The 57,671-nt window shown below is 41.7% G+C and carries 44 protein-coding genes and 6 pseudogenes (2 of these 50 cut by a window edge); 17 read left to right on the top strand and 33 right to left on the bottom strand.

From position 1 onward, the window contains the following. The 3 genes in view from V7K79_RS20010 to V7K79_RS20020 are tightly spaced (each overlapping or abutting the next) and all read right to left on the bottom strand, a layout consistent with a single transcriptional unit that may run on beyond the window. Positions 1-1,512, bottom strand: partial view of a xanthine dehydrogenase family protein molybdopterin-binding subunit gene (locus V7K79_RS20010; RefSeq protein WP_335049733.1) — the 5' portion only. The gene continues 603 nt to the left of window position 1, outside the view; 1,512 of the gene's 2,115 nt are visible here — the first part of the coding sequence; its start codon is at positions 1,510-1,512; the stop codon falls past the left edge of the window. Then, positions 1,509-2,504, bottom strand: a complete 996-nt coding sequence (locus V7K79_RS20015; protein ID WP_335049734.1) for an FAD binding domain-containing protein — start codon at positions 2,502-2,504, stop codon at positions 1,509-1,511. The genes V7K79_RS20010 and V7K79_RS20015 overlap by 4 nt, the downstream gene beginning before the upstream one ends. Next, positions 2,501-3,214, bottom strand: a complete 714-nt coding sequence (locus V7K79_RS20020; RefSeq protein WP_335049735.1) for a 2Fe-2S iron-sulfur cluster-binding protein — start codon at positions 3,212-3,214, stop codon at positions 2,501-2,503. The genes V7K79_RS20015 and V7K79_RS20020 overlap by 4 nt, the downstream gene beginning before the upstream one ends. 262 nt (positions 3,215-3,476) lie before the next feature. Here V7K79_RS20020 and V7K79_RS20025 point away from each other — a divergent pair, with 262 nt between their 5' ends. Continuing rightward, on the top strand, positions 3,477-3,659 hold the full coding sequence (locus V7K79_RS20025) for a hypothetical protein (RefSeq protein ID WP_335049736.1): 183 nt from the start codon (positions 3,477-3,479) through the stop codon (positions 3,657-3,659). 9 nt (positions 3,660-3,668) lie between these two features. Here the strand turns inward: V7K79_RS20025 and V7K79_RS20030 are convergent, their stop codons facing one another. From V7K79_RS20030 to V7K79_RS20060, 8 genes and pseudogenes are all read right to left on the bottom strand, one after another. Next, complete coding sequence (locus tag V7K79_RS20030) at positions 3,669-4,721, bottom strand: aromatic ring-hydroxylating dioxygenase subunit alpha (protein ID WP_335049737.1); 1,053 nt, start codon at positions 4,719-4,721, stop codon at positions 3,669-3,671. A 184-nt stretch (positions 4,722-4,905) separates the two neighbouring features. Further along, entirely contained in the window at positions 4,906-5,343 is a 438-nt protein-coding gene (locus V7K79_RS20035) for a secondary thiamine-phosphate synthase enzyme YjbQ (RefSeq protein ID WP_335049738.1), read from the bottom strand. A 71-nt stretch (positions 5,344-5,414) separates the two neighbouring features. Next, positions 5,415-6,605, bottom strand: a complete 1,191-nt coding sequence (locus tag V7K79_RS20040) for a pyridoxal phosphate-dependent aminotransferase (RefSeq protein ID WP_335049739.1) — start codon at positions 6,603-6,605, stop codon at positions 5,415-5,417. Positions 6,606-6,923: 318 nt separating this feature from the next. Further along, positions 6,924-7,145, bottom strand: a complete 222-nt coding sequence (locus V7K79_RS20045; RefSeq protein WP_335049740.1) for a hypothetical protein — start codon at positions 7,143-7,145, stop codon at positions 6,924-6,926. A gap of 204 nt (positions 7,146-7,349) precedes the next feature. Beyond that, positions 7,350-8,423 (bottom strand): annotated as a pseudogene (nrdJ, locus tag V7K79_RS30030) (ribonucleoside-triphosphate reductase, adenosylcobalamin-dependent); the annotation flags it as partial. Between the two features lie 289 nt (positions 8,424-8,712). Continuing rightward, a pseudogene (locus tag V7K79_RS30035) lies at positions 8,713-9,594 on the bottom strand (ribonucleoside-triphosphate reductase, adenosylcobalamin-dependent); the annotation flags it as partial. Between the two features lie 93 nt (positions 9,595-9,687). Continuing rightward, positions 9,688-11,487 carry a group II intron reverse transcriptase/maturase gene (gene ltrA, locus V7K79_RS20055; protein WP_335049741.1) on the bottom strand — a complete coding sequence of 600 codons (1,800 nt, stop codon included), beginning with the start codon at positions 11,485-11,487 and terminating at the stop codon, positions 9,688-9,690. 668 nt (positions 11,488-12,155) lie between these two features. Next, positions 12,156-12,413: pseudogene (locus V7K79_RS20060) on the bottom strand (ribonucleoside-triphosphate reductase, adenosylcobalamin-dependent); the annotation flags it as partial. 370 nt (positions 12,414-12,783) lie between these two features. On the opposite strand from V7K79_RS20060, the gene tilS reads away from it, so the two are divergent. From tilS to V7K79_RS20075, 3 genes are all read left to right on the top strand, one after another. Then, on the top strand, positions 12,784-13,800 hold the full coding sequence (gene tilS / locus V7K79_RS20065; RefSeq protein WP_335049742.1) for a tRNA lysidine(34) synthetase TilS: 1,017 nt from the start codon (positions 12,784-12,786) through the stop codon (positions 13,798-13,800). A 508-nt stretch (positions 13,801-14,308) separates the two neighbouring features. After that, positions 14,309-15,103 carry an LmeA family phospholipid-binding protein gene (locus tag V7K79_RS20070; protein ID WP_335049743.1) on the top strand — a complete coding sequence of 265 codons (795 nt, stop codon included), beginning with the start codon at positions 14,309-14,311 and terminating at the stop codon, positions 15,101-15,103. A 605-nt stretch (positions 15,104-15,708) separates the two neighbouring features. Beyond that, positions 15,709-21,615: an AAA family ATPase gene (locus V7K79_RS20075; RefSeq protein ID WP_335049744.1), complete on the top strand. Its 5,907-nt coding sequence runs from the start codon at positions 15,709-15,711 to the stop codon at positions 21,613-21,615. An 11-nt stretch (positions 21,616-21,626) separates the two neighbouring features. On the opposite strand, the gene V7K79_RS20080 is transcribed toward V7K79_RS20075, so the two are convergent. Then, positions 21,627-22,754, bottom strand: coding sequence for an ABC transporter ATP-binding protein (locus V7K79_RS20080; protein WP_335049745.1), 1,128 nt, complete (start codon positions 22,752-22,754; stop codon positions 21,627-21,629). Positions 22,755-23,052: 298 nt separating this feature from the next. Here V7K79_RS20080 and mrdA point away from each other — a divergent pair, with 298 nt between their 5' ends. Next, complete coding sequence (mrdA, locus tag V7K79_RS20085) at positions 23,053-24,900, top strand: penicillin-binding protein 2 (RefSeq protein ID WP_335049746.1); 1,848 nt, start codon at positions 23,053-23,055, stop codon at positions 24,898-24,900. A gap of 311 nt (positions 24,901-25,211) precedes the next feature. On the opposite strand, the gene V7K79_RS20090 is transcribed toward mrdA, so the two are convergent. The 9 genes and pseudogenes from V7K79_RS20090 to V7K79_RS20130 all read right to left on the bottom strand — a co-directional run. Then, positions 25,212-25,442 carry a type II toxin-antitoxin system MqsA family antitoxin gene (locus V7K79_RS20090; protein WP_335049747.1) on the bottom strand — a complete coding sequence of 77 codons (231 nt, stop codon included), beginning with the start codon at positions 25,440-25,442 and terminating at the stop codon, positions 25,212-25,214. A 17-nt stretch (positions 25,443-25,459) separates the two neighbouring features. After that, entirely contained in the window at positions 25,460-25,741 is a 282-nt protein-coding gene (locus tag V7K79_RS20095) for a DUF4258 domain-containing protein (protein WP_335049748.1), read from the bottom strand. Positions 25,742-25,939: 198 nt separating this feature from the next. Further along, a complete protein-coding gene (locus tag V7K79_RS20100; protein ID WP_335049749.1) occupies positions 25,940-27,139 on the bottom strand; it encodes a hypothetical protein in 1,200 nt (399 codons plus the stop codon). Positions 27,140-27,217: 78 nt separating this feature from the next. Next, the gene (locus V7K79_RS20105) at positions 27,218-27,457 is read right to left on the bottom strand and encodes a type II toxin-antitoxin system HicA family toxin (protein ID WP_335049750.1); all 240 of its coding nucleotides are present in this window, start codon (positions 27,455-27,457) and stop codon (positions 27,218-27,220) included. Next, positions 27,450-27,716 carry a type II toxin-antitoxin system HicB family antitoxin gene (locus V7K79_RS20110; RefSeq protein WP_335049751.1) on the bottom strand — a complete coding sequence of 89 codons (267 nt, stop codon included), beginning with the start codon at positions 27,714-27,716 and terminating at the stop codon, positions 27,450-27,452. The genes V7K79_RS20105 and V7K79_RS20110 overlap by 8 nt, the downstream gene beginning before the upstream one ends. Before the next feature lie 63 nt (positions 27,717-27,779). After that, positions 27,780-30,440, bottom strand: a complete 2,661-nt coding sequence (gene acnB, locus V7K79_RS20115) for a bifunctional aconitate hydratase 2/2-methylisocitrate dehydratase (RefSeq protein WP_335049903.1) — start codon at positions 30,438-30,440, stop codon at positions 27,780-27,782. A gap of 356 nt (positions 30,441-30,796) precedes the next feature. Beyond that, a pseudogene (locus tag V7K79_RS20120) lies at positions 30,797-31,684 on the bottom strand (DUF4351 domain-containing protein). Positions 31,685-31,878: 194 nt separating this feature from the next. After that, positions 31,879-32,277: a hypothetical protein gene (locus V7K79_RS20125; RefSeq protein WP_335049752.1), complete on the bottom strand. Its 399-nt coding sequence runs from the start codon at positions 32,275-32,277 to the stop codon at positions 31,879-31,881. A 591-nt stretch (positions 32,278-32,868) separates the two neighbouring features. Next, positions 32,869-33,120 (bottom strand): annotated as a pseudogene (locus tag V7K79_RS20130) (hypothetical protein); the annotation flags it as partial. A gap of 253 nt (positions 33,121-33,373) precedes the next feature. Between V7K79_RS20130 and V7K79_RS20135 the strand changes: the two are divergent. From V7K79_RS20135 to V7K79_RS20145, 3 genes are all read left to right on the top strand, one after another. Beyond that, positions 33,374-33,694 carry a 2Fe-2S iron-sulfur cluster-binding protein gene (locus V7K79_RS20135; RefSeq protein WP_335049753.1) on the top strand — a complete coding sequence of 107 codons (321 nt, stop codon included), beginning with the start codon at positions 33,374-33,376 and terminating at the stop codon, positions 33,692-33,694. Positions 33,695-34,240: 546 nt separating this feature from the next. Continuing rightward, complete coding sequence (locus V7K79_RS20140; RefSeq protein ID WP_335049754.1) at positions 34,241-34,705, top strand: hypothetical protein; 465 nt, start codon at positions 34,241-34,243, stop codon at positions 34,703-34,705. A gap of 6 nt (positions 34,706-34,711) precedes the next feature. Further along, entirely contained in the window at positions 34,712-35,269 is a 558-nt protein-coding gene (locus V7K79_RS20145; RefSeq protein WP_335049755.1) for a glutathione S-transferase family protein, read from the top strand. A 49-nt stretch (positions 35,270-35,318) separates the two neighbouring features. Here the strand turns inward: V7K79_RS20145 and V7K79_RS20150 are convergent, their stop codons facing one another. From V7K79_RS20150 to V7K79_RS20165, 4 genes are all read right to left on the bottom strand, one after another. After that, positions 35,319-35,810 (bottom strand): YajQ family cyclic di-GMP-binding protein, encoded by a 492-nt coding sequence (locus tag V7K79_RS20150; protein ID WP_012411046.1) that lies wholly within the window; start codon positions 35,808-35,810, stop codon positions 35,319-35,321. A 99-nt stretch (positions 35,811-35,909) separates the two neighbouring features. Beyond that, a complete protein-coding gene (locus tag V7K79_RS20155) occupies positions 35,910-36,308 on the bottom strand; it encodes an MAPEG family protein (protein WP_335049756.1) in 399 nt (132 codons plus the stop codon). A gap of 186 nt (positions 36,309-36,494) precedes the next feature. Beyond that, positions 36,495-36,998: a DNA recombination-mediator protein A gene (locus V7K79_RS20160; protein WP_335049757.1), complete on the bottom strand. Its 504-nt coding sequence runs from the start codon at positions 36,996-36,998 to the stop codon at positions 36,495-36,497. A 99-nt stretch (positions 36,999-37,097) separates the two neighbouring features. After that, positions 37,098-37,628, bottom strand: a complete 531-nt coding sequence (locus V7K79_RS20165; protein ID WP_335049758.1) for a PadR family transcriptional regulator — start codon at positions 37,626-37,628, stop codon at positions 37,098-37,100. A 94-nt stretch (positions 37,629-37,722) separates the two neighbouring features. Here V7K79_RS20165 and V7K79_RS20170 point away from each other — a divergent pair. After that, positions 37,723-38,241: pseudogene (locus tag V7K79_RS20170) on the top strand (DUF4188 domain-containing protein). Between the two features lie 41 nt (positions 38,242-38,282). Here the strand turns inward: V7K79_RS20170 and V7K79_RS20175 are convergent. The 6 genes from V7K79_RS20175 to V7K79_RS20200 form a co-directional block, all read right to left on the bottom strand. Further along, entirely contained in the window at positions 38,283-39,377 is a 1,095-nt protein-coding gene (locus V7K79_RS20175; RefSeq protein ID WP_335049759.1) for a phosphotransacetylase family protein, read from the bottom strand. A gap of 545 nt (positions 39,378-39,922) precedes the next feature. Beyond that, the gene (locus V7K79_RS20180) at positions 39,923-40,300 is read right to left on the bottom strand and encodes a response regulator transcription factor (RefSeq protein ID WP_334845499.1); all 378 of its coding nucleotides are present in this window, start codon (positions 40,298-40,300) and stop codon (positions 39,923-39,925) included. Between the two features lie 147 nt (positions 40,301-40,447). Further along, the gene (locus V7K79_RS20185) at positions 40,448-43,816 is read right to left on the bottom strand and encodes a PAS domain S-box protein (protein ID WP_335049760.1); all 3,369 of its coding nucleotides are present in this window, start codon (positions 43,814-43,816) and stop codon (positions 40,448-40,450) included. 13 nt (positions 43,817-43,829) lie between these two features. Next, entirely contained in the window at positions 43,830-45,839 is a 2,010-nt protein-coding gene (locus V7K79_RS20190; RefSeq protein ID WP_335049761.1) for a GAF domain-containing sensor histidine kinase, read from the bottom strand. Further along, the gene (locus V7K79_RS20195) at positions 45,826-45,975 is read right to left on the bottom strand and encodes a hypothetical protein (protein WP_335049762.1); all 150 of its coding nucleotides are present in this window, start codon (positions 45,973-45,975) and stop codon (positions 45,826-45,828) included. The genes V7K79_RS20190 and V7K79_RS20195 overlap by 14 nt, the downstream gene beginning before the upstream one ends. A 429-nt stretch (positions 45,976-46,404) precedes the next feature. After that, positions 46,405-46,905, bottom strand: a complete 501-nt coding sequence (locus V7K79_RS20200) for a fatty acid hydroxylase (protein ID WP_335049763.1) — start codon at positions 46,903-46,905, stop codon at positions 46,405-46,407. Between the two features lie 1,307 nt (positions 46,906-48,212). On the opposite strand from V7K79_RS20200, the gene V7K79_RS20205 reads away from it, so the two are divergent. The 4 genes from V7K79_RS20205 to V7K79_RS20220 all read left to right on the top strand — a co-directional run bounded on the left by V7K79_RS20205 (position 48,213) and on the right by V7K79_RS20220 (position 54,201). Continuing rightward, positions 48,213-50,081, top strand: a complete 1,869-nt coding sequence (locus V7K79_RS20205; RefSeq protein WP_335049764.1) for a vWA domain-containing protein — start codon at positions 48,213-48,215, stop codon at positions 50,079-50,081. Positions 50,082-50,332: 251 nt separating this feature from the next. Continuing rightward, positions 50,333-51,376 (top strand): type I glyceraldehyde-3-phosphate dehydrogenase, encoded by a 1,044-nt coding sequence (gap, locus tag V7K79_RS20210; RefSeq protein ID WP_335049765.1) that lies wholly within the window; start codon positions 50,333-50,335, stop codon positions 51,374-51,376. 242 nt (positions 51,377-51,618) lie between these two features. Further along, the gene (gene pyk, locus V7K79_RS20215; RefSeq protein WP_335049905.1) at positions 51,619-53,049 is read left to right on the top strand and encodes a pyruvate kinase; all 1,431 of its coding nucleotides are present in this window, start codon (positions 51,619-51,621) and stop codon (positions 53,047-53,049) included. A gap of 147 nt (positions 53,050-53,196) precedes the next feature. After that, positions 53,197-54,201 carry a transaldolase gene (locus V7K79_RS20220; protein WP_335049766.1) on the top strand — a complete coding sequence of 335 codons (1,005 nt, stop codon included), beginning with the start codon at positions 53,197-53,199 and terminating at the stop codon, positions 54,199-54,201. A 230-nt stretch (positions 54,202-54,431) separates the two neighbouring features. On the opposite strand, the gene psbN is transcribed toward V7K79_RS20220, so the two are convergent. Next, complete coding sequence (psbN, locus tag V7K79_RS20225) at positions 54,432-54,563, bottom strand: photosystem II reaction center protein PsbN (protein ID WP_104905474.1); 132 nt, start codon at positions 54,561-54,563, stop codon at positions 54,432-54,434. Between the two features lie 85 nt (positions 54,564-54,648). Here psbN and psbH point away from each other — a divergent pair, with 85 nt between their 5' ends. From psbH to pth, 3 genes are all read left to right on the top strand, one after another. Then, positions 54,649-54,852 carry a photosystem II reaction center phosphoprotein PsbH gene (psbH, locus tag V7K79_RS20230; RefSeq protein WP_104905475.1) on the top strand — a complete coding sequence of 68 codons (204 nt, stop codon included), beginning with the start codon at positions 54,649-54,651 and terminating at the stop codon, positions 54,850-54,852. A 141-nt stretch (positions 54,853-54,993) separates the two neighbouring features. Beyond that, entirely contained in the window at positions 54,994-55,266 is a 273-nt protein-coding gene (locus tag V7K79_RS20235) for a TatA/E family twin arginine-targeting protein translocase (RefSeq protein WP_335049767.1), read from the top strand. Positions 55,267-55,397: 131 nt separating this feature from the next. Continuing rightward, entirely contained in the window at positions 55,398-56,039 is a 642-nt protein-coding gene (gene pth / locus V7K79_RS20240; protein WP_335049768.1) for an aminoacyl-tRNA hydrolase, read from the top strand. 356 nt (positions 56,040-56,395) lie between these two features. Here the strand turns inward: pth and V7K79_RS20245 are convergent, their stop codons facing one another. After that, a complete protein-coding gene (locus V7K79_RS20245) occupies positions 56,396-56,740 on the bottom strand; it encodes a hypothetical protein (protein WP_335049769.1) in 345 nt (114 codons plus the stop codon). 625 nt (positions 56,741-57,365) lie between these two features. Here V7K79_RS20245 and V7K79_RS20250 point away from each other — a divergent pair. Then, a protein-coding gene (locus V7K79_RS20250; RefSeq protein ID WP_335049770.1) for an SPFH domain-containing protein crosses the window boundary here: on the top strand, positions 57,366-57,671 show its start. The gene runs 537 nt beyond the window's last position; only the first 306 of its 843 coding nucleotides appear in the window; the start codon lies at positions 57,366-57,368; its stop codon lies beyond the right edge, outside the window.

Here is a 57,671-nt window from a genome sequence, read left to right on the forward strand (position 1 = left end):
GGAACCACCCGCCATGCCTCCATCTGGTAGCAAGGAGTCGCCCAACTCTACTTGTATCTGTTCGACGGGTAGCCCCAATGCGTCTGCTGCTGTGGCCGCAACAACGGTATATGCGCCAGTGCCCATGTCATTGGCTGCGGTGAGAACATGGGCAGTACCATCTGCTAGCAGCCGTACCTTGACTGATGCTTTCCCCCGTCTGCCAGGGTAGGTTGCTGCCGCCATCCCCCAACCAACGAGTTTGCCATCAGATGTCAAAGAACGCGGCTGTTTTGGTCTGTCTTTCCAACCAAATTGTTCTGCACCAACCCGCAAACACTCAGCAAAATGTTTGGCTGAGAATGGCTGACCTTCGCGTTGGTGTTCTTTAGTTTCATTTTTCAGGCGCAGTTCTACCGGGTCAATCTTTAGCATCCAGGCCAGTTCGTCCATCACTGACTCTATCGCCCACATCCCAGGATTCTCTCCTGGCCCGCGCATGAATGTTGGTGTACCGATGTTCAGCACTCCTAGTTCCTGCTTCAGTTGCAAATTCGGCGCTGTGTACATAACTGGCGTGACCGAGGTACAGGGTTCTGTAAACACATCCACAGGCGAGGTACAGGATTTAACCTCATGGGCGATCGCAGTTAAACTACCATCAGCAGTTGCTCCCAAGTGCATAGTTTGCTCGGTTTCGGAGCGGTGTCCGGCGTTCGCTGTCATTTGCCGTCGGCTGAGGACAACTCTGAGAGGACGCTGAAGTTCACGGGCAGCCGCAGCACAGAGAATAGCGTGGGGCCAGGGAAAGGCTTTGGAGCCGAAACCTCCACCCAAAAAAGGTGTGACGATACGAACCTGTTCAGTTGGCACTCCAAAGAGTTGTGCATAGGTGCGCTGGCTTCCCAACACCCACTGAGACGGCTCGTAAACAGTGAGAGAATTTGCATCTTGCCAGTGGGCAATGGTCGCATGGGGTTCCATCGGCGCGTGCAGTTCGATGGCTGTCTTGTAGGTGGCTGTAAGTTTCGTTGTTGCACTTGCCACCCCTGCCGCGAAATTCCCCTTTTCAAACTTTAGCTCTTGACCCATCTGCGGTGGTGCCTCCTTAAAGGTGGCTTTCGCAGCTTCCACGACTGGCTTTTGACTTGTGTATTCTACCTTGACCAAATTCGCCGCATCACGCGCCCGCTCGAAGGTGTCTGCTACTATCAAACCGATAATTTGCCCTGCATAGTAAATTTTGTCATCCGACAACGGCAGACGAGCCTCGTAGATTTTCGAGGTCATAAAGTCGTTGGCTGGCGTAAACACTTTCGGCGAGTTTTTATGCGTGAAAACATCTATCACACCTACTGCTTTTTCTGCCGCACTAATGTCGATGCTTTTAATTTGCCCATTGGCAATACTGGCGGTGACAAGATAACCGTGAACCAGACCTGGAATTTGATGTTCTGCGGCGTAAGTTGCCGTGCCCATAACCTTTGCTCGTCCATCCTTACGGTTGATGGCAGTCCCAATTACTTTGTTCATACTACGCCTCCTCCTTTGGCTGATACCGCGAGTGCGCGACGAATTGCCCGCTTTGCCAAGTCAACTTTGAAACTGTTATAAGTTAATGGTTTAGCTTCTTGAAGTGCAATTTCTGCCGCTTGTTGAAACGTTGCAGTATCCGCACTCTTGCCGAGCAAAAACTTTTCTGCTTCCTTTGAGCGCCAAGGTTTATGGGCTACGCCACCCATTGCCAAGCGCACATTCTGAATCTGCCCACCCGCTAAATCAACCGCAGCTGCCACAGAGACTAATGCAAAGGCATAGGAAGTGCGATCGCGTAACTTTAGGTAAACCCCTGATTTGGCAAACGGCACTGGGGGCAGAACTACAGAGCTAATCAACTCACCTGGCTCTAAGTTTGTATCTTGCTGGGGTGTGTTCCCTGGTAGTCGGTGAAAGTCTGTCAATGGTATCTCCCGCTTACCTTTGGGGCCTTCCACAACAACAACAGCATCCAGAGCCGCAAGAGAAACACACATATCTGAGGGTTGAACTGCCACGCATTGGTCACTGGCCCCAAGGATGGCGTGCATCCGGTTGATCCCCGTTGCTGCCGGACAGCCGCTTCCCGGTTGCCGTTTGTTGCAAGGGAAGGCTGTATCGTAGTAGTAGGGACAGCGAGTGCGTTGCAGTAGGTTGCCCCCTACGGTTGCCATATTGCGGATTTGCTGAGACGCACCAGAAAGAATCGCCCGGGACAAAATTGGATAATCGCGGCGAACATCAGGATGGTCTGCCACTGCTGTATTAGTTACCAGCGCTCCGAGGCTCAGACCACCCTCACTTGTGCGTTCAATGCGCTTCATCTCTAATCGAGAGATGTCGATAAGTTGCGATGGCTCATCTAGGAAAACTTTCAGACGGTCAACCAAATTCGTACCGCCCGCAATCAATATCGCATTTTGGTCATTCGTTGCCCGTTGAACCGCATCTTTCACAGAAGTAGCGCGGGTGTAAGTGAAGTTGTTCATCTAAGCATCTCCTGGGGTTCATTGACCATCACATCTGCGGCCGGAGAAGGCGGTTTTTGTCCCGTTACCTGCTGGACTGCTGCCACAATGCCGTTGTAAGCGCTACATCGACAGAGATTACCACTCAGTCGCTCCTTGATTTCAGCTTCAGAGAGTTCAGCTAACTGTGGGGGAAGAGTCAAATCTGGCGTGACAACGCTGGCACAGCCGCGTTTGACTTCATCAAGTAAGGCAACAGAAGCACAAATCTGACCTGGGGTACAATAGCCGCATTGAAAGCCATCGTTATCAATGAATGCTGCCTGCACTGGATGGAGAGTATCGCCCATTGCCAGCCCTTCAATAGTGACGATCGCCTTGTCTTCCTGCATCACTGCCAAACTCAGGCAAGAATAAACTCGCTCACCATCGATTAAAACAGTACAAGCCCCACACTGTCCGTGATCGCATCCCTTTTTGCTACCCACTAGCCCCAGGCGATCGCGCAGCGCATCTAAGAGTGTGACACGCGGCTCAAGGTCGAGAATTTGCTGCTCACCGTTAACAGTAAGTTTCACGTTCATCTCACCAGGGTTACTTTGGCTAGCCTCTTTTGCTATCGTTGCCTGATTGAGTGATGAGGGAGTGGCTATAGCTGTTCCACCAGCAGTCATTACTTGTCCCGAAAAACCGGGTTGAGATGTTATTTCTGCCCTTTTGTTGTGTTCCATAATTCGTACTTCTAAATTGAATAATGCGGTAATTCTGAGAACTTAGGGATATGCATAGCTATTTAGTATTGTGTACATAATTTAAGGTTGAGTGCGGCTAAGAGTCTGGGTAAATAAGGAAAAGATCAGACAAAGTAGGCTTCCCCAAATAGCTGGATCATGTTCTCAGCCGTGGATTTGGCATAATATTGCTGTTTGCCCTACCTCTATTCACTAGAGTGATAGTTCACTAAGTATTCTTAACAAAACGAAATATTTTGTAGTGGGTTCAAATGTCTATTTGAGGCTAAATTCTCAGTTTTGGTTTTTAGGTGATGTTTACGACATGGCAAGAGAAGTAAATCTGGCGTTGCACAACAGTGGGATTAATTTGGGCAAGCAGAGAAGGTTGGGGCAAAGATTAGCCTTAGTTGCTAAATCATCCCGCAAATATGCAACGCTGTAAATCTCAATTTTAAGCACGCCACCGAAGTATTTGACCCTTGACAGGATTCACAAATTCTCGTCTTTCAGCCACAGACCGAGCATACTCCCGCTTTAACTGATAGTACCACTGCGCCTGCATATCTGAGTCCTTAATCAGCCGGAGCACAGGATTATATTTCAAACCAATTTGCTGTTTTTCTACAACCGTTCGGTCTTGGTCAATAAAAGTCCGCGCCAGCAAGTGTAACAGTGGCTTAAAAAATCCCACCCAAGGAAGTGTCCAGTAAAGAGCAAAAGTTACCTCTGTTTCTGTGTCTGAAATTGGTGTAACTGCGGTTAAATTAACGACTCGATTATTACCAATAGTGGTTTCTTCAATTCTAACTCCAGGTAAACGAAAGGAAATCTCCGTTTCTGGGACACCACCGCCAATTAGCCAGTATAATCGACCCCCATTCGCAGGTAATCGGTGTCGTCGCATCGTAAAGCCGTAGGGCGAAGCATCGAATTGCTTTACTTCTTCATGCAATTGCTCATTTCGCCACCACCAAGCACGATGAACATAAGGTGAATGGGCAGGATCCATCAGACCTACTACCGCATGATCTATAAAACAAGGGAATTTTACCACCTCTACAAACTGGTGCGAGCGATCGTCAAACCCTGGAATTACCGGAATCTCAATCTCCGAAGCTGATTGAGGGTTATCGCGATCGGGCATATATATCCAGATATTCCCTTGGGCTTCACGAACACTATATGACTGCACATCAAAGCGACTCAAATCCATTTGCTGCTCCTCTATAAGAGAAGGTATCGCAGTACAGCGCCCAGCCGAGTTAAAGCGCCAACCGTGATAACAGCATTCAACTTCTTCCCCATTGAATCTCCCACAACTCAAGGGCACACCACGATGAGGACAAATGTCCGTCATTGCAGAGACTTTGCCATCCTGGCTACGAACTAACAACACCGGTTCTCCTAAGAAAATGCGGCTGATCATCATACCCGGCTTGATTTGATTGCTGGGCAAAGCATAATACCAAGTATTACGTAATACAAAATTATCATTATTTTTCATAACTTAATGGTGTCTGCCTTTGACACAACGAAAGTCCTGGTTTGTGGTAGGGAAGGTAATGTTAGAAAACATTCTTTTAGGTTTTAAATTACTGTAGATAAATTCAACTGATACATTTATTGTTCGTGTTCGTAATTTTCTCAGATTTAGGTTATTTTGGGATAACTGCGGATGTGAGGTTGCATTATTCGCCAGAGATTTGGACAAATACTGTTCTTTTTCGCGGGCCATCCAACTCAAAAAACAACACAGATTGCCAGGTTCCCAGAGCTAATTTACCATCTACAATGGGAATTATCTCACTTGTAGTCAGCATCATTGCCATCAAATGAGAATGAGCATTAATTGGTTCATCTTCCGGAACATCTCTTAAATGCAAATCATTATGTAAATAGCTATCTGACTCAGGTGCTAATTTTTGCAAGAATACTTTTATATCTTCTAATAATCTGACTTCATTTTCGTTGATAGCTAATGCTGTTGTCGTATGTCGAGAAAATACTAAAGCTTGTCCATTTTTAATTGATGTTGAGGCAATAAAATCTTGAATTTGGGGAGTAATATTATGAATATTAATTTTTGGCTTAGTTTCAATTTCAATTAACTTATTAATAATTGACATCTGTTGAATTTTCTATTTTGGATTACAGACGAGGTACGTGAAGGAGGCAGGAGGCAGGAATTGGATGACTCTTAACTCCTGACTATAGTTTCCAAACCTTGCACTAATCTCTCTATACCTTCTTTTACCGTCTCTTTTTGCAGCGCCCCATAAGCAACGCGTAGGTAGCATCCGTCATCCATGCCAAAGGTTGTACCGGGAATAACTGCTACTTTATGTTCCTGAATCAGTCTTTTGACTAACTCAAAAGCATCCATCTGGGTATGAACTTTGAGGAAAAAATAGAAAGCGCCATTGGCGGGAATAATGCTACATAAGCTTTGTAAACGGTTAAGGGAGTCTAATACTAGTTGGCGTACTTGAGCGATGCCTACGGCAGGCTGCGCCAACGCTCCTATATTACTCTTCAAATAATCATCTTTTGCCTGCAATGCCCCTAAAGCTGCATATTGAGAAATGACTGGCGGACAAATCAAAATTGTATCCTGGACTTTTTTAACAGCCACAAGTAAGTGTTTGGGAATCACCATGTAGCCAATGCGCCAACTGGCAAAACCGTATGCTTTGGAAAGGCTATAGAGAGAAATGGTGTACTCGCTACTATGATCAAATGCACCAGGTGAAATGTGTTTTACCCCGTTATAAGTAAAGTATTCATAAGCTTCATCGCTGATGTGGTAAATACTGCGAGTGCCACAAATTTGATTTACTTGGCGCAATGCGGCTTTAGAATAGACAACTCCAGTTGGATTATTTGGGGAAATTGTCACCACAGCCTTTGTTTTAGGAGTAATTGCTTGAGCGATCGCATCTGGACGCAGTTGGTAATTTTCATCTGTCGCCACTAATATCGGACGACAACCAGCCATTGCGATCGCCATTTCGTGATTGAAATAGTAGGGCGTATTCAAAATAATTTCGTCGCCTGGGTTAGTGATAGCAAGAATGGCATTCATAAATCCCATATTGCTCCCTGCTGTCACAACGATACAGTTTTTCTCGCTGATTTCAATGCCGTTGAATGTTTGCAATTTTGCTGCAAGTGCTATCAGTAAAGGCGGAATTCCCTCAACTGATTTGTATAAATTATTTGTGGGTTCGGTCAAGAATTTGCTTAAAAATCCTATAGCTTCATCTGGTGGGTTGTAAAAAACAACACCTTGTCCTAAAGAGATAGTTCCAGGAGAGTTTTTAATCAGTTCCCCAACCACAGGAATAATTGGCGACTGTACCGCCTGCATACGAGAGGTTAGGGATTCCATATTTTCTTGCCTATGTACCTGCCTTTAGTATCTCTTAATAGGTGAACAACCAACTAATACCAATTCAAAATTCACGCATTAAGAAAGCCAGACAGAACAAAGGTATGTCCGTATGTATCTGTCGCATTCTTTTTTCAAATTTGTATAATCCAGCACGGTTCAAATAAATCACCCATTCCAATTAATGATATGTTTACTCGTTACCATTTCAATCCCCGAAGTAAAAATCATTATTGTAGAAAGTAGGGAGTCAGTGTTGCCTACGGCAGCTCTAACTCCCTATTTTGTAGTAAATTTAACTACGTCATGTTGGAGTTTTTAGTCAATCGAAATCTGCTGAGGGCCAGTGGCTTTGCCGTTATATGCATCCGTTATGGTGATGCTGGTGTAACCATTTGAGCGAGTCTGTTTATCTAGCCAGCTTTTTACTGGATCGTCTGCAAGATTGAGTCGAAGTACACCAGAGAAAAACCCACCCACAAATGAGACTGGATGGCGAGTAAATTCTCTGAATATAGGTGACAATTCATCAATGAACATAAAAAGACTCCTGGCACTGCCGTAAAAAATTATTACTTCTTAATTGATCGTAACGTGTTAAAGGATTAAGCATTGGGCATGGGGCATGGAGAACAGACAAGATAGACAAGGAAGAGGGAGGAGACAAGGAAGAGATTTGTTCAATAATTCCCCCTGCTCCTTTGCTCCCCTCCTCTCTCACCCTTAATCCCCCGTCATTTGGCGTTATGAGCTTGGTTGCTGATCGGGAAACATACACTTGTCAGAATCACAACCACTAGGGCCAGCCTCTGTCATTTCGCCGAAATCGTAGCGGCTTAGTACTGCACAGAAATCATCTGTTTTGCGCCGCGCTTTCACCTCTTGAGTTAAGCGATCGTAAGTTGATTTATTTATTGGTTCAAATGGCAAACGTGGGAATGATTGCAAATCGTCAAAACGTGCTAAAAGAGCTGCTGAAATATATCCCTCATCATTCTGGATGGTTTCGTAAATACGTTCTCCCAAAGGCTCGATTTCATCAGAGCGAAGTTCCAAAGTGGCTGATGTGTTGTGAGTCACGTACCAACGTTGAACCTGGAGGACAAAATCAAATTGGGCTAAGACTGAAAATTTAGAAACATCAATTTCATCAGCCCCCGGTAAATCAGCCCAAGTCACAGAAACAGGGATTTCTACTAGCCATTCACTCACCCTTTGATCAAAGGGATCGTTAAGCAAATTGCCTTGTTCATCTTTGTCTGACTGAGAGGGAATGACATTGTAACCATAGTCAATACAAGCTAAGGCTACTGGGTCATCTTTGCCGAAGGTGATTCGACGAATGAATCTTTGGGCTTTGGGAGGATGCCACCCTGAACTAGCATTAGTTAATAAAGCTTTAGTGCCACTGGGTTGGACTGTGGTGCAACGATTTGGGCGCTTGAGATTGTGGCGATCGCAATAATCCCAAACCACCCGATGTACAATATCTCTCCAAGAACTGAGGTATTTCTCTTCCTCACGCTTGAAAGCTAATCCTTGTGGAGTTGCCGGTCTTCCTTCTTCCCACCAGCGCAGCCAATCAACACCAAAAGCATGGACAAAGAAATCAAATAAACCTGTAAAAGAAACTCCCACAATCGGGTCTAATTCACGGCTGTATTGATAGCGTGGTTCCAAGAATTTGTGATTTAAAAGTGCTGCTACAGATAACGCCCCAGCAGTGAAAGCCTCCTCTTGTTCCTTGTAGTTATGTGGGTCAATTTGATTGAGGTGAACCTCTGACAAATTACAGTGGAAATTAGAGCCGATGATTTCCTTTCTTTGTTATCCTAGAGGCTTTTTATCCCCTAGTTCTACAGCTTGATTATTTGCAGTAGCTCCGCGTACATTTTGCAGATGTGACTTCAGATAATAAAAGTGTTTTTCACATCCGCCCCCGCACTCTTGGAGAGATTATATTCTAGATACCAATTTTCGATGTAATCTAGTTTCACTCTCTACGCTGTACGGTGTCAAAGGCTTTTTACTTCCTTTGATTACCACGGGATTAGCATCTCAGCTTTCCCCGTTTTTGCGAGGTTTTTAACGTGAGGCAAAATCAATTACCACACGGATTTAAACCATAGCGAGCTAAACGATGTTCTAATTCATTAGCATCCAGATTTGGATAACGTTCTTTTAACCATTGTTTTGCTGTTCCTTGTTCATAAGCTTGCAAAAAACTAGCTTTCACAGCCTGTGTTGGCAGCAAATCAATGTTTGATCGCGCCACGGCTTCACCAGCCCATTGAATTGCTCCCTCGCCACTATAATATTGTTTGCCGACAGCACCGATACATTCTTCTAAAGTTGGCTTGCGGTGAAAAACTCTGGTATGATTTGCCATACGTAGTGCATCACGCTCTGGATCGATTCGCCAGTTACCATTTTCATCTTGCTGCCATAAGTTATCTTTGGCATCGGCGAACAAACTATCAACGCTTGAACCTTGCCTCATGCCAGCTGATCGTCTAATATTACCAGCAACAATTGTGACAGCAGCTTGATCGATTAATAGACAGCATTCAACTGAATTTAATTGTCGTCCTACAGCTTTATTCAAAATAGATGCACAACTCTGATAAAGTCCGGGTAATTTTACAGGATTAGCAACTCCTCCAAAGCCGTTGAGAGTTTCTCCTGATTTGCGGACATCGCTGATATCAACTAATACTTCAACTTCTGCTGAAAATTGTTCATCAGTAGAGAGTTCTAATAAGGCTTGATATGATTCAACCCAACCTTCACGGCTATCTCCAACGTGAATAATGACGTTATTGCCTTCTATATGAGTTTCAGTATATTCACGCCTCTGTTGGACAGGAGTGCTGCCAATTTCGCCTTGGACAGTGACTTTGAGTTGATTCCGAATGAGGGGCAACTGGTTAATAAATTGTGGTTCTAAGACGGCTCCAGTTCCACAGCCCATCATTGCCAGATCCATCATTAAGCCGAAGGCACTCCAGTCTTCGAGATTGGTAGAGGTGCAATTATAAGCCCCAGAAAAGTTCTTTGGCTTGGTTATCCAGTCTGTATTACCCTAAGCCACATTGTCGCCAATGTGACTCGGCTTCAGAACCGTGCGTGATACTTTCGCATCACACGGCTCCTCAATGATTTGGCTCTTGTCATGAGTACCGTCTCTTTTGGTTTTGATGTCGTGGCAGTGTCTATGTAATAGTTGGTAATTTTCGTAGCTGTCTTTTCCCCCTTTGGTTCGAGGAATAACATGGTCTACTTCCATTACATCTCCATCTCTGAAGTACATATTGCATTCTGTGCATTTTCCATTCTGCTTTTTCAGCAGTTTGGAGACTCTAGTAGGTAATTCGACACTTTTGCCCATGCGGGTAGCCCAGTAGATGAAATCGCCGTTGTAGGGGCTGACTTCTCCTTTGACTTTGACAAATTTCTGGATATGGAAATCACCGTGGTAGGTAAGATAGAGTGTTTTACCTTCGGTAATAGCGCGGAATATCCAGTTTGACCCGCCTTTGGAGCCGAAATATTTCCTAATCCACCGTTTTATAGATTTGTGTAGGTGTCTAGCCTTAATCCAAGCAATTAACTTCAGTGTTAGTAAATGGTCAAGCTCTGAAAAGATTTCAGCACTGTTAACTTTGGAGTAATAGTTGCTCCATCCAGTGATGATTGGATTTAGTCGCTTGATTAGTTCGACTTGAGATTGACAAGATTTTAACTTATCAATTTCATTAGCTAACCTTTGATAGTGAGCTTTAACAGCCTCTTTGCTTGGCTTAATGTATGTCTTGTATCCTAGCGGTTTTCCGTGTGTGTTTTTGCCTGTTGCGTACTTCCCTACTGGGTACTGGCGGATATTAAAGCCAAGGAAATCAAAACCAGGGGTTTCTTCACCCATGTTTTCCAAGGTGTGGGTGATGCGAGTTTTTTCTGGTCTAAGTTCTAAACCAGTATCATTAAGGAATTCCTCAATTAGTGCTTTAGCCCTCATAAGTACATCCAACTTGGGATGTAGGATGACAAAATCATCGGCATATCTGACTAAGGTGATTTCCTTCTCGTTATTGTCTTTTTTCCCTGGAAGGGTTCGGGCAAATTCCTTGACAATCTTTTCCATTCCGTGTAAAGCGATGTTTGCTAATAGTGGTGAAATTACACCACCTTGAGGGGTTCCTTCATCGGTTGGAAACCATGCTCCGCTATCATAAACACCAGACTTAAGCCATGCTTTAATCTGTCTGCGAAGTTTTGGAAACGTATTGATTTTGTTCAAAAGTTTCTTATGGTCAATTTTGTCAAAACATTTTGCAATATCGGCATCTAGAATATATTTGCTCTTTTGCTTAATTGCTACTTTGATACCCTCAATAGCATCCATACAACTTCTACCAGGTCGGAATCCGTAGCTGTTAGGCTCAAACTTGGCTTCCCATTCGGGTTCCAAGGCTAATTTCACCAGTGCTTGTTTTGCCCGTTCTGCAATAGTGGGTATACCCAAAGGTCTTTTTTCTGTTTTCCCAGGCTTGGGAATCCATACTCTGCGAGTGGGGGTAGATTTGTGGTTTAGTTCTAGTGTTTTCACTAGCTCAAATCGGGCTTTAGGCGTTAGAGCCTTTTTCCCATCTACTCCCGCAGTATTCTTTCCTTGGTTATCTTGTGTCACTTTACGGACGGCAAGCATTTTGGCAGACCAGGAATTTAGAAGAGTCTTTTGCAATTTACGCACTGCTTTGACATCTCCCCTTTGAGAGGCTTGATAGATTCTCTTTTGCAACTTGTACACCGTGCGTTCTAGCTTTCGCCAGTTCACTTGTGTCCATACCACCATCGGTTTTTCCCGTGTTTTAGTCATTTTCATTGCTTTTGTTGAAACTCTATCTTCCAAATCATCGGGAATCTGTCAGCTTATCCATACCCATTACAGGTAGGCATTTTGCTTTTGATTCCATCTCTTCCTGTTAGGGCTTGTGGATTGGTTCCTACTCTAATATCGACCTCTTAGAGAGCCACAGACAGGATTACTTCGTTCCATATAACCTTTTGTTTGAATGTTTAGGACGGTACTACTCAGCCGGAGACAGGAAAGCGTGACCTTTATGGCGGTACTTTCAGGTTCCTATGTGTCTCAGTGTCTTTTGAGCGCAGCGTATCAACCATTTTTTTCGCTGCTTATTGGGTTACGACTGTTCAGACGTACCTTCACTTTCGTTGTCCATGCATTCTTGCTTGCTGGGATTCACCTCATGGTTTGGTTTTACCAGCGTTTTTCCCCGCTTTACCCTTTGATAACCAGTCACTAGGTAGGGGAAATGCTTTCACTCTCACGCTTGGAGGATAGGACTTTGTGATGGATTATCACATCACCTATAAGGTTATACAGTTATCAAGGTTCGGCTATCCGTACATTACTTATTCGGTGATCCGTTTGGGTTTTGTAACGGATTTTTAAGAACCAAGTGAGTCATCTCAAGGCTAAGGATTGGCTAAAAGCCTCTCTGTAGCCAGTTTCGACTCAACGAATCACACACCACCAACCCAGAGCCAGCGCCCACTGGGCATAGCTTTCAAGTTGCGCTGCATCTTATCCAATATGACAGCTTCTTGTTGAGTTAACTTTCCCAATTCGACTAAGCCGAGTAGAGTGCGATCGCACACTTCATCCCAAGTTTCCCTAAGTCCCGCCTTTGTCCGGCGGCTATAGGTTCTAAAAAATACGGGATTAGCAGCCGATGCAGTTTCGGGAAACCTTGCACTCTGGCGTGTTCTTTCGAGATTCTGAACCATATATCAAGTGTCTTGCGTGCGGACAGACTATGACTATACGCCAAGTAGTTTGAGTATTAAAGATTGTCAAATTGTCCACTTTACGCTAGCTCTATCCTGCACTAATCACAAGAAAAATTTATGATGTATAATATCATCCACCCTTGGGTAACAAATATATATTAAGTTTGAATTTACACACTTTTTTGTAAGTAAATTATCTCTATCGCCCGATCTTCAAATCGAAGATAATCGATTAGATATTAAATAAGAAAACTCTCCCCTTGACGACCTTCAGCAGCAACTCAAAGAAGGTAAAAACTAACACCCAAACTTATATACACAGATATAAGAGAAAATTATCTGTATCTGTGTACGCTAAAAAAATAAAATGGTATGGACTCCCCTACATGCAAAAATACATCGCACAATTCGATCGCGCCATTTATTTGAGCGTAACCAACGGCTATTAGTCGCTGTTTCCGGCGGACAAGATTCTTTATGTTTAATCAAATTACTTTTAGATTTACAATCCAAATGGGGATGGGATTTAGGTATCGCTCACTGCGATCATCGCTGGCGTTCTGACTCCGAAGCTAACGCTAACCATGTCGAAAACTTAGCTAAAACTTGGGATATATCTTTTTATTTAGAAACAGCGAACAAGCCGATAAATAGTGAAGCTGCTGCACGCGATTGGCGCTATCAAGCTTTAAGTGCGATCGCTCAGGTAAATAATTATCAATATATAGTTACAGGACACACTGCCAGCGATCGCGCCGAAACTCTCCTCTATAATTTAATTCGCGGTACTGGTGCTGATGGTTTACAAGCCCTAACTTGGCAACGCCCTCTAACTACAGGCATTATATTAGTGCGTCCACTTTTAGAAATTACTCGAATACAAACAGAGCAATTTTGTCAAGAATTCAAATTACCAATTTGGGAAGATTCCACCAATCAAGATTTGCAATATGCCCGCAACCGTATTCGCCAAGAACTATTACCATATTTGCGAGATAATTTCAACCCTCAAGTAGAATCAGCCTTAGCCCAAACAGCAGAACTTTTACAAGCAGAAGTGGAATATTTGGAAAAAGCTGCCCAGAAGTTGCGAGATGGAGCCTTGGGGATAGGGCATGAAAAAGATTTTCTTACTCCTTGTCTTCCTTTAAGGTTAAATCGTCGGGTATTGCAGAAAGCACCACTGGCGTTGCAACGTCGGGTGATGCGTCAGGTATTGCAGCAAATACTGACTGATGCGCCCAGTTTTGAACACATCGAAAAATTAACGGCTTTAATTATAGCGCCCAACCGATCGCAAACCGATCCATTTCCTGGTGGCGCGATCGCTCAAGTAGAAGGCGACTGGATTTGTTTGAAATATCCTCAACCATGCGGAATATGATAAGGATAACTGGAAAAATTACCTTTAATTTTAATCCAGATAAATACAAAAAATTATTAACAGCAAAATATGAGTTCTCAAACAAGCTATAGTTCACATAAGCTTTTCAATATAATTTGTACTTTCTGTAATTTAATTATTTCACCTTAAAATTTATATATTTCAACAGCTTTATGACAATCTTTTAATGCTGGTTATATATCACCTCAATACAAATTGGTAGATTCTCATACGCAATATTCATAATTTTCTTTGCAGAAGTTCTATATTAATGTCAACATTTGACTCATTTTTCATTGCTTGAAATACTATACTTCTGCTGCATTTTCCGTTTATATTCATAATACGTTCCTTTATACCTCGGTTATTAGTAATATTTAATACATTATTTTATGAACCATCAGCTATTCTATACCTACCCATCAGCACAATTAATCATGGGATCGCTTGCTGTATTCTTCATCATTTGTTACAAAAGTACAAAGAACTTCTAGAGACCCAAAACCACATGTTCGGCGGACTTACTGGTTTACAAGATCCTAAAGGCACAGATTGGGGAGAGCGGATGCTCAACACAGTCGCCAGCCAAACGATTCGCCACCTGTTTAGCATGAGCGAGTCAGTAGAAGTCTTTGTGCGCTGTTACCCCTCCAGCAAGCTCTTACAAGGCAGCATTGATAGCTTCAAAATGAGCGGTCGTGGCTTGGTGATTCGGAAAGATTTCGCGGTAGAGGAGATGTCTTTTGAAACCGATGCGGTGGCGATTGACTTCGGCTCGGTTTTAAAGGGCAAACTTAGTCTTAAGCAACCCACTCAAGCGATCGCTCAAGTAATTTTATCAGAAGCAGGCATAAACCAAGCCTTTAATGCAGAACTGGTGAAAAAGCGCCTACTTGACCTCACCATACCATCACTGACAGCATTATCTGGCGGTGAACCAGTCTCCTTTACGGAAGTTCAGGTAAAGCTATTACCAGAAAATCACTTACAACTTGTAGCAAAAGCAGATTTAAACAATGGCGAACTTGTACCTTTAAGCATGATCCTAGCTATAAGCATTGAAAGGCGGCGGCGAGTTTCTTTCAAAGATCCAAAAATCGAACTTGACCAAGTACCAGAAGCACAACGGGAGATTTCGCAAACCTTGAGCGTGGCACTGGCAGAAATTTTAGATAATATGGTTGATCTCGATCGTTTTGACCTCGATGGAGTGAAAATGCGGCTCAACCGATTAGAAACTGAAGGTCAAAAACTTATTTTCAGTGGATATGCTGAAATTGAACGTATTCCAAATAGTTCTTAATCTAAGAGGATATTTACAAAGTGTGCGAAAGGTATAATTTGTCATTCTGAGCCTAAGGAAGTGGAGGATTCGCGTAGCGTCTCGAAGAGAAGAATCGCAATTTCCTGTGGGTTTATGAGATGCAACACTTGGTTATTGCTTCATTCAGTATGACATTTTTAACTTCTCACATATCGTCTAAGATTATAGGAAAAAATTAATTCTAACCGTATACAAATTAAAACTTCACTAGAAATTAAGGCGTAAAAATTACCATTACTGACAATAGTAAGGGAATGTATAAAGAGGTAAAACAAAAGATTTTTGACCACTTATTTACGATGAAAGGTGTCGGTAAAAGTATAGTTCTGAAACTCACGAACCTTCGTCAAATTTTTTAAGAAATCCACGAGATAAAATTGAGTTTTAACTCGGTTCTGGGTCAGGGTACAGAATTTAGGATTGAAATTTCGGTATAAATCCCGGATACTTCTTGTTCGTGCTAGGGTCTCGTAGACGAGGGATAGGATTAGCGCCTCTAAATCTTCAAAATTTAAAGTCGTGCAGCGACGGGTTTGCTGTATATCTGGGAACACTATATCTGGAAGTCTTAAAGATTTAGCAGTATGGTTAGTACGAGAGTTAATATTCCCGGATACAAGGTTAGTGAAGAACTCTACAATGGTTCTAGAACCATTGTATATCGAGGGTATCGAGAGACTGACTCATTACCTGTAGCGATCAAACTGCTGAAAAATCCTTATCCGAGTTTCAACGAACTCTTGTCGTTTCGGAATCAGTACACCATCGCTAAAAATCTCAATTCACCTCTAATTATCCAAACCTATAGCCTAGAACCGTATCAAAATGGTTATGCGTTAGTAATGGAAGATTTTGGGGGGATTTCTCTCAAGGATTGGGGATTAGGGAGTGGGGAGTGGAAAGTTAGGCAAAACCTAGAATCTTTGATGGAGTTTTTAGAAATAGCGATCGCACTGTGCGACACCTTAGATATATTGTATCGCGATCGCATTATTCATAAAGATATCAAACCCGCCAATGTCTTAATTAATCCACAAACCAAACAAGTCAAATTAATTGACTTTAGTATTGCATCTCTACTACCACGGGAAACTCAAACACTGATGAATCCCAATGTCTTGGAAGGCACACTTGGTTATATTTCTCCCGAACAAACAGGAAGAATGAATCGAGGGATTGACTACCGGACTGACTTTTATTCTTTAGGTGTGACTTTTTATGAACTACTTACGGGTGAGTTACCGTTTCAATCAAACGACCCGATGGAGTTGGTACATTGTCATTTAGCAAAACTTCCACCACTTTTAGGGGATAGGGAAAAGATTCCCCAAGTTCTCTGTGACATTGTAATGAAATTGATGGCAAAAAATGCTGAAGACCGCTATCAGAGTGCATTGGGACTAAAATTTGATTTAGAAATTTGTTTATCTCAACTCCAAGAAACTGGTGAAATTAAGCATTTCCCAATTGCGCAACGGGATCTGTGCGATCGCTTTATTATTCCTGATAAACTTTATGGACGAGAAACAGAAGTAGAAACTCTACTGCAAGCATTTGAGCGCGTTAGTACAGGTGCGACAGAAATGATGCTGGTAGCTGGTTTTTCGGGTATTGGTAAAACCGTTGTAGTTAACGAAGTTCATAAACCAATTGTCAAAAAACGCGGTTATTTTATCAAAGGGAAATATGACCAATTTCAACGAAATATTCCCTTTAGTGCTTTTGTACAAGCCTTCCGCGATTTAATGAAGCAATTATTAACAGAAAGCGATGCTAAAATCCAGCAATTTAAAACCAAGATTTTAGCGGCTGTAGGTGATAATGGACAGGTAATTATTGAAGTCATCCCCGAATTAGAAAGAATTATTGGTCAACAACCACCTGCTACAGAATTATCAGGAACTGCCGCCCAAAATCGGTTTAATTTATTATTTCAGAAATTTACCCAAGTCTTTACCAGTGAAAAACATCCATTAGTGATGTTTTTAGATGATTTGCAATGGGCAGATTCAGCATCATTAATGTTAATCCAGTTATTAATTGCTGATACAAAACATTTTTTCTTAATTGGTGCTTATCGTGATAACGAAGTCAATTCAGCACATCCATTAATGTTGACTTTACATGATATAAAAAAAACAGCAGCCACTATTAATACGATTACTTTAGCGCCTCTGAGTCAATTGCAAGTGAATCAATTAGTTGCTGATACACTAAAATGTATAAAAAATTTGGCATTACCTGTTTCTAAATTGATATTTCAGAAAACTCAAGGTAATCCGTTTTTTGCTATACAGTTTCTCAAAGCATTACATCAAGATGGATTAATTGAATTTAACTTTAAATCAGGTTATTGGCAATGTGACATCACAAAAATAAATCAGCAAGCGGTGACAGATGATGTTGTTAAGTTCATGGTGTTTCAATTACAAAGACTACCTAAATCAACTCAAAATGTATTACAACTAGCCGCTTGTATTGGCAATCAATTTGATTTAACAACTTTGGCGATCGTTTTGGAATCATCAGAAATTGAAACAGCTGCTAGTTTATGGAAGGCTTTACAAGAAGGGTTAATTTTACCAATTAGTGATGTTTATAAATTTTATCAAGATTCGTCATTAGTCATTGGTCATACCCGGTGGGAAGGCGTTCGCGTAGCGTCTGGTAGAGAAGCGCCTATGTCATTAGAAGAGAGCGAACGAATGACAAAGGAGAAAGGACAAAGGACAGCTAATTATAAATTTTTGCATGACAGAGTACAACAAGCTGCCTATACTCTAATTCCTGATAACCAGAAACAAGCAACTCATCTTAAAATTGGTCAATTACTTCTACAAAATTCCTCTCAAATAGAACAAGAAGAAAAACTATTTGATATTGTCGGACATTTGAATTTAGGGCAAGAGTTGATCGCTCAATCAAACGAGCGAGAAGCTTTGGCTCGACTTAACTTAGCAGCTGGAGGTAAAGCCAAAAATTCTACTGCTTATGCTGCGGCTAGAGCCTATTTGCAAACTGGGATTGAGCTACTCACAGTGAACTGCTGGCAAGATCAATATGAATTGACCCTGAGTCTCTATGTTGCCGCCACCGAAGCCGCCTACTTAAATGCTGACTTTGATGGTATGGAACAGATAGCGGTACAGGTGTTGCAATCAGCCCAGACGATTTTAGACAAAGTTAAAATTTACGAAATTAAAATTGCTGCTGAGACTGCCCAGAGCAGACTATTAGAAGCGATCGCAGTTGGCAGAGATGCTTTAAAACAATTGGGAGTTGAACTACCCATCGAGCCAAACAATGCTGAGATTGGTAAAGCTTTACAAGTTCTTGCTAGTCAACTTGCAGGCAAACGAATTGAGGAACTAGCTGACTTACCAGTGATGATCGATCCCCAAGCACAGGCTGCCATGCAACTGTTAGGAATGTTGTTTGCACCCGTTTTCCAAGGAATGCCGGGTTTATTGCCCCTAATTAGCTCCACAATGGTCAGCCTATCGCTTCAGTTTGGGAATACGCCTGCCTCCACGGCGGGATATGGGCTGCACGGAATGGTGCTGTGTGCATTTTTGGGAGAGGTTGAAGGAGGTTACGGTTTTGGGCAATTGGCATTGAATTTGCTAGATCGGTTCAATGCGCGGGAATTCAAATCGACAATTTCCATGTTGTTTGGTGGCTTTATTCAGCATCACCAAGAAGCACTCTCGGCAACGATACCGTTGTTGAAAGCTGGTTTTAATTCTGGTATGGAAACTGGCGATTTTTTACACGCTGGCTATAACGTATGTTGTTACAGCTATGCAGTCTTTTGGAGTGGCTCTGAACTCAGCAATTTGGAATTAGATATAACAAGTTATAACGCCGCTTTAACTCAGGCGAAGCAACATTCTGCGCAGACTTATGTAAGTATTATGCGGCAGGCAGCACAGAACTTCAGGGAAACTTGCATTCAGCCGGATTGTTTGAGCGGTAGTATCTACGATGAAACGGTGATGATTCCCAAGCATCGTCAGGCTAATGAACTCACGGTGATGGCTGAGTTGTATATCTACAAACTGTTGCTTGCCTATTCTTTTGGTGATTACAAAGCTGCGATCGCTTATATTGACGAAGGGGAGAAGTATTTACTTGCGGTATCAGGATTGATTTTTATTCCGATTTACCATTTCTATGCAGCCTTGACGTACTTAGCCCTATTTTCCACCCACTCAGAAATTGAACTTTCTGTAATTATTGCCCAGGTAGAAATCCATCAAACCACTCTGTACCAATCGGCGCAAAATGCTCCCACAAATCATCTGCATAAATGGCATTTAGTTGAGGCTGAAAAACAAAGAGTTTTGGGCAATAAAGCAGAAGCACTTGAAAATTACGATCGCGCCATAACTCTAGCCAAAGCCAATGGCTACATCCAAGAAGAAGCACTTAGTAATGAACTAATAGCCAAATTTTATCTCGATTGGGGTAAAGAAAAAGTTGCCCAAGCATATATGCAAGAAGCATACTACTGTTACGCTCATTGGGGCGCAAAAGCCAAAATAGAAGATTTAGAAAAACGTTATCCCCAACTACTCCAATCCATTCTGCAACAGCAACGAATCAACTTCAACCCCCTAGAAACTATTAGCTTTCGTAGCACTTCTTCATCTACTCGCACTTCTACCACTAGCAACACTAGTATTTCCGATGCACTAGATTTTACCTCTGTCCTCAAAGCTGCTCAAGCTATCTCCAGTACTCTAGAATTAGATCGACTCATTGTCAGCTTGAGCCAGATTATTCTAGAAAACTCTGGTGCGAAAAAAGCTGTATTAATTCTTCCCCAAGATGATATTTGGCAAGTTAGGGCAATTACTTTTATCAATCATAAAGCAAATTCCCAGATTAATATCCAAACTATTCTTGAACCACAATCAATCGACACTTGTCAAGATATTCCTGTAAAAATTCTTCATTACGTTAGAAATACTCAACAAACAGTTATTATAGACAATTGCAAAACAGATATTATTGGGTTGATCGGGGAATATATGCAGCGAACACAACCCCAAAGTGTATTATGTACCCCAATTATTAATCAAGGGCATTTAGTCGGGATTCTTTACCTAGAAAATAAACTGACGCAAGGGGTATTTACTAGCGATCGCCTTTCTATTATAAATTTCCTCTGCACTCAAGCAGCAATTTCTTTGGAAAATGCCCAATTATATAATCATCTTCAAGAGCGAGGAAAGTTCCTTAGCAGTATTTATGAAGGTGTTGGCTGTTTAATCTTTGTGAGTGATATACGAGATAATGGTAGGTTTGAGTACACAGGATGGAGTAAATCGTGCGAATTAGCGGCTGGTATATCTGCTTTTCAAGTGCTGGGTAAAACTCCGCAAGAAGTAATAGGTGCTGATGAAGGTGCAGCAATGGAGCAAAAATATCTGCATTGTTTCCAAACCGGAATACCCGTCACCTATGAAGAATGTCTAACATTTAATCACCAGAAAACTTGGTGGTTAACCACACTCAGTCCATTAAAAGATGAGACGGGCAAAGTTTATCGCATAGTCGGGACGACTATTAATATTAGCGATCGCAAACAAGCTGAATCAGCGGTTACAGAAAAATCTCAAGCACTCGGAACAGCCTTAGAAGATTTACAACAAGCCCAATTACAAATTGTTCAAAATGAGAAAATGTCAGCACTGGGTAATTTAGTTGCTGGGGTAGCCCATGAAATGAATAATCCTTTGGGCTTTATTTATGCAAGTCTTAAACAAGCTAAACCTACTATTGCTGATGTTGTGCAACACTTGAAACTTTATCAAGAAAGTTTACCTAATGCGGGTGTTGAAATTATCGCTCATGCAGAAGAAATCGACTTAGATTATAGTTTAGAAGATTTACCCAAGATAATAGATTCAATGGTGATGGCGTGCGATCGCCTCAAAAATATCAGCACTAGTTTAAGAACTTTCTCCCGTGCTGATAAAGATTACAAAGTACCATTTCAAATTCATGAAGGTATTGAAAGTACAATTTTAATTCTCAAACATCGCCTCAAAGCCAATGAGCAACGTCCAGCAATTGAAGTAATAACTGATTATGGTAGGTTGCCCCAAGTTGAATGTTTTCCTGGACAATTAAACCAAGTATTTATGAATATCCTCGCTAATGCCATTGATGCCTTGGATGAGTCAAATACTGAGCGTAATTTTGCAGAAATCCAAGAAAATCCTCACAAGATTACAATTCAAACCTCATTGAAAGATAATCAGGTTCAAATAATCATTGCTGATAATGCTAATGGCATGAATGAAGCAGTCAAACAAAAGATATTTGACCATTTGTTTACGACAAAATCTGTGGGAAAAGGGACAGGATTGGGGTTGGCGATCGCCCGTCAAATTGTTGTGGAAAAACACGGAGGTTCAATACACTGCAACTCTTCCACAGGAAAAGGTACAGAGTTTGTGATTGCAATTCCAGTACGGAAATAAACAGTGCTTGACTATTGACTAATAGCTAAACAATCAGTTTCTGCCCACCAGGCGTAAATAGGTGTGTCACGGTCTGGTAAAGTACCAAAAGTATTAGGTTGCAGCACATTAATACTAATGCCATTTGTTAATTCCATAACATAATTAATGTGTGTGCCCAAATACATCACGTCAACAAGCCGTCCTTCAAAGCAGTTAGCTGGCAAATTGGGTGGATAAAGCGAAAGCTGTATTTTTTCTGGACGCACACTCACTACTACAGCTTGTGATAATTCAGTTGGTGTATCTTCAGCGCGGTTAATAACAATTGAGAGTCCCATTTTTGTTGAGATTTTAATATTAGAGGAGTCTACCGCGACAATTTCACCACTGAATAAATTAGTATCACCAATAAAATCAGCAACAAACGATGTGCAGGGACGTTCGTAAATTTGGCTAGGAGTGCCAACTTGTTCAATTTTGCCTTGATTCATCACGGCAATGCGATCGCTCAAAGACAATGCTTCTTCTTGGTCGTGTGTCACCATCACAAAGGTTAACCCTAACTCTTTGTGTAAATTTGATAACTCAACCTGCATTTCCTTACGTAGTTTTAAATCTAACGCCCCTAAAGGTTCATCCAGTAGGACGACGGTGGGACGGTTGACTAAAGCCCTTGCTAAAGCGACTCGCTGCTGTTGACCACCAGAAAGTTGATTGGGAAAACGCGATCGCAAACTTTCCATTTTCACGAGTTTTAAAGCTTCTTCGACTCTAGCTTCAATTTTCGATTTGGGTATTTTTTTTAACCGCAGTCCAAAGGCGATGTTATTCCAGACATTCAGATGGTTAAATAGAGCGTAACTTTGAAATACAGTATTGACGGGTCGGCGGTAAGAGGGCACATTAGTCATGGACTGACCCTGAATAAATACCTTACCAGCGTCAGCAATTTCAAACCCAGCAATTAAGCGTAGTGTTGTTGTTTTACCACAACCGGAGGGGCCTAAAATACTAAAAAATTCTCCTTGTCTGACATCCAAATTAATGCCATTTACTGCTGGTTCTTGGTTAAAAAACTTGAAGACGTTACGCAGTTCAACATCAAGTGGTTGAGAATTTGTTATCCCCCTCTGATTTTGCATGACAATTTGAGCCATAATCCTCAGTAGAATGCCACGATCTTACGTTATGTCAATTGATTTAGTCTTTTGGGCAGACTATATTTGACACTTTGGTTTATTGTATCCGCCAAAAACAATTGTTCAAGAATATACTTGCTCAATTCTTTTATACTCAGTAACAAAATACTGGTATGGTAATTTTATATACTAGCTTACTCATTTAGATGATCTGTAATTAAGTTAAAAAGTCTTAAAATTGCATATTAGCAATTGCTGAAAGGCAGGCTAAAATTGCATTTATTCATTTTGAATTTTGAATTTTGAATTGATACTTATGTCTTTATTCCCATCACTTGGCAACAAAAAAGATACACGTACAGTTGGACGTGGTTTCCAATCAATATTTTTAATCGTATTTACCCTATTAACGATCACTGGGATTGAGGTTCGTTTAGCCTACTTGCAAATAGTTGATGGGCCAAAACTCCGGGAACGAGCCGAAGCAAACCGAATTCGGATGATTGCCAAACAACCAGAACGAGGCAATATTTTTGACCGGAATGGCAAACTTTTAGCCAGTACTCGCTATCCTAGCTCAGTATATTTGTGGCCAATGGCACATACTAAGCCTTCTTGGTCTGTAGTCGGCCCGCGTCTAGCACAAATTCTCAACATTCCTCAAGATGAGATGGAAAAGAAATTAGAACAAGCAGGTGCTAATTCTTCTTCGCTCATCCGGGTTGCTCGCGATTTAAATGAAGCAGAAATTACGGCATTAAAGGAGTATAAAAATGAACTTCCAGAAGTGGAAATAAATACAGATTCTGTACGTTATTATCCCCACGGCAAGGAATTAGCGCACGTACTAGGTTATACGCGGGAATTGACTGCCGAGCAGTTAAAGGGCAAGAAGGAGGAAGGCTACCGACTGGGAGATGTAATCGGTCAGATGGGCGTGGAAAAGGCTTATGAGAAAGCTCTACGGGGCGAATGGGGCGGTCAGCAGGTAGAAGTGGATGGTGCAGGTAGACCAATCCGGGTTATCGGAGAGAAACAGGCAAAGGCTGGTAACGATTTGCACCTAACTATAGATTTAGATGTGCAAAAAGCAGCCCAAAAAGCTTTGGGAAATCACCGAGGTGCGATCGCAGCAATCGATCCGAATAATGGTGCTGTTTTAGCGCTGGTATCTTATCCCACCTTTGACCCGAATATCTTCTCTAAACAAAAACTCTCCCAGAAAGATTGGGAAAGCTTGCAAGGTAAAGATCATCCTTTGGTTAATCGTGCCCTAAGTGCCTTTCCGCCCGCCAGTACTTTCAAAATTGTCACTACAACAGCTGGACTTGAATCAGGTAAGTTTTCTCCTGACTCAATACTACAAACCTTTGGTTCTCTGACCGTGGGTGGGGTGACATTTGGTGAGTGGAACCACGCTGGATTTGGGCCATTAGGATTTCCAAGAGCGATCGCTATGAGTAGCGATACTTTCTTCTATCAAGTTGGCAGGAAAGTTGGCGGCCCAACTTTAATCAAATGGAGTCGCAAATACGGATTTGGTCAAAGAACTGGTATTGAATTTCGTGATGAAGAATCAATAGGTTTGGTTCCAGATGAAACATGGAAGCAGAAAGTTTTGAAAACGCCTTGGAGTGTTGGTGACACCATTAATATGTCAATTGGTCAAGGCGCTTTGCAAGTGACACCTCTGCAATCGGCGATTATGTTTTCTGTTCCTGCTAATGGCGGGTATCGAGTTCAGCCGCATTTGCTTAAAGATAACGAAGAAGCAAAAAGTTGGCGAGAATCCTTAAATATGAAGCCGACAACTATCAAAGTTCTCCGCGAAGGACTGCGGAAGGTGGTGAGTGAAGGCACTGGTAAGCGCTTGGACGTGCCGACAATTGCCCCAGCATCCGGGAAAAGTGGCACAGCTGAAGCTGGTGTTGGTCGCCCAAATCATACATGGTTTGGTGCTTATGCGCCCAGTAATAAGCCAGAAATTGTGGTTGTGGCTTTTGGGGAAAATACTGGCGAACATGGCGGTACTATTTGCGGCCCGATGGTTTTACAAGTACTAGAAGCTTATTTTCAGCACAAATATCCAGGTAAATATCAAAAACCTCAGCCTGATCCATCAGAAGCTAAAACTCAAAGTTCAGGACATAGCACTGGAGATTAGTACCGCAGGGCGGAATTCGTAATTAGCATTCTTATTCAGTGTCTTCCACTGCCAAAATCTCATGTAATTCTTCTATGGTGAGTGAAGCATGGTAAATATTAAGTTCTATTTTATAGACTTTCAAAAAAGAGGCGATCGCTTCATTAATTTGTTTGATCGCTGCTTCTTGATTTATCCCTTGCCCTACCAGTCATTTTCTAAGTATAAAGTAACCTAATAACCCGCACTATTTCGCAAAATTGTTGTGTAAAAGTCCATAAATGTGTATTAGTGAGAGAACAGCTGAAGCAATATTTGGTTTTGGCAATTATTTATGATTCAAAGCTAGCTACTTCTACAGGACGTTCAACAGCTAATTTTTTACGGTTAGTTTTGATCTGTTCAATTTTGTGAAGAGTTTCAGCAGTTAAATAACTTTCGCCGCAATGAGTACAGGTTATCACTGGAATGTTTTCTATTACTAGCAGGTCTTTACCCTTACCATAGGTTCTAGTAATTTGGCGGATTTTTACACCTTCGCTTCCACAAATATCACACAGCATTTGCCGCTTTCCTGGTATTAGGGTATGTATACACTAATGATAACAAGTTTTCCAGTTGGACTTAGCTTGGCAATTATTTCGACTTCCCCTGCATCAAGAGTTAAACCTCTAATGCGATATTTAAATTCTGCTGTCACTTTATCCTTTTGACGTTCCAGTATTTCCCCTGTGAGGATACCTTGTTCAATGTCATAGATTGTTAGATTGTCATCGCTCATTTCTTCTTCAGCATGTAGCGTCATTAAATACTGACGAGAAGAAACTTTATCCCGCATTCGTTGCAAAATTTCATCGAACAAGGTGGTAATCTCAGACGAATTATACTTTAACAGTTTACAGCGATGTCTACGACGGGCTACGCCTACGCATCCCTAATTTACCAGGTGCGATCGCGCTGATATAATGGTCAATTAGATTAAAACATTGTTATTTTTAACTCCTAAAGCTTGACTGAAAATGACATTTATAAAATCAATAAATTGTTTATTTTATGTTGTTTACTTAATCCTATAGTTCCAAGTCTGAATGGCTAAATCAATATACCATCCCAAATTAGTAGGAGTATTTCTTTCCTGTGACCTCCACCATTCCCAAATAGAATCATCAAAAGGACGGGTAGCACCTTTCAGGAGATAGATGAATAAATCTAAAGTGTTTATATTTATATCACTGGACGCTTGACATAAATACATATTTGCATTTGTCCATTTTGTCATACCATGCCTGTTAAATGAGTAACAAAAATGATTATTAGATTTTTCTTCAATATTAACGGTAGTCTTAGTACACACCAACCATTCGACGACAGAATCTTGAGCAAAATGGCTGTTATTTGCAGCTAATACAAGACCAAATCGTGCTACTGGAATTTTAATTTTAGTTTTCACCTTAGTTGGCAACCAAAGAAATAACCATATTCCTTTACTTGTATTAGTTATTTCAGCTAGTTTCTTATGATTTTCTCCTTCGCCAGTACCATATAATATTTTTCTATAAGTAGGGCTAACCATTTCCTTTATCTTTGGTTGAGCGATAAAAAGCTCTCTGATGATTCTAAAGTTTTGATGAGTATCTACAGGTAAGTTACTTTTAAAGTTATGAGTAAAAGCTGGTAAGACTGTATTTTGTAAGTCTTCATTTTGCAAACTACCAGGTAAGCCAAATACAGGGTAAAGAATATCATAGTTCTTACCTTCTAATTGGAATTTAGCACCTGTCGTCTGATATTCAACATGAAATTTTAAAAAAAATATATCATTTTCAAATTTTGATGCTTCTTTATCTGTGTAGTTGTCGCCATGAAAACTAGGAGCAATAGCGATTAATTTTATCGGTAATGAGTAATCGAGTTGGTCAGCTAAAGATTGATTTTGCAGAATATTTTTTCGATATCTCAATAGTTGAGATACCAATCCTCTATCTTCTTCATTTTTTAATTCAATAATGACTGCTTGTTTATTTAGTTTGTTACAGCATAGTAAATCACAACGCTGCATTTTGAGACTATGCTGACGTTTAATTAAAACCAATTCTGGAAATATTATGTCAAAATAAGCTTCAATATAATCTTCTAAATCTTGTTCAGACTGAAAGTGAATTTCTCCACCAATGTAAATTAATTTACGATTCGCTTTGCCTGACTCCTCATTTCGTTTCTTCAAGTTGGTTGTTAAATGTTTTGATTTTAAGTAGGGCATGAAAATTTTTAAATACAATAATTTGTATATAGATTATTGTATTTCTATAATATGTTTCACAGTAAAAATACTTAACATCTATTTTAAAAGACTTTCAATTTCCTCATCAGTAAAACCAAACTGCCGAAAAATACGCAAAACATAAGCAGGAGACATTTCTCTTGCACCCATATCTATAGGAACTACTCTCCTTTTACCATCAACTTCACGAGTATATAAACAATGGTCGCCTTTTCCTTCTCTATGGAATATGCAACCTGCTTGTTCTAAAAGCTTAATTAACTCCTTTGGTTTCAGGGAAGGTATATTTTTAGGCATAAACCTTTCTTAATTCATATATCTCTGAATTTTGTTCCTGTTCTTCAATAAATAAAAATTCATGTAATTCATCTATTGAAACCGGAGATTTATAAATATTACTTTCAGACTCATAAAGATTTTCAAAAGATTCAATAGCCTCTTTTAGCTTACTAATAGCATCTTCTTGAATAGTGCCCTGTCCTACAATTCCATTTTCTAAACACAACGCAACCCAATAACCAACGCTTTGCTTGAGTACTACTGTGTAAAAGTCCATTGATGTTCACCTATTTAAATTGTGGTGTCAGGTGGGCAGTGCCCACCCTACTTTAATTCTTTACTAACGCAAACTACTAGCTGGTACACCCATATCCTCAAGCTTCGGCATATCTTCCAACGCAATCACGCGCCCTTCATCCTCAAAACCGACAATTTGATCGAAGTTCAAATACCGATACAAATCATCTGCAAAAGGATGAATTCTTCTCGCCACAATATCCAAATACTCTTGCACTGTGGGAAGCCGTCCTAGCAGCGCACAAACTGCGGCTAATTCTGCTGAACCAAGATACACTCGTGCATCTTTACCCATGCGATTATTAAAATTGCGGGTAGAGGTAGAAAATACTGTTGTGCCATCAGCAACTCGCGCCTGATTACCCATGCACAAACTACATCCTGGTATTTCTGTCCGCGCAGCCGCAGCCTCAAAAACGCTGTATACACCTTCTTCTTTTAATTGGTGTTCATCCATGCGGGTTGGTGGTGCTATCCAAAGACGAGTTTTCACTTCACCTGCGCCTTCTAAAACTTTAGCTGTTGCCCGATAATGACCGATATTTGTCATACAAGAACCGACGAATACTTCTTGCACTGGATCATTAGCAACTTCCGATAATAATTTCACATTATCCGGGTCATTGGGAGCAGCAACAATTGGTTCTTTGATTTCGTTCAAATCAATTTCAATTATTTCCGCATATTCGGCATCGGCATCGCCTTCTAATAACACGGGATTTGCTAACCATTCTTCCATCTTGGCTACACGCCGCAGCATGGTACGCGGATCGTGATAACCGCGTGCGATCATATTTTTTAGCAGCGCCACGTTAGAACGCAGATATTCAGAAATTGTCTCTACACTCAGCTTAATAGTGCATCCGGCACAAGAACGTTCGGCGCTAGCATCGGTGAGTTCAAAGGCTTGTTCAACTTTTAAATCTGGCAAACCTTCTATTTCCATAATTCGCCCAGAGAAGACATTTTTCTTGTTCTGCTTCTCTGCTGTCAGCAAACCTTTTTGAATTGCTACGTAGGGTATGGCATTCACGACATCGCGCAGGGTGATACCTGGTTGCAATTCACCTTTGAATCTTACCAATACTGACTCTGGCATATCTAAAGGCATGACACCCAAGGCGGCTGCAAAGGCTACCAACCCAGAACCGGCGGGGAAGGATATACCCAAGGGGAAGCGGGTGTGAGAGTCGCCGCCAGTTCCCACGGTGTCGGGTAGCAGCATCCGATTTAACCAAGAGTGGATGATACCATCACCGGGGCGGAGGGCGACACCGCCACGAGAAGCAAAGAAATCAGGCAGTTCGTGATGGGTTTTGATGTCTACTGGTTTAGGATAAGCTGCTGTGTGGCAGAAACTTTGGATCACTAAGTCTGCACTGAAACCAAGACAGGCGAGTTCTTTCAATTCGTCGCGGGTCATCGGGCCTGTGGTATCTTGAGAACCAACAGTAGTGATGATTGGTTCGCAGGATGTGCCGGGACGCACCCCAGGTAATCCGCAAGCTTTACCTACCATTTTCTGGGCTAAACTGTAGCCTTTACCTGTATCGATGGCTTGCTGAGGACGGGTAAAAACGGTGCTGGGTTTTAAATCGAGTGCAAGACGAGTTTTATCAGTGAGGGTACGGCCGATAAGTAGGGGGATGCGTCCACCTGCGCGGACTTCATCGAGGATGGTATCAGGTTTGAGGGCAAAGGTGGAAATGACTTCGCCTGCTTCGTTAGTGATTTCGCCTTTGTAGGGATGGATGGTAATTACCATGCCAGTTTCTAGTTTGGTGACATCGCACTGAATAGGCAAAGCACCGGCATCTTCTGCTGTGTTAAAGAAGATTGGCGCGATCGCACCACCTAAAACATAACCCCCAGCGCGTTTGTTTGGTACAAAAGGTATATCATTTCCCATGTGCCACAATACCGAGTTGATGGCAGATTTACGCGAGGAACCTGTACCAACTACATCCCCTACGTAAGCTACAGGATGCCCTTTTTTCTTCAGTTCGGTAATGGTTGCTAAACTTCCCGGTTGCCGTGACTCTAACATCACTAAGGCGTGTAAGGGAATATCTGGGCGAGTTGTAGCGCTTTGGGCGGGCGATAAATCGTCGGTATTGGTTTCGCCAGGAACTTTAAAAACAGTGACAGTAATTGCTTGTTTTACTGTGGGGCGAGTAGTAAACCATTCAGCTTCCGCCCAAGAGTCAATCACCCGCTTGGCGAAAGGATTGGTTTTAGACAACTCTAAAATATCGTGGTAAGCGTCGTACACTAAGAGGATTTTGCTTAAGGCGTTGGCGGCGTAAGCAGCGATGGGTTCTTTTCCTTGTCCACCCATTACTAGAGGTGTTTCAGATGAGTCTGAGACGGATACAGTAGGCCATTGCAGCAGTTCGATTAAAGCTTGCACGTTGTAACCACCTACCATTGTCCCTAATAATTGCACCGCTTCTATACGCGAAATCAAAGGACTGGTGATTTCCTTTTTAGCAATCGCGGTGAGAAATCCGGCTTTGACATAAGCTGCTGGATCGACACCAGGAGAAACGCGATCGCTCAATAGATGTAATAATATCTCCTCTTGACCCTTTGGCGGATTTTTCAGTAATTCACATAATTCTGAGGTTTGCTTCGCATCCAATGGTAAAGGGGGAATACCGAGTGCTGCTCTTTCGGCAACGTGTTTACGATATGATTCCAGCATTTTTATGTTCTCCATTGGAATGTTCTACCTTTAATTATGAAATATTTTTAGGTAAGACTTGGCTATAAAAGTTTAGCTTACTTTTATTACTAAAAGCCTTATTGATAATCGGTTGTTTGAATTTTTTTTACTGAAAGTTTAGTTTTCGTCAACCAAATATTTTTACACTTTGATAGAACACGAGCAATACTAAACAGGGTTGCTGTAAAATCCGAATTGCTTAAAAATTCATTAATCTAAATTTGCGGTGATTAGTTGAGTAGGTATAGAATTCCACCCCCAACCCCTAAGAGGAAGCAAGGAGCTTGCTTTGATTAACTTATTTAATTAGTAGAAGCTATAATGATTTATTCTTATTATTGGTTGAACCAAGTTTCTAAATCAGCAACGCTAGAAAAGTCTAATAATGCTTCTCCTAAATTTTCTAATCGTTCAATCGATAAACTTTGAACTCGCTCGATTAATGATGCATCAATCTCACCAATACGGCGCTTAAGTAAGCGTATAACTAAACGTTGTTCTCCTTGTTTATTTCCTTCTTGTATAGCTTGTTCTCTGTCTTTTTGATAAAGCGGTTCTAATCGCATAATTAACTCCTTATCATCTGCTGATAATTCTTGATTTACTCTCAAGTTTTCGCGCAAGTTGTAAACTAATTCGAGAGTTGCTTTTTGGTATGGATAATCTAATGGTAACGCTTGCAACTCGATAATTGCTTGTGACTGCACACTTCCCCTTCCTAAAAGCCTTAACCATAAAGTTTCCGGTGTTTGGGGTAGTTAGTGTATCGCTACAATTGCTGTCCGCAACGCATCTGGCAGAAAATGCACTCCCGATAACCAACCTGTTTTTTGTATAGTTCCAAAGCTAGATAATCTAGTTTCAGATATAGTTGGGGTAAGAACCCACAATTTGGGAATTTCTGAGTACTGAAGTTTGATTTTATTGACCTTAGATTCTCGTCGCAAAAGAGCCTTTATTTCTAATAATTTGAGAATACAGTCGCAGATTTCATCGGTAGAAGCTGGATTGCGGAATGGTTCTATAATTGCAGGATGTTCGGCAAATTTTCCTAGCAAACCCAGTACTTGTATATTAGAGCTTTTGTTTCGGGCAGGAGTGAATAAAACATCTATTTCTTTAATCTCTCCTGCAACTTTTTCTGATGCTTTGATTTATCCGTAATTTTTTAATAATTCTTCTAGATAATCTTTGGCAAATTTATCATGTATAAACCGGGTCATTCAATTTTAAGATTTTGGAAATTCTGGGTTAATGCAAAGTCTTATTATATAGCAGTCCTGAATCATTTATAAAAGAAATCCCCGACTTCTTTGAGAAGTCAGGGATTTGGATATACTGAATTTTCACAGATACCATTATAAAAAAGTTAAAAGCAGATTATATAAGCCTTTTTAATTTTGACTTTTGCCTAGCGCTAATCGGTGGTTATTACATTTTCATCTGATGTTTTATCTGTGTTAGATTTCAAGCGTGTCAATCTACTTTTACGAATACGTTCGCTGTCTCGAACGCCACCTGCAAGTTCATATTCATTGCTGTTTTTGCCGTACTTGAAACCAACCCCCATCAGCATTTTGTCTGAAACCTGACTTAAGTTTTTTTCCATCTCATCCAGCTTTTTTATAGAAGAGTCGAGCATAGCTATAGCAGCGTTATAATCATCAAGCATATTGTGAAAATTGTCTATTAATTGACTCAGGTTTTGCATATTGTAAGTATCATCAAAATTGATATTTGGATCGATAGCTTTCAGTCCGGCAACTCTAAACTCAGCTTTTTCTATAATCCGGGAACTACGTTTTCTTCGAGACATAAATTTACACCTTTAAAAGCTTTATAAAGCTATTTTGTCTCAATTGACCTGTATTCTAGTTCAGCAAAAAGCACATTTTTTTTAGCAAAAATTTTTATCTATACCCCTGATTTCTCGGAATTTAATCACCAAAGGCATTTTCAGCAAATAATATCATGTTTAAGTTGCACGAAAACTACATAAGGGGTGATTAAGGGGGTAATTCGACTTTTGTGTACACTGTTGCTTGGTAAAGGGAAGGATTAAAAGTACGGCAAAACGTATACTGAGTAAGCATTTCATCTGAAATTGACACTTATGAGCATTGCTTTGCCCCTACAAATAATCTATATTCCATGCAATTGAGAAGCACTATGAGCGATCGCTTTAACTTTAAGGCTTAATGTTGTAACCTTAAGAGTCAACCTTGTAATATTAATGACCAAAGTTTGCTGGTGAGTGCATTATGGCAAGCAGCCCCGTTGGGAAAGGCAAAAGTTAAAAATAATAATTAAGTTTTGGTATATTTTTTAATACGAGTAATCACGTACCAATTTCTGATATAGCTTTTGAATTTGCTTTCAGAATAACCAAAATTTGTTTCTATTAGCCAATAAACGGCCTTAACCCATTATTCAACACTGCGATCGCAATTGCCCCTACTGAATCACGAGCAGCACCCACATCTGGCCCTGCTGCTTTGAGAACTTCGCAGGTTGTACCAAATAAACTATAAAGAGAGTTCATCGCTTCTCGTACCAAACCCTGGTCAAGTTCTAATGGTTGCACAGCAATGCGCGTCACCAATTCCACATAAAGCGACCAAGCCGCCTTCTTTTGTGTGGTGTCAACTTTCCAAGACATCGAACCAATGCCAAAAGGCAGACTTACAGATACAGTCTCTAAAGAAACGCGATCGCGTTTCTTTATAATAAGCAAATTTAGTTAATTTATTTGTGTATTGTATAGTAAATAATATTACTAATTTACAAAATGTTCAAAATTAGTTGCTATAATAGTTAACTTTTTACCTAATTTTTTATAGTAACATCTAGATATTTTTAACTAATTCAGATAAACTAATACGTTTGTCCGTTGCATCACGCTTGTTTTGTATATGCCCAAAACTTACACCGTAGAAATTGATCACCAAGGCAAAATTCATACCTTGCAAGTTCCTGAAAATGAAACGATCTTATCTGTTGCCGATGCTGCTGGTTTGGAACTGCCGAGTTCTTGTAATGCAGGTGTTTGCACGACTTGCGCCGGTCAAATAAGCGATGGAACTGTGGATCAAACTGATGGTATGGGTGTTAGTCCAGATTTGCAAAAGCAAGGTTACGTATTGCTTTGTGTTGCCAAACCTCTTTCTGATTTGAAAATTAAGACGGAAAAAGAAGAAATAGTTTATCAATTGCAATTTGGTAAAGACCAATAATCAGTTATCAATACAGCAGTTTTCATTTGCATGAAGTACAAAGTTTTGAGTTTTGAGGCAGAAGGCAGAAGGCAGGAGGCAGGAGGGAAGAGGTAGAAACTCTTTATATTTGATAAATCAGTCCTGGATTTTGTACTTTACTTACTTGCAATCTGCTGTATATAGCGATTCTCGACACAGTGAGGTGCAATTTTGACTTTTCTCCAAACCTCTTTTTTTTAGGAGAGAGGCTTTGAATTGTTTCTCCTTCCTGCTTTGGAAAGAAGGTTAGGGGGTTAAATCTATTTGCATACTCGTACCTCACCTGATTGAAAATACCTATATGGTTTAGATTATTGACTGGAGTTCAATAGTAAGAGCAGCAAATTGGTAAAATGCCAACAAGCCGTTCGTTAAAGAAGAGATGAGGAAGCAAGGGAGCAAAGGAGCAGGTGAGCAGGGGAGAATAATTAATCTAATCCCCAATCCCTAATCCCCAATCCCCAATCCCCAATCCCCAATGCCCCATTCCCTAAATTCAATTTTTAAGTTTTGAGAAGTTTTCCGATGACAACTGCAATTTCCTATCCCAATGCTCCTGATTTAACAACCGATGATTACATTGTGATTGGCTTGGCAACCTGCTTCGTCAAAGAAGATGGAGAAGTTTATCAAATCGAAGTTATCGAGCCGATTCCTTCTGCGGCTTTAGAAGCGCTTTTAAAGGGCATTCCTACCTCCTATAAGCTAGCTCATGCCACAACTTTGGGATCTGTGCTGGATGGCGATTCACAACTGTTGCCAGATGGCTTCCCAGAGTCGGCTCAGTTTGGAGAGGAATTTGTGCCACGGGCATTTGCAGCAGCTCGTACATACAAGCGTCGTGAATCTGCAAAATCCCTGATTCCATTAGGTACAAACTACACTGAATTTAAGTATTCCACTGAGCGGAAACGGGTGTTAAACGCCGCCAGAGTAGTCACCAAAGAAGATAATATTAAACAGCATTCTCACACTCACAAGGTGCTTTAATTAATAATGCTAAAACTTTACGGTGGCGCTCGTAGTCGAGCGTCAATTGTTCACTGGTATTTAGAAGAATTAGAAATTCCCTACGAATTCGTCAAGCTTGATATGCAGGCGGGTGAACATCTCAAGCCTGAATATTTGGCAATTAACCCATTTGGTAAAGTTCCAGCAATTGTTGATGGGGATTTTCAGCTTTGGGAATCTGGAGCAATTTTGCTGTATCTTACCGATAAGTATAGTAAAATTTCACTTTCATTAGAGGAACGTGCTGTATTTTCTCAATGGGTGTTGTTTGCTAATGCTACCCTTAGTCCAGGGATTTTTGTAGAAGCAAATCGGGAACGGGAAATGCCCCGCTTGTTGACTCCGTTAAATGAAATTTTCGGTAAGCAACCTTTTTTACTTGGCGATCAGTTCACTGTTGCTGATGTGGCAGTGGGGTCTATTTTGAATTACATTCCCATGATGCTGAAACTAGACCTCAGCCCCTATCCAGCAGTATTGAACTATATGAAGCAGTTATCTGAGCGTCCCGCATTTCAAAGAAGTATTGGCGGACTGACTTAAAATAATTCGTAATTCGTAATTGAATTTGTAAGTACGAATTACGAATCTTTTAACGATAATTTGTAAATTGCAAAGCAACTGGGTAGTCTTCTTGTTTTAAGCGCTGCATGACTACTTGTAAGTCATCTTTAGATTTGGCAGAAACCCGTACAGCATCCCCTTGAATTGAGGCTTGTACTTTTTTGAATTCATCCCGAATCAATTTAGAAATTTGTTTGGCGATTTCCTGACTAATGCCTTTTTTTAGTTTGATTTCTTGACGCACGCGATTACCACTGGCTGATTCAACCTTGCCAAAATCAAAGATTTTTTGGGAAAGGTTACGCTTGGCGGCTTTTTCTCGCAAAATGGTGTGTACAGAATCTAAGGTAAACTCGCTGTCAGTACTAACGTTAATGCTTTCTTCGACTAACTCAACAGTAGTTTCAGTGTCTTTAAGGTCATAACGACCTTTGATGTCTCGTATAACCTGATCGACAGCGTTAACCAACTCTTGTCGGTCAAAGTCGCTCACAATATCAAAAGAAAAAGTAGAAGCCATAAAATATTTTGGATTTTAGATTTTGGACTTCGACTTCGCTCAGTCGAACAATTTTGGATTGGGAAAATTCTTTCCTAGTCCCCAGTCCCCATACCCCAGTTAACTAGTAGCTTGGATGATACTCAAGAAAAAGAGAGTGATACAGCTAAAGATGCCAATGGCAAACATCAGCGATCGCAAAAGGGGTATATTCAAAATATAAAAAATCGAGTATAGCAAACGGGCGACCACAAATGCGATCGCAGCCACTTGTGCCTTAGTTGAATTTACACCAGTTACATAAGCCATCAATGCGGCTGCTGCAAACACCATAAACGCTTCAAAGGTGTTCTCATGTGCCCAAGTAGCTCGTTGGGCATAAGGTGGCAATTTATCAAATAGAGCGCGAGGAGTAGAAAACATTTCAGGTCCAAGACGCGTACGGGCATAAGCTACTACCAAAAATGGCACATAAATTAGAAAGGCAGCAGCAGCGATCGAGTACAAAAAAATTATCATTACTTATTAGTTATTGTTTATTAGTCATCAGTCATCGGTCATTAGTCTAATACAAAGAACAAAGCGCAAAGTCTGAGCGGAGGTTTCCGACGCTCGCGGACTCGAAGAGGCTGCGCTATCCGTTGGCGCAGCTTGCCGTAGGCATCGGAACTTTGTAAGAGAAGACGAAAGACAAATGACAAATGACTAATCAAAGTAGAAAAGCGTCACCACTTTTCTTTGTTCTTCGGCATCCTGACAAGTTTGTAACAGAGTGCCACTGTCGTGAAATGCAAAGCAAATTAGTTGCTGGCAACGGGAGACAATCTCCTTGTTGCACAAGTAACTAGCTTCCGCAAGAGACAGATTATCATTACTGGGATTTTCGACTAGATGCATTACCTGTTCTAGTTGCTGGCGCGATTCCAAAGGCTGGCGTTCCAGGCTTTGGGGTAGAATCACTGTCAACAAATTTGCATCAGCCCGCATTGCTCCCTTAATAGCAGCTGAATTTGTACCTGTAGCACCAGAAGTGATGATTCGATTACCCGATAAAACTAGGGCATAAGTCATCATTTCAATAAGATTCTGATGCGTAATCGGGACGTGACGAGAACCCAGCAAGGCAATTCTTTTAGAACCCGTTTGCTGGATTGTCGCTAGTTCTTGCGCTAATGTATCTAGGTTAATAAGGTCTGTTGATTGGCTCAAAGATAAAGAAAATCAGATTAAACGACCCAGATATTCTACCAAACAGCGTGTAGATACGAGGAAAACTTGAGTGAAACATTGCTACTAATTTTCGATTGTTTAGCTCAGTAACTCCATTACTTGCTTACACCAAGCTAGCCAATGTGTTTCGTAACTAATACCATTTAAGAGAGTAAAATACCGAAATTTGCCTGATTCTGACAGTTCTTGTGGATTCTGAAAGTAACGTTGTTCTAAATCCTTATACGTAGACAATCTTTGTTGATGGGCTTTTTGGTGATTTTCTAGCTCTGCCAAGATAATTTGCTTAGGAACAATATGACTAGCAAAAATTTTTACCAGTAAATCATCTTTCATCGGTGTGGGTTCACAAGATTGAGCAATCCACTCTTTAAGGTGCTGTTCTCCTATATCTGTAACACTGTAGAGCCTTTTATCTGGCCGTCCTGCTTGAAGAATCGACTCGAAACTAATCCATCCTTGATCTTTTAGCTTCGCCAACTCCCGATAAATCTGCTGGTGACTTGCTGACCAGAAAAAACCTACAGAGCCATCGAATTTTTTTGCTAAATCATATCCACTACAGGGTGCGTCAACCAGAGCCGCTAATATTGCCTGCGCTAATGCCATAATTTTAAATTCACTACTTGACTTATGCAACTAATTGCATAAGATAATTAATATGCAATTAGTTGCATACTAACTTGAGAACAAGGAGTGGTATATGCCTCAAGTCATACCGGGACGATTTACAGCCGAAATTGATCAACCCTTCGTTGTGTTTCTGATTGGGATGCGAATTAATAAATTATTTGCTTTTTCCAAGTGGATTCCAACTGCAACAGCGATGTCGCCCATGTTACGAAGCCTTTACCAGAATCCCGAAAAAGGGTTTTTAGGTGGAGAAACTTTTGTTTACTAGCGAGGGGTAGGATTGATTCAGTATTGGCGATCGTTCGAGGATTTGGAGCGTTTTGCCAGAAATCCAGCCGATGCACATCTAAAACCTTGGCAAAGGTTTAATCAAAATATTGGTGCTGATGGCAGTGTCGGCATTTGGCACGAAACTTATTTAATAGAACCGGGAAAATATGAGGCAATTTACGGAAATATGCCTGTATTTGGATTAGCTGCTGCAACTAAGCACGTACCAGCTATGGGGCACAAGGAAACAGCACGCCGTCGTCTAGGAGGTGACGGCGAACCAGCTGTACCCTCACCAGATATACAGCCTCCTAACTGATAACTGAGCATTGATGCTCTTAATAGTTTGAGTCGATGAATCTAAGACAATGCCTCTGCCGGAGTTAAATCTAGTTTAGATAACAAGCGGTCAATGTCAAAATGCTGGGACATCAACTGGCGAATATACAGAACCTTAATCGGCTCGTGGACACGGACTTGACCAAAAGTGCGGTCAACAATTTCTACAGTGGTGAGGGTGTCTAAGTCAACAGACAAAATGGGGATTTCTAGTTCTTCAGCGCGACTGAGAATGAACGGTGGGGGTGGTAGTTGTCCGGTGAGAATTAAACATTGGGTAGAAGTTTCCAAAGCCGCTTGCTGAATTTCCACGCGATCGCCTCCTGTCACCACTGCCATATTCTGGCGTTTGCGGAAATATTTCACAGCTGAATTGACATTCATCGCTCCAATTGCCAGACTTTCCACCAACAAATCCATGCGATCATTGCGACAGAGAACATCAGCTTTTAACTGCTTGACTAGTTCGCCAACACTCACACTACGGAGCAAATCGCTATTCGGCAGCATTCCTAGCACCGGAATCTCCTGCTGTTCCAAAAATGGACGCAAGAGAGTGTCAACCGCTTCTAGTTGAGTAACAGGGATATCATTGATGACAACTCCAATCAAGCGATCGCCCAGACGCTGTTTTGCAGCCAATAGCGCCTCAACTGAAAGTAAGGATTTATAGCGGCTTACTAACAGCACGCCAGCATCCAATACTTCAGCCATTTGCAGCAAAGACAAGTCAAACAAATTGCCTTCGGACAAATTACCAGGCCCCTCCAGTAACACTAAATCTCCTTGAGACTTATGCAAATATTGCTGTATTAGGGACTGCTGATAATCGGTTTTGTCTTCCCCTCGCAAGCGCTTTTGCACATTTGGTTCATCCAAAGCCAGCATTGTAGGTACAACGCGGTTTTCCGGCAAATTGAGGCTAAGAGCGATGAACTGGACATCTTCCTCAATTACGGTTCCACTAGACGAATTGAAAGACGTACCGAGTGGTTTACCGTAGCTAATATCCAGACCTTTTTGCTGTAGCTGATGAGACAAACCCAGAACAGTTGCAGATTTACCGCTGTAAGTCTCGGTCGATCCAATCAGCAAATATTTAGGGAATTTTGGCACACATGCACTCCTAATTTCAAAACTCAGAAGAACCCAGCTAGGTGTTTCCTAATTCTAGTTCCTTCTGGCAAAAGCCTCTCACTCTCACAAATTAAGGTTTCCCAGAATTACCTTCTGATTGAACAAGCAGCGGAGCCTCTTATGGGTAGGCTTGACTTAATTTCTTACTTTAGTTGGCACAAGGAAGCCAGATCAAAAGTTGAGAAAGCCAATGTTGTTAACTTTATCTCGCTCGGTGATGGCTTATTCTCCCTGTAATGCCGCTTGCGATCGTCTAATTGCGATCGCCACCTCGACAGAACAAGGAAGTTGCACGGTATTGGCTTTTTAAATTAACTTCATAAAGTTTCGTTTGGTAATTCTGTAGATACTTGTGTTAAACAGTCAGTAAATCTTAAAACAAGCGTTTCAAGATTGTAAAGAAAGATGTGACTAATGGATAGCCTTCTAAAAGAGAGATGAAGAACAGAGGTTTTCCAAATACCGTGAAAAGTCAGATTGTTCTAAGTACTGCGATCGCAGATGAAAAGCCTTCGTAACTTTTCTCAAAAACCCAACACTTGCATTGATTTTTCAAGTACTTCTTTGGGACGAAATGGTTTAGTTAAATATAAGTCTGCACCAACCTCAATTCCTTTTTGTTTATCAAATTCCTGTCCTTTAGCTGTCAAGATGACAATGTAGATGTCAGCCATTTGCAGATCGTTTTTGACAATATGGCAGACTTGCAGACCATTCATTTTCGGCATCATCACATCAAGAAAAACCAGGTTTGGTTTTTCAGTTTTGATAGTTTCGAGAGCTTCTTCTCCATTTCTAGCAGTTAGAAGTTCAACACCCTCATCTTCTAATGCTTCTAAGGCTTGTTCCATCAAAATCAAGATATTAGGTTCATCGTCAACAATTAGAATTTTCTGGGTCATAGGGATTGGGTATTGGGTATTGGGTATTGGGTATTGGGTATTGGGTATTGGGTATTGGGTATTGGGTATTGGGCATTGAAAATTAAGGATTGAGGATTAGAATAATTCCTTCCCAGTCCCCAGTCTCCAATCCCCACTCCCTAGCAATTACTGTTCAGACAGCATAATAAAAAATACATTTTGCAACTCCTTCTCGAACCGTAGAGTTTTTACCAAATCGGCTTCTTGAGAAAAGATAGAATCAATGATAATCATGTCAGGTTTGGCTGACAGGGCTTTATAAATGCATTCTTGCGGATCGGAAGCTTCAATCACGTTGTATCCTTGAGTTTGCAGCACATCTGATAGGGTTTTTAAGGCTGATGCATTTTTATCTACAACCAATACCTTTTTACTAGAAGTGCCTTGGTAAAGCAGTGAGCCAATTTCGTTAAGGAGTTTTTCTGTGTCAATGGGCTTGGTGAGATAGCGATCAATGCCAATATGATAGCCCCGTTCTTTGTTTTCAATAATTGACAGAATAATAATCGGAATATCTGCGGTTTGAGGATCGTTTTTGAGAACGGCTGCCACATCGAAGCCGTTGATTTGGGGCATCATCACGTCCAAGAGGATGAGATCAGGGTGGGATATTTTGATTTGATGAATTGCATCCATGCCGTCCTTTCCTTCGTGAACATTATAGCCTTCGTTTTCCAGTTGTTGACGGAGCAGTTCCCGAATGTTAGCGTCATCATCTACAACCAAAATAGTTTTACGGTTTTGGTTGGGCACAGCATTTTTGGTGATGACGTGTTCTTTAAGTTGTTTGACTAGTGTATCTAAATTCAGATTAGCAGTATTTTTTTGATCGCTGGTGTAGGTGGGAATGATAAACGAGAATATGCTGCCTTTACCTGGTTCACTCTCAACCCAGATTCTACCTGCGTGATGATCGACGATTTGTTTACAGATGGGCAGTCCTAATCCTGTGCCTTTAGGTTTGTCGGTGAGAGTGTCGCCAACTTGGCGGAATTTCTCGAATACTTTCGGCTGGTCTTCAGGCGCGATTCCAATGCCTGTGTCAATGACGCTGAAGCAAACACCGTCGTTTCCTTGTTTGACGCGGCAGGTGACACAACCAGATTCGGTAAACTTAACGGCATTGGAAATCAGGTTGATTAAAACTTGCAGCAAACGGTTGCGATCGCCTACTATTTGAGGCAGTCCAGGTTCAATCTCGCACACCAATTGCAAGCCATTGGTTTCAAATAACCCGGCAGTAGAATTGCTTGCCCAATCCAATAATTCGCTGGGATCAATCGGCTGCATCTGCCATTCCACTTTACCTGCTTCCATCTTAGCGATGTCCAGGACATCGTTAATCAAAGACGTGAGCCGTTCTGCTTCCGAGACAATAATGTTGAGATTGTTAGCCACCCGCTTAATCGTTTTTTGAAGCTTGCGGTCTTCGGTAGAAATCATTGGGAACACATCGGTTTGCAGCTTTTCTTGAATGATGGACGCAAAACCGAGGACAGAAGTCAGTGGCGTCCGCAGTTCATGAGAAACTGTTGAGATGAAATCGGTCTTCATCTGGTCGATTTCCTTTTCTGCCGTCACATCTCGAATCAACAGTGCTGAACTGAAGCAGGCAGAGGGTTCTGAGTCTGCTGTCTTTTTGAAAATGGCGGTTGCCACTGCTTGACCAATGCGTTCTTTGGTCAGTGCAACTTCCGCAGAGAAAACCTCTTGGGGATGGGACTGAGTTCGTGCAACCAAGTCTGCTAAACCAGATATCGGCAATTCTCGGTAGTGACCATTGAGAGCGGTAGCTGTCAATCCATACATGGCTAAAAAGGCAGGATTGAAGTGGGTAATTTGTCCTGCGGTGTCTGCTACTAACAAACCATCTGCTAAGTTATCTAAAATGGCATTTAATCCCTGTGCTTCTGCTAGGGTATTTTGCATAGCAGCCGTCCGCTCCGCAATTCTGGCTTCCAGTTCTTGATTGAGTTGCCGCAGAGCGATTTCTGCTTGTTTGCGGCCAGTGATGTCAGTATTAATTTCCAGCACCGCGCAGGGCTGGCCAGAGATGTCCCGTTGCAACGTCCATCGGCTTTGCACGGTAATCAGTTTGCCCTCATGAGTCTGGTGTTGCACTTCTCCTTCCCAATTGCCTTGCTGTAATAAGTCTGCTACGATCTCTTGTTTTGGTTTTGGAAAAGTTTTTTTAATAAATGCGTGAATGTATTGGCCTTTTACTTCCTCACGTGTCCAACCGTAGAGAGTTTCGGCACCGTGATTCCAGTACAAGATTTTCTCGCTCATATCGCGGACGATGATCGCATCGCTGGAATGATTCAACATATCCAATAAACGTTGATTTTCAGCTTCTGCCTGCTTGCGATCGTGAATATCAGTACAAGTGCCAATCCATTCCCGAATGCTGCCGTCTTCTTCCAGGACGGGGGTACCACAAACAGAGAAGTAGCGGTATGTACCATCCTTGCCACGCAGCCGATATTCGGTTTGGTAGATACTTCGGTTCGCCATAGCAGCATTCCAAACTTCTGTGGAGCCGGCACGGTCATCGGGGTGAATTGGATCAATCCAGCCCAAACCCTCCACCTCAGCTTCGCTCTGCCCCGTATAGGCTATCCAGGTGAGCATTTCACTGCTTACTGCCATTCCTTTTGCGGTACCTCCCCAGACAATTTGTGAAGTAGCAGTTACTAACGAGCGATATCGTTCTTTAAGACGCTGATTTTCGGCTTCTGCCTGCTTGCGATCGTGAATATCGGTGCAGGTACCAATCCACTCTTGAACGCTACCATCATCTTCGATCACAGGGGCACCCCAGACCCAAAAGTAGCGATAGTTGCCATCCTTACCTCTAATTCGGTATTCAACTTGATACATACTCAGGTTTGCTACAGCAACACCCCAGGCTTCTCCAGTGTAGGGGCGATCGTCGGGATGTACAGCATCAATCCAGCCCCCATTTTCAGCTTCAGCTAAACTTTGACCTGTGTAGGCGATCCAGTCTGTCAATTCAAAGCAAATTCCTTCTGGTGTGCTGACCCAGATAATTTGCGTGTTAGTTTTGACCAGAGAGCGGTATCGTGCTTCGCTCTTTTTCAAGATTTTTTCGGAGTGTTGACGTTCCTGCTGGACACGCCTGAGGTCGCTAATATCTTCTACACTTGACCAGATTAGGCGCTCTCCATCTTTGTCAATCATGAGTCCGGAAACCCTAACCGGAACGAGATGCCCGTCTTTATGGATGAACTCTTTCTCATCGGGTCCGTAGCGACCAGTCCGTTCTAGGTTCTCTAACAGGGCTTGTTTGGCGGCATAATTTTCTGGAGTAATTTGCCAGTAGCTGAGATTTAGGGTTTCTGAAACAGTACGCCCTAAAATAGCAGCATAGGCGGGGTTGATGTTAATTAGTGTCCCATCTGTTCGGCATAGTACTAGCCCAACAGGACATTGTTCAAATAGCTGAGTGTTGTATTCATCAAGTTGCTTAAACATGGTTAAGGTTTCTTTAGTGGCGTATTTGGGTAGAATTAAAACAACAGAACCAAGACAACAAAGTGGCGTAAAGCTTTAAGGAAATTGGCTGGCGTTGAAACATCTGGTAAATTTGATCGGGTGATGCTATTTCCACATCTGGATTGTGCTGTGAAAGTCGCTCAATCAGTTGAGTATGGCGGATCAGCAGCTCCGTTGGTTTAAGTATTGGAACTGTTGATGAAATGAAGCCGTCGGTATCAGGAGTAGGAGATAATTCTGTTGTGGGAGTTGGCAAGGCAGAGGTGCTATTTTGTTCTTCAGCAGCATTTGTCAATGCACAATTTACTGGGATCTGAATCCAAAATTCTGTCCCTTCACTTGGTTGAGAACGACACTTAAGCATTCCCCCATGTTTGTCTACAATAATTTGGTAGCTGATTGCCATGCCTAACCCCGTTCCCTTGCCAACATCTTTGGTGGTGAAGAAGGGATCGTAAATGCGGCGAATTACCTCCTCCTTCATGCCTGGACCGTTGTCAGCAATGCGAATTACAACCCACTGTTGGTCTAAGACTTTGGTACGAATAGTGATTTGGGCATTGGGGGTTGGGGAAGGTGGGGCCCCCTCTGGGGATAAGGGGTAATGAGAATTATTTTTGACTCCCCAATTTTCCATACTTTCTTCCAAAGCATCAATGGCATTTGCCAGGATGTTCATAAACACCTGATTCAACTGTCCGGGATAGCATTCAATCAGGGGAAGTTTTGCATAGTCTTTAACGATTTCAATTGCCGGACGATGAGCATCTGCTTTCAGGCGATGATGAAGAATCATTAGCGTTCCATCGATGCCATCGTGGATGTTCACGGTTTTCATTTCAGCTTCATCATGGCGGGAGAAGTTTTTTAGGGATTGGACAATTTCGACGATGCGACCTGTGCCCAGTTTCATCGAATCTAGCAGTTTGGGGAAATCCTGCATGATAAATTCTAGGTCTATATTGTCTAACTCTGATTCCAGTTCTGGAGGAGCAACAGGTAGGAATTTCTGATACTTTTCCAACAGATGTAACAAGTCTTGGGCGTATTCGGCAACATACTTTAAATTGCCGCAAATAAAGTTAACCGGGTTGTTGATTTCATGGGCAACTCCGGCAATGAGTTGCCCTAAACTTGACATTTTTTCGCTTTGGATTAATTGAGTTTGGGCCAATTGCAACTCATGGAGAGCTTGCTGAAGCCTTTGTGTCTGAGCTTTCGCCTGGACGGCTGCTTGAGTGCTTTGCTCGTAAAGCTGTGCTTTTTCAATAGCGATCGCAGTTTGAGAGGCAAAGATACTCACAAGTTTCAAGTGTTCAGCCTTGTATGAGTCAGTTTTGGTCGTTCCAATAGCGATCGCTCCCAGTACCCGCTCTTTAGCTCGCAACGGTACACAAATCATGGCATTAACGTTTTTTTGCCCCTCTAAACGCGGATCGGCTTGCACATCATTGACGAGTTCTGCTCGGTTGAATTGCACAATGTTGCCAATAATTCCCTTACCTGGTTCCGGCTGACTGCGATCAAAAAACACTCCAAATTCAGCAATGATTTCAAACGTGGTTGCATCTGAACTCAAAAGCAGAATCATCCCCGCAGATGATTCAATTAATTGACTCAATTCTTGAAGCACAAGTTGGGCAATCTGTCGCGTATCTAAACTTGTTGTCAGTTGAGTCGAGATATCGTCAAACAAATCAATTTCCTGATATCGCTCCAGCAATTCTTTAGCAAGTACTTTCTTCTCAGCTTCCTGCTTTGCCAGAAATGAGAGCAAATTTGCAAGTATAGTTGCCTGTTCTTCTCCAACAACCCAACCGATGATTTCTCCTGAAACCTCGATTGGATAACGGTTTTCTACAGTTTGCTTCCCAATGCTAATCAGTTTTGTGCCGTCTACCAGTTCAACATCAATCGCGATGTTGAACTGGTAGACTAAGTTATGAAGCAGAGATGGCAACTCTTTTTTGTTAAGCATCTTTCTGAGGCTAACTGCGGGCATGAAACACCTCATCTAGAGTAGGTTGCAAATTTCTCACAATCAGTGTTGGTTCGTTGGAGTAGTGTGTCAAAGAGAAACCTACACTGTATTTCAACCTCCTGCTACCTTCGCCGTAGCTATCTGTACTCCTTTGCATAAGCAAGCTAGGCCTAGCATCTCCCGAAAACAGAGGAATTGTCATAAAAACCTAGGGATATAATAGTTTACTAATTAAAACTAGTTTTCCCAAAAACCTTAGCGATATAACAGCGAAGTCGGGCCGTAGCTAATACCTTTAAACTCTTTACCAGAGACATTCTTCCGTTCTTATAACTTGCTTACTGTTTGAGAAGTTATAAAAAATCTATAAGTAAAAAATTATTAATTAGAGCAAAGCATAGGTTTAAGTCTATGGTAAGCTAATATCTTTTGTTGCTACTCCTCATATAATTAAGAATTAGCTTTTGAGTATACAAGTGAACGCATTTATAAGAGTAGAATAATCGACTTGAAGATACCAAAAGCAGCTGCGATCGCAGCTGCTTTTGGTAATTTTAAAAAGTATTTAGGTAAGCGCTAATTTTAGTTATATCCGAGAGTCACGAAAACGAAGTCTGAGTAATCGCAGCCAGCGCAACCACATTTGTGCAGGTTGTTCAAAGAAGGTGAAAATATCGCCGAAACCTAAATTAGTTTTGTAATGATGTAACCAGTGTCTCTCAGGAGTGGTAATAAATAGAATTTGACATAAGATATTTACAGGCTTTGGAGTTTGCCAACCAAGTACACTTATATGTCTCCACCATACATGAAACTGACCAAGCAGTAATCCAGAGATAACGCCAATGGGAGAGAAAGACCATAAAACTACTGCTATAACTATATAAGGTAAAGCTCCTAAAATACCATCTAAAAGAACCTGGGAATTAAGAGTCAAAATAGCATAGTGGCGGAAGTCCTTTTTCCAGGAGTGGTGCGTTTTTAAATGAAGGCTACCAAAAACGTGCTCAGGTACATGGTAAAAGAATGTAGATAAAAAATCGCCAAAAAACAGTAATAACCAAGCAACAGCGATAGCCTCAAGCATTTGTACTCCTCAAGAATAGTTAAAAAAACACCACAGAAAATATGTAAATGTCATGCTGTGGCGTAGACACTTAGTACCGCAAGGCAGAATTCAAAATTCAAAATTCAAAATTAATACAGCGCAAGCGTTTCATTGATTTTGAATGGGTGGTTTATGTACGCCGAACTGTATTAGTTTTCCGTTATTCAAGCAGCATCTGTGCATCTCATGTGTCTACGCTCCGGTTAATTTGGTTCAGAGTATATGTAATTGGGTTAGTTGCAGTTTTATGAATCTCCAATACTTAATGCAGCAAACAGCAACTCGTAAGAACCTCCAATTTGACTTTTATCTCTGGATTAATAGTAACAATACGTCTTAAACCCGATTGGCATACAGTATTTTAAGATAGTTACTACACAATTTTCTTACTAAGACATACAGTGTAAGCAAAGGTTGAGTTAAAGTTAGTACAAATTTAGGTTAAGGCTTACTGCAATATTGTTAATTATAAATTTATTACAATTAAGCTTTATTTAGGAATTTGATGAGAATGATATAAATAGATATATAGCAACACTCATGGAGTTATTGAAGTGAATAAAGTAAGTTTATAGTTTAATTAAAAAGCTGTAAAAGTTGAAGCATTTAAAATTAACTAAATGCTATAAACTCTTTTGGTCAATTTAAGTAAAAATGTAGTTTTGAACCTGCACCTTCAATGATGAATAAACATTGAAAAGACAGGCAAATTTTTATAATTTATCTTTATTTGCCAAGTGCATTTGAATCCGCTTACTCTAGACCATTCGCTCACTCTTGTTGTAGACACTCGCGATTTTTTCTATGTCACCATTGTCCTGTAGTTACTGCTGCACATAGCTTGTAATGCACAGCGAATGCACCTGGGGAAAGTGCTTCAACTGCAAAAACTTTAGTCCAACTCATTAGGTTCTCCTTTTTGAATATATCTGCTTTTAGTTTCCCGCAATTGTGACGAGAAAGAAAAACGTACAGAGTAAGTAAATTTATTTATGGGCTTGGTAAATTTTTGACTTTTGAATGCGTGACTTTTGACTTTTTCGTACCCCTGCTACGCGCAGCGTCTGTAGGGAAGAAGTTGACCAGTGTGTGCGATCGCCTTTGAGTACCGGATGTCTATGACGAGTTTTGTCTAAGCTAGCTAAAAATTTTAACTATAAAATATTACATTAAATATAATGTTTTTTACTGAAAAAAATATTTTTGGGTAAACTAAATAAAGCACTTACTGTCTGTGCATCACAAGACTTGTAGCTGATAGTAAACAATGATGAAGGATATAAAAAATGATTAAGACAAGTTACGAATTTGACCAGTCTATCCTCGCCGCAGGATCTACATTAAAGACTAATATTCTGCTACGTTTTGGTGCTGACATAGCTAAATCTCCTCGACGTAACCTTAACCTTTCGCTTGTAATTGATCGTTCCGGCTCTATGGCAGGCGCTCCCTTGCATCACGCACTCAAAGCTGCTGAGTCTGTGGTAGAGCAACTTGAGCCAGATGACATTCTCTCAGTAGTTGTTTACGACGATGAAGTGGATAGTGTTATACCACCACAGTCTGTGACTAACAAAGCCGCACTCAAAAATTCCATCCGCAAGGTGAGAGCAGGCGGTATTACCAACTTATCAGGGGGATGGCTCAAAGGCTGCGAACACGTGAAAACGCGACTCGATCCCCAAAAAATCAACCGTGTTCTCCTGCTTACTGATGGTCACGCCAATATGGGCATTCAAGACCCTAAAATACTGACGGCGACATCGGGACAAAAAGCTGAAGAAGGCATTATCACAACTACGTTAGGCTTTGCTCAGGGTTTCAATGAAGACTTGCTGATTGGTATGGCAAGAGCCGCTACGGGCAACTTTTACTTTATTCAGAGCATCGACGAAGCAACCGAAGTGTTTAGTATTGAGCTAGACAGTCTCCGAGCAGTAGTGGGACAGAACCTCAAGGTAACACTGGAATTGGCTGATGGTGTCAGCCTGGTTGATACCTTAAGTCTGGCTAAAGTTAGCCAGAATGACGCCAGTCAAGCTGTCATTACCTTGGGAGAGCTTTACGAGGGCGAAGACAAACTTCTCGGTTTGAGTCTGGGGATAGCAAGCGCTCAAGTTGGTGAGTTACCTGTGATGAAACTGCATTACAGCGCTGATGTTGTGCAAAATGACCGCATTCAAAGCGTGTCAGGTACTATAGATATCGTCGCCAAAGTTGGCACTGTTGAGGAAGCAGCTTTTGCTGCTACAAGCCATATCATTTTAGAACTGAGTCGCCTTACCATTGCTAAGGCTAAAGAGACTGGCCTTAATCTCGCTGAACATGGCAAGCATCAGGAAGCTGAACAAACCCTGCGATCGCTTGTAAAAGATTTGCGGGATAAAGGGTTAAACGAGAATTTTGAAATTGCTGAAGAAATCGATCAGCTTGAATATTTCGCCAGTCGGATCGCTCAAAAAGCTTTAGGCAATGCCGGACGGAAAGAGATGCGAGATCAGACTTACCAGACGATGACGCGCAATCGCAGCGATTTGGTGGGCCGCGGTGTCACTACTGGCGATGAAGTGTACGCCATGCCAATTGTGAATGAAGTCGGTTCCGGTGTTGAATTGCACTGCGTTCGTGAAGGGGGTAAACTGCGGGTTAAAGTCATGTCCGAAGGCTACGATTTAACCAAAAACATTCAGTTTCCCCGCGCCATTCGTGCCGAGGGGGCACGTTATGTTGTTGAAGGACTGGAACTTTCAAGCGATGGCTTCGCCAACGCCAAGGGCGAACGCACTTTCTATCGGGTACGTGGTAATATCACCCGTTTTGCTCAACCCGGTGAAACAGATATCTTTGTTGCCTCTAGACAATCGCATCCAGCTAACACAGGTAAAGCTTCTAAAGGCCCTGCCAGTGCTGCCGATCTTCCCACAACTGACAGTGTGGGGGACAGTATTTTAATTCAGTGTGTCAAAGATGGCAGCAAGCTGCGCGCTAGAGTGGTTTCCGACGGATATGAACCGGATTGGAATATGCGTTTTCCGCGATCGGTTCGCGAGGAGGGAATGCTTTACGTGGTTGATGAAGTCAAAACCTCACCAGATGGCAAATCTTATATTGCCTGTGGTGACATTAAGCGATTTGTCCAGCCTACTACTAATTGAGTTGAATTGGGGACTGGGGAAGAAGCAGGGGAGACAAGGGGACAAGGGGAGAATAATAGATGCCCAATCCCCAATCCCCAATCCCCAATCCCCAATCCCCAATCCCCAATCCTCCAATCCTTAAAATATGCCAAGTAAATATGCCTTAGCTGACTGAGACTGTCAGGATCAAAGAGTAAAGAGTAAAAGGCAATCTATTTTGACTTTTAACTTTCTCCTTTTGTTCAACTTCCACAACGGGAGGTTTAATCTTGACTAAATTGAAAGTTGGTATCAATGGCTTCGGTCGAATCGGGCGACTTGTACTTCGCGCTGGCATCGATAATCCCAATATTGAGTTTGTGGGCATTAACGATCTAGTACCACCAGATAACCTCGCTTACCTATTAAAGTACGACTCAACCCACGGTCAATTAAAGCACAAGGTTGAAGCCAAGGAAGACGGTATCCTGATTGACGGACATTTCATTCCTTGTGTGTCGGTGAGGAATCCAGCAGAGTTACCTTGGGGAAAATTAGGTGCAGATTATGTCGTGGAAGCTACCGGACTATTCACTGACTACGAAGGAGCCGCAAACCACCTAAAGGCAGGTGCAAAGCGAGTGGTAATTTCTGCCCCCACCAAAGATCCAGATAGAGTTACTACCCTGTTAATGGGTGTCAATCATCACCTATTTAACCCTGGCAAGGATATCATTGTCTCCAATGCTAGCTGCACTACAAACTGTCTAGCTCCCATAGCTAAGGTGATTAATGATAATTTTGGGGTGACTGAAGGGTTAATGACCACAGTCCATGCTATGACTGCTACTCAGCCAACTGTAGACGGCCCCAGCAAGAAAGACTGGCGGGGTGGTCGAGGTGCATCCCAAAATATTATTCCCTCCTCAACAGGCGCAGCGAAAGCCGTAGCACTGGTTTTGCCAGAATTGAAGGGCAGGTTAACTGGGATGGCATTACGAGTTCCGACTCCCGATGTCTCTGTAGTTGATTTAACTTTCAAAACAGCCAAAGCCACCAGTTATCAGGAAATCTGTGCTGCGATGAAGGAGGCCGCCGCAGGTTCACTAAAGGGTATCTTGGGCTACACAGATGAAGAAGTAGTTTCTACAGATTTTCAAGGTGATACTCATTCCAGCATCTTCGACGCAGGTGCTGGGATTGAGTTGAATTCCAACTTCTTCAAGGTAATTGCCTGGTATGACAACGAGTGGGGCTACTCAAATCGCGTGATAGACCTGATGTTATCTATGTCACAGAAGGAAAAACTCGCACCGACAGCAGCTGTGGTTTGATTAGTCATTAGTCATTAGTCATTAGTCATTAGCTTTTGACTGCTGACTCTTGACTAGGGACTTTTGGGATGTGGGTGAAATGGTAAATACTCCGAAAATAAAACGGAATCTAGTATTTTTATTTAGCAAACCAGTGATATGAAGCACGTGTGAATTTGGATGTTTTGTGCGATGTCTACGACGGGCTACGCCTACGCTCGAAGCATCCAAATTTGCAGTTTACTCCTCAACCCCCAATCCCTATGCGTCGAACCAAAATTATTTGTACTGTTGGACCTGCTACATCTGCACCTGAAAGGCTGCAAGGCTTGGTAGAAGCTGGAATGAACGTGGCACGGCTGAATTTCTCTCATGGAGCTTATGAATTCCACGCCCAAACTGCTCACTATCTCAGGCAGATTAGTACTGAGCAGCAAAAGCCGATCGCAATTATGCAAGACCTGTGTGGCCCCAAAATTCGCTTGGGAACTTTACCACCGGAAGGCTTAAATTTAGAAGCTGGTACTGAAGTTACCTTTGTTTTGCAAGAAAAGGGTGACAGTATTAACGAACTACCCCTACCATTGCCAACTTTGTTCGCAATGGTGCGACCAGGCGAACCGATTTTGATTAATGATGGTCGCGTCAAATTGATAGTTACCGATCGCGATGCCGATCGCATTCGGGCACAAGTGAAAAATGGTGGCTTAGTTTCTACCCATAAGGGAGTAAACCTGCCCCAAACTCCTTTACCTGTAAGTTCGATCACCGAAAAAGACTTACTGGATCTGCGTTTTGGGATTCAGTTGGGTGTAGATTGGGTAGCGGTATCCTTCGTGCGATCGCCACAAGACTTAGAACCCGCCAAGCGAATGATTGAAGCTGCTGGCGCTTCGATCCGCTTAATTGCCAAAATCGAAAGAGCAGAGGCAGTAGAAAACTTTGACTCCATTCTGAAAGTTGCCGACGCGATTATGATTGCCCGTGGCGATTTAGGGGTGGAAGTGCCAATTCACGAAGTACCTTTAATTCAAAAAGATATTATTCGCCGTTGCAATCGTGCTGGCAAGCCGGTAATTACAGCCACCCAAATGCTAGAGTCGATGATTAGCGCCCCCGATCCCACTCGCGCCGAAGCAACCGATGTTGCTAACTCTATTTTGGATGGAACAGACGCGGTAATGCTTTCTGGTGAAACAGCTGTCGGACAATATCCCATCGCCGCCGTCCAGATGATGCACAACATCGCCGTGCGGACAGAACAGGCTTTAGATGAGGGTAGCAAACATGCCTGGTGTCATGAAGCAGGCAGTCTTAGTGTTACCGAATCTGTGGCAGAATCCGTCTGTCGCATCGCCTATGAAACAGGCTCACGGGCAATTCTCTGTAACACTACATCAGGAAGTACGGCGAGAATGGTGTCTAAATATCGGCCGACTTCTCCGATTATTGCCCTGACCTCCGACATCACCGCTTACCGCCAGCTAGCACTTTCTTGGGGAGTGGAACCTTTGCTAATTCCACCAGTCCACAATGCCGAAGAGATGTTTACCAATGTGGTGAACACAGTTGTAGACATTGGTCTAGCAAATAAGGGCGATAAGGTGGTAATTACCTCTGGTGTTCCAATTGGTAAATCAGGAACAACTAGTTTAATCAAAGTGCATTCCATTGGACAGCCAATTTCGGCATAACCCACCTAGAATAGGGCTGTGGCTGTGAATAGTAAGCATTGGGCAATGATTCCGAAAAATTGCCAAAATCAGAATTGAAGGAATAATCTAGAGTTTAAACAACTGGGGAATTAAGTAAATCCTGTAACATTCATCACGGAGTATTTTATGTCCAAGAGTTTACTGGAACAATTGCGGAAAATGACTGTAGTGGTTGCGGATACGGGAGATATCCAGGCAATTGAAAAGTTCAAACCCCAAGATGCCACCACCAATCCTTCTCTGATTACTGCTGCGGCGCAAATGCCAGAATATCAGGAAGTTGTCGATCAAACTTTACTCCAGGCAAAGAAAGATGCTGGAGCTAAAGCTACCCAAACACAGATAGTTTCTTTAGCTTTTGACCGTCTAGCAGTTGCCTTTGGATTAAAGATTTTACAAATCATTCCCGGTCGCGTATCTACAGAAGTGGATGCTCGCTTGTCTTACGATACCGAAGCTACCATTACCAAAGCACGGGAATTAATTGCCCAGTATAAAGCTGCCGGGATTGGCCGCGATCGCGTTTTAATTAAAATTGCCAGCACCTGGGAAGGCATTCGCGCAGCAGAAATTCTGCAAAAAGAAGGTATTCACTGTAACCTTACCTTGTTATTTGGTATTCACCAAGCGATCGCCTGTGCAGATGCTGGTGTTACCCTAATTTCTCCTTTCGTTGGTCGGATTCTCGACTGGCATAAAAAAGATACCGGACGCGATAGCTACCCAGCAGCCGAAGATCCAGGTGTTTTGTCTGTCACCAAAATCTACAACTACTACAAGAAATTTGGCTATAAAACCGAAGTTATGGGAGCTAGTTTCCGTAACCTTGGTGAAATTACTGAACTTGCAGGTAGTGATTTGCTGACCATTTCACCGTCGCTTTTGGCTGAATTGCAAGCAACCATTGGAGAACTGCCACGCAAACTTGACCCTGCGAAGGTAGCAAACTTGTCAATCGAAAAGATATCCATTGACAAAGCCAGCTATGACAAGATGCACGCTGCTGACCGCATGGCAACTGACAAACTAGACGAAGGTATTAAAGGTTTCACCAAGGCGCTAGAAGACCTTGAGAAACTTTTGGCAGACCGACTCGTTCGCTTGGAAGGAGAGGTAGTGGCAACCCATTAGGGACTTTCGATTAAAAAACATCCAAAGTAGTGTGCGTTACGGCTTGAGCCGTAACGCACTTCAAATATCATGTCTGGGTAATTAGTTATGATTGCCATAATCATTTCACCCCACACGCCAGTTGCTCATAGAGGCAACCCCGACAAGCAACAGCAATGCTTGTCTACGTAGGCCTAGCCCATCGTAGATATCGCACCAAAAATTTACGCTGCGGACATGATATGACTTTTTTAATCTTCGTGGTCATCGAACGGATCGTTCAATTCCTTGCTAGGAGGGCCAAAGGAGGTATAAATCGAGACTCCAGTGATGGCAATTACCACGGCAGCCATAGAAATGCTAAGAACTATTGCGGGTTCCATAATTGAGAGATAGATGATGAGTGCTATTCTTATAGAATATTACAGAAGATTAAAAAAAGCTTTGGCAAGTAATCTTAGGTGAACTATGGCACAAAGGACTAGGTTGGGAGATATCCTGAAACCACTGAACTCTGAGTATGGGAAAGTGGCTCCAGGTTGGGGTACTACCCCTGTAATGGCTGTTTTTATAGCGCTATTTTTTGTTTTTCTGCTGATTATTCTGCAACTTTACAATAAATCACTGTTGGTTCAGGATGTATTTGTCGATTGGCGCAGTTTAGGACGCTAATACATACACAGCGAGCGAGTTTGGATAACAAGTTAAGTTACACCCGGTTTTTCCGGGTTTTTTTGTGAGTTGCGATTTCCTACTAGACTAACTATATATGTGAGTTTCTGTAGTAGTTTTATAGTTTACAGGAGACAAAAAATGAATATATTTGGTATCGGTCTGCCGGAAATGGCTGTAATTATGGTAGTGGCGCTATTAATCTTTGGCCCAAAGAAGCTGCCAGAAATTGGTCGGAGTGTGGGCAAAACAATTCGTAGTTTCCAAGAAGCTTCTAAGGAGTTTCAAAACGAGTTTCAAAAAGAAGCAGAACAGTTAGAAGAAGTTGTAAAGACTACTGCTGAATTGGAACCTAAGCAAATCCACGCTGCTAAATCTGAGCAGGATACCGCTAGTTCTTCCCAACCTAGCTAGTAGTCTGTCAAATTCGTAGTAAGGACTTTAGTTTTTATTTTCTAAACACTTTAGTGCTTACTACAAACCCTTCATTACTAGCTTAGACATTGTACTAGAAGAGTGATGAATATCAATTGACTGTAGACAAAATGACAGAAGCTGTTACGCAACCAGCTTTGGTAATTCCACAACTAATCGTCGGGTTAGGGAATCCAGAAGCTAAGTATGATCAAACACGCCATAATATCGGTTTTGCTGCTTTAGAAACTCTCTCGCGTTCTTGGCGCATTTCCTTAACGGAAAACCGCAAGTTTCAAGGTGAGTATGGCGAGGGTATCGCCCCAGGTGGAGGTAAGATTCGCTTGCTAAAGCCGTTAACTTATATGAATCGCTCAGGACAAGCAATACAAGCGGCGACAAGTTGGTATAAATTGCCGGCTGAGTCAGTATTGGTGATTTATGACGATATGGATTTGCCCTTGGGAAAAACTCGTTTACGTTTATCTGGTTCGGCTGGGGGACATAACGGTATGAAAAGTGCGATCGCACATCTTAGTAGCCAAAATTTTCCTCGTTTACGAATCGGTATTGGTAAACCCAAAGATGCAGCTAATAACGATGATTCCGGTGCTATCTCTCATGTGCTGGGGCGATTTTCTGCTGCCGAAAATCAGCAGATGTCTCTTGTACTAAAGTTCGTAGTTGAGTGTATTGAACTAAGTCTTAAACAGGGAGTAGAAAAGGCAATGAATGTTTGTAATAGCCGCACCATTAATAATTCTGAATCTTAGGGCTGGATGAATAGTGTATCAGCTTATTAAAGAAAGCTACCGATGTTTAAAGGCGCTTATTTTGGTTGATAGGCAGCGATTTTAGCTTACTCTATTTAACCAAGATAAAGCCTCTAACGCGCTCTGCGTATAGGAAAAGCAATTGATTTACACCCTAATTAGCGGTGCGGCAGATTTTGCTTAATGTTTGTATAGAATAATGGCGCTTTTGCTATTGCTTGTTTTCCATAACCTCAAGCAACGCCGATATTATATCAAATAGGTTTATTTAGAACGTCTTGTGCGTCTAGCTGCCACTGCCTTACGTTTGCGTTTTTCTCTCAGTGTTTCAATAAGATACATGATAAAAACAGATTTTAGAAGTTGATTCTGCCCTCATTTAGTAATTTATATCCAGATGCTAATGCCGTAAAAGCAATTATGAAATTCCATAAGCTAGTTGGCATTAAAATAACTCCACCGCTTAAGAAAACTAGTACTATGCCAATACCAAGAAAAATCCATCCCAAGTTACCAGTTTCTCTTTGAAAAAAGACTAATGCAAATATACCTATCATCGTTGCCAAAACTGAAGCTGTAGCAGGTAAGCTACGATAAAAATATGAATAGTAACCGCTAACAAATATGATGTTTTGACCAAAAAAGTACAATCCTGTCAAAAGTAGAATTAAACCTATAAGTTTGATTAACAACCTGCCCATAATATTTTGATATTTTTAATGGCCCAAGCCAATTTTTATCCGATTATAGTGGTGTTTTTAAAATCATGCAAAATTTTACCTGTAATTAATTTAATCTACGTAAATATACGTAATAGAAATTCCGGCTGTCTGAAAATGCCAGTACAAATGAAGAAGAGGGGGAAGGGGGAAAGGGGAAAGGGGAAAAGGAACCAGCAACTTCAAAGCAGGGGTTTCAAGTATGGACGCTGATTTTTATCGTACTGCGTATCTCAAAAATCTTCTTTTTTGCTCTCCATCTTTAAAAAGAGGGGCTTTATACCCGTAGGGAAAAGTTTTTAATTCTTTCCCTTTACCTCAAACCCAAGACCCCTTTTCCCCTTATCGGTAATGTTGATTACATCAATTAGTCCTTGCCAGGGTTTTATCAAGGTGCTTTAATAGCGATGTCTGACGACAAGAAGCAGAGCTTCTACGTATTCTGCAAAGCAGTCTCACTTACAGAATATGTACAAAACTTGCAGTGACTCGACATCGCTGCTGGTGTTGATAAAATTACAGACTCAAAACATTAAACTCAAAGATATGACAAGCTAGTAGCATATCTTTGACATTAAATTCTCCCCAAAGCTGAATAGGAGCATACATGGAGCCAATTATTGCTATAGTTTTAGCCCTTATAGGTTATGCATTAGGTTCTGCAAAACTGATTAATCAAGGAAATGAAGCTTTAGTCGAACGCTTAGGGCGGTATCATCGAAAACTTAAACCGGGGCTGAACTTTATTGTTCCCTTGGTCGATCGGATTGTGATGGAAGATACTACACGAGAGCAAATTTTAGACATCAAACCTCAGAATGTGATCACCTATGATAATATTTACGTGGAAGTGGACGCTATTGTGTATTGGCGCATCAGAGATATTGAAAAAAGCTTTTATGCGATTGAGGAT

Source organism: Nostoc sp. (assembly GCF_036917575.1).
In the GTDB taxonomy this organism is placed as follows: domain Bacteria; phylum Cyanobacteriota; class Cyanobacteriia; order Cyanobacteriales; family Nostocaceae; genus Nostoc.

Coding starts and splice junctions, on each gene's coding strand:
- V7K79_RS20180 (WP_334845499.1), bottom strand. CDS start 40,300: ATGACCCAGAAAATTCTAATTGTTGACGATGAACCTAATATCTTGATT.
- V7K79_RS20105 (WP_335049750.1), bottom strand. CDS start 27,457: ATGCCTAAAAATATACCTTCCCTGAAACCAAAGGAGTTAATTAAGCTT.
- V7K79_RS20135 (WP_335049753.1), top strand. CDS start 33,374: ATGCCCAAAACTTACACCGTAGAAATTGATCACCAAGGCAAAATTCAT.
- V7K79_RS20150 (WP_012411046.1), bottom strand. CDS start 35,810: ATGGCTTCTACTTTTTCTTTTGATATTGTGAGCGACTTTGACCGACAA.
- V7K79_RS20030 (WP_335049737.1), bottom strand. CDS start 4,721: ATGAAAAATAATGATAATTTTGTATTACGTAATACTTGGTATTATGCT.
- acnB (WP_335049903.1), bottom strand. CDS start 30,440: ATGCTGGAATCATATCGTAAACACGTTGCCGAAAGAGCAGCACTCGGT.
- V7K79_RS20190 (WP_335049761.1), bottom strand. CDS start 45,839: ATGCCCGCAGTTAGCCTCAGAAAGATGCTTAACAAAAAAGAGTTGCCA.
- psbN (WP_104905474.1), bottom strand. CDS start 54,563: ATGGAACCCGCAATAGTTCTTAGCATTTCTATGGCTGCCGTGGTAATT.
- V7K79_RS20125 (WP_335049752.1), bottom strand. CDS start 32,277: ATGTCTCGAAGAAAACGTAGTTCCCGGATTATAGAAAAAGCTGAGTTT.
- V7K79_RS20220 (WP_335049766.1), top strand. CDS start 53,197: ATGTCCAAGAGTTTACTGGAACAATTGCGGAAAATGACTGTAGTGGTT.
- V7K79_RS20070 (WP_335049743.1), top strand. CDS start 14,309: ATGTTCGGCGGACTTACTGGTTTACAAGATCCTAAAGGCACAGATTGG.
- V7K79_RS20185 (WP_335049760.1), bottom strand. CDS start 43,816: ATGTTTAAGCAACTTGATGAATACAACACTCAGCTATTTGAACAATGT.
- V7K79_RS20145 (WP_335049755.1), top strand. CDS start 34,712: ATGCTAAAACTTTACGGTGGCGCTCGTAGTCGAGCGTCAATTGTTCAC.
- tilS (WP_335049742.1), top strand. CDS start 12,784: ATGGTATGGACTCCCCTACATGCAAAAATACATCGCACAATTCGATCG.
- V7K79_RS20205 (WP_335049764.1), top strand. CDS start 48,213: ATGATTAAGACAAGTTACGAATTTGACCAGTCTATCCTCGCCGCAGGA.
- V7K79_RS20195 (WP_335049762.1), bottom strand. CDS start 45,975: ATGCAAAGGAGTACAGATAGCTACGGCGAAGGTAGCAGGAGGTTGAAA.
- V7K79_RS20165 (WP_335049758.1), bottom strand. CDS start 37,628: ATGGCATTAGCGCAGGCAATATTAGCGGCTCTGGTTGACGCACCCTGT.
- V7K79_RS20090 (WP_335049747.1), bottom strand. CDS start 25,442: ATGCTGTGTGATATTTGTGGAAGCGAAGGTGTAAAAATCCGCCAAATT.
- V7K79_RS20140 (WP_335049754.1), top strand. CDS start 34,241: ATGACAACTGCAATTTCCTATCCCAATGCTCCTGATTTAACAACCGAT.
- V7K79_RS20200 (WP_335049763.1), bottom strand. CDS start 46,905: ATGCTTGAGGCTATCGCTGTTGCTTGGTTATTACTGTTTTTTGGCGAT.
- V7K79_RS20020 (WP_335049735.1), bottom strand. CDS start 3,214: ATGGAACACAACAAAAGGGCAGAAATAACATCTCAACCCGGTTTTTCG.
- V7K79_RS20075 (WP_335049744.1), top strand. CDS start 15,709: ATGGTTAGTACGAGAGTTAATATTCCCGGATACAAGGTTAGTGAAGAA.
- V7K79_RS20080 (WP_335049745.1), bottom strand. CDS start 22,754: ATGGCTCAAATTGTCATGCAAAATCAGAGGGGGATAACAAATTCTCAA.
- V7K79_RS20035 (WP_335049738.1), bottom strand. CDS start 5,343: ATGTCAATTATTAATAAGTTAATTGAAATTGAAACTAAGCCAAAAATT.
- V7K79_RS20110 (WP_335049751.1), bottom strand. CDS start 27,716: ATGGACTTTTACACAGTAGTACTCAAGCAAAGCGTTGGTTATTGGGTT.
- V7K79_RS20040 (WP_335049739.1), bottom strand. CDS start 6,605: ATGGAATCCCTAACCTCTCGTATGCAGGCGGTACAGTCGCCAATTATT.
- pyk (WP_335049905.1), top strand. CDS start 51,619: ATGCGTCGAACCAAAATTATTTGTACTGTTGGACCTGCTACATCTGCA.
- V7K79_RS20045 (WP_335049740.1), bottom strand. CDS start 7,145: ATGTTCATTGATGAATTGTCACCTATATTCAGAGAATTTACTCGCCAT.
- psbH (WP_104905475.1), top strand. CDS start 54,649: ATGGCACAAAGGACTAGGTTGGGAGATATCCTGAAACCACTGAACTCT.
- V7K79_RS20245 (WP_335049769.1), bottom strand. CDS start 56,740: ATGGGCAGGTTGTTAATCAAACTTATAGGTTTAATTCTACTTTTGACA.
- V7K79_RS20155 (WP_335049756.1), bottom strand. CDS start 36,308: ATGATAATTTTTTTGTACTCGATCGCTGCTGCTGCCTTTCTAATTTAT.
- V7K79_RS20235 (WP_335049767.1), top strand. CDS start 54,994: ATGAATATATTTGGTATCGGTCTGCCGGAAATGGCTGTAATTATGGTA.
- V7K79_RS20100 (WP_335049749.1), bottom strand. CDS start 27,139: ATGCCCTACTTAAAATCAAAACATTTAACAACCAACTTGAAGAAACGA.
- V7K79_RS20015 (WP_335049734.1), bottom strand. CDS start 2,504: ATGAACAACTTCACTTACACCCGCGCTACTTCTGTGAAAGATGCGGTT.
- ltrA (WP_335049741.1), bottom strand. CDS start 11,487: ATGAAAATGACTAAAACACGGGAAAAACCGATGGTGGTATGGACACAA.
- pth (WP_335049768.1), top strand. CDS start 55,398: ATGACAGAAGCTGTTACGCAACCAGCTTTGGTAATTCCACAACTAATC.
- mrdA (WP_335049746.1), top strand. CDS start 23,053: ATGTCTTTATTCCCATCACTTGGCAACAAAAAAGATACACGTACAGTT.